56 protein-coding genes, 1 tRNA gene, 1 riboswitch and 1 other annotated feature (2 of these 59 cut by a window edge) are annotated in these 57,671 nt (G+C 37.8%); of the genes, 6 read left to right on the plus strand and 51 right to left on the minus strand.

Annotation, left to right across the window (positions count from 1 at the left end; genetic code table 11):
• The 7 genes from OC533_RS02270 to racE form a co-directional block, all read right to left on the minus strand.
• Window positions 1-701, minus strand: the 5' portion of a protein-coding gene (locus OC533_RS02270) for a DUF1254 domain-containing protein (protein ID WP_194323409.1). Its footprint begins 658 nt before the window's first position; only the first 701 of its 1,359 coding nucleotides appear in the window; it begins with the start codon at window positions 699-701; the stop codon falls past the left edge of the window.
• 242 nt (window positions 702-943) lie between these two features.
• Window positions 944-4,210, minus strand: a complete 3,267-nt coding sequence (locus tag OC533_RS02275) for a MucBP domain-containing protein (RefSeq protein WP_194323408.1) — start codon at window positions 4,208-4,210, stop codon at window positions 944-946.
• Between the two features lie 1,269 nt (window positions 4,211-5,479).
• Window positions 5,480-5,553, minus strand: a tRNA-Arg gene (locus OC533_RS02280).
• 110 nt (window positions 5,554-5,663) lie between these two features.
• The gene (locus OC533_RS02285; protein WP_003761892.1) at window positions 5,664-6,188 is read right to left on the minus strand and encodes a metallophosphoesterase; all 525 of its coding nucleotides are present in this window, start codon (window positions 6,186-6,188) and stop codon (window positions 5,664-5,666) included.
• 37 nt (window positions 6,189-6,225) lie between these two features.
• Window positions 6,226-6,837, minus strand: a complete 612-nt coding sequence (locus OC533_RS02290; RefSeq protein ID WP_003761890.1) for an XTP/dITP diphosphatase — start codon at window positions 6,835-6,837, stop codon at window positions 6,226-6,228.
• Window positions 6,838-6,840: 3 nt separating this feature from the next.
• Entirely contained in the window at window positions 6,841-7,587 is a 747-nt protein-coding gene (gene rph / locus OC533_RS02295; protein ID WP_010990824.1) for a ribonuclease PH, read from the minus strand.
• 12 nt (window positions 7,588-7,599) lie between these two features.
• Window positions 7,600-8,400, minus strand: coding sequence for a glutamate racemase (gene racE, locus OC533_RS02300; protein WP_262265217.1), 801 nt, complete (start codon window positions 8,398-8,400; stop codon window positions 7,600-7,602).
• A 148-nt stretch (window positions 8,401-8,548) separates the two neighbouring features.
• Here racE and OC533_RS02305 point away from each other — a divergent pair, with 148 nt between their 5' ends.
• Window positions 8,549-9,043: a YslB family protein gene (locus OC533_RS02305; RefSeq protein ID WP_072218612.1), complete on the plus strand. Its 495-nt coding sequence runs from the start codon at window positions 8,549-8,551 to the stop codon at window positions 9,041-9,043.
• Between the two features lie 71 nt (window positions 9,044-9,114).
• Here OC533_RS02305 and OC533_RS02310 read toward each other — a convergent pair whose 3' ends face one another.
• The 7 genes from OC533_RS02310 to zapA form a co-directional block, all read right to left on the minus strand.
• Window positions 9,115-10,329 (minus strand): aspartate kinase, encoded by a 1,215-nt coding sequence (locus tag OC533_RS02310; RefSeq protein WP_194323407.1) that lies wholly within the window; start codon window positions 10,327-10,329, stop codon window positions 9,115-9,117.
• A gap of 182 nt (window positions 10,330-10,511) precedes the next feature.
• A complete protein-coding gene (gene uvrC, locus OC533_RS02315; RefSeq protein WP_003771538.1) occupies window positions 10,512-12,323 on the minus strand; it encodes an excinuclease ABC subunit UvrC in 1,812 nt (603 codons plus the stop codon).
• A 75-nt stretch (window positions 12,324-12,398) separates the two neighbouring features.
• Window positions 12,399-12,710 carry a thioredoxin gene (gene trxA / locus OC533_RS02320; RefSeq protein ID WP_003723853.1) on the minus strand — a complete coding sequence of 104 codons (312 nt, stop codon included), beginning with the start codon at window positions 12,708-12,710 and terminating at the stop codon, window positions 12,399-12,401.
• 80 nt (window positions 12,711-12,790) lie between these two features.
• On the minus strand, window positions 12,791-15,148 hold the full coding sequence (locus OC533_RS02325; protein ID WP_262265218.1) for an endonuclease MutS2: 2,358 nt from the start codon (window positions 15,146-15,148) through the stop codon (window positions 12,791-12,793).
• A 22-nt stretch (window positions 15,149-15,170) separates the two neighbouring features.
• Entirely contained in the window at window positions 15,171-16,883 is a 1,713-nt protein-coding gene (polX, locus tag OC533_RS02330; protein WP_194323406.1) for a DNA polymerase/3'-5' exonuclease PolX, read from the minus strand.
• Between the two features lie 92 nt (window positions 16,884-16,975).
• Window positions 16,976-17,518, minus strand: coding sequence for a CvpA family protein (locus OC533_RS02335; protein WP_003766594.1), 543 nt, complete (start codon window positions 17,516-17,518; stop codon window positions 16,976-16,978).
• Complete coding sequence (zapA, locus tag OC533_RS02340) at window positions 17,518-17,781, minus strand: cell division protein ZapA (protein ID WP_003761872.1); 264 nt, start codon at window positions 17,779-17,781, stop codon at window positions 17,518-17,520. The genes OC533_RS02335 and zapA overlap by 1 nt, the downstream gene beginning before the upstream one ends.
• Window positions 17,782-17,934: 153 nt before the next feature.
• Here zapA and rnhC point away from each other — a divergent pair, with 153 nt between their 5' ends.
• Window positions 17,935-18,861 carry a ribonuclease HIII gene (gene rnhC / locus OC533_RS02345; protein ID WP_194322598.1) on the plus strand — a complete coding sequence of 309 codons (927 nt, stop codon included), beginning with the start codon at window positions 17,935-17,937 and terminating at the stop codon, window positions 18,859-18,861.
• 37 nt (window positions 18,862-18,898) lie between these two features.
• Here rnhC and OC533_RS02350 read toward each other — a convergent pair whose 3' ends face one another.
• The 8 genes from OC533_RS02350 to OC533_RS02385 all read right to left on the minus strand — a co-directional run bounded on the left by OC533_RS02350 (window position 18,899) and on the right by OC533_RS02385 (window position 31,875).
• Entirely contained in the window at window positions 18,899-19,573 is a 675-nt protein-coding gene (locus OC533_RS02350) for a uracil-DNA glycosylase (RefSeq protein WP_070753268.1), read from the minus strand.
• 105 nt (window positions 19,574-19,678) lie between these two features.
• A complete protein-coding gene (locus OC533_RS02355; RefSeq protein ID WP_194322292.1) occupies window positions 19,679-22,879 on the minus strand; it encodes an MMPL family transporter in 3,201 nt (1,066 codons plus the stop codon).
• Window positions 22,880-22,895: 16 nt separating this feature from the next.
• Window positions 22,896-23,348: a MarR family winged helix-turn-helix transcriptional regulator gene (locus OC533_RS02360; protein WP_033533107.1), complete on the minus strand. Its 453-nt coding sequence runs from the start codon at window positions 23,346-23,348 to the stop codon at window positions 22,896-22,898.
• Between the two features lie 96 nt (window positions 23,349-23,444).
• Window positions 23,445-26,855, minus strand: coding sequence for an ABC transporter permease (locus OC533_RS02365; RefSeq protein ID WP_194323405.1), 3,411 nt, complete (start codon window positions 26,853-26,855; stop codon window positions 23,445-23,447).
• Between the two features lie 13 nt (window positions 26,856-26,868).
• Entirely contained in the window at window positions 26,869-27,570 is a 702-nt protein-coding gene (locus OC533_RS02370) for an ABC transporter ATP-binding protein (protein ID WP_003761859.1), read from the minus strand.
• Between the two features lie 155 nt (window positions 27,571-27,725).
• Window positions 27,726-30,134 (minus strand): phenylalanine--tRNA ligase subunit beta, encoded by a 2,409-nt coding sequence (gene pheT, locus OC533_RS02375; protein WP_194323404.1) that lies wholly within the window; start codon window positions 30,132-30,134, stop codon window positions 27,726-27,728.
• Window positions 30,134-31,186 (minus strand): phenylalanine--tRNA ligase subunit alpha, encoded by a 1,053-nt coding sequence (gene pheS / locus OC533_RS02380; protein ID WP_003761856.1) that lies wholly within the window; start codon window positions 31,184-31,186, stop codon window positions 30,134-30,136. The genes pheT and pheS overlap by 1 nt, the downstream gene beginning before the upstream one ends.
• 45 nt (window positions 31,187-31,231) lie before the next feature.
• Window positions 31,232-31,460, minus strand: a binding site (T-box leader).
• A gap of 91 nt (window positions 31,461-31,551) precedes the next feature.
• Window positions 31,552-31,875 (minus strand): winged helix-turn-helix transcriptional regulator, encoded by a 324-nt coding sequence (locus OC533_RS02385; protein WP_003721618.1) that lies wholly within the window; start codon window positions 31,873-31,875, stop codon window positions 31,552-31,554.
• Between the two features lie 156 nt (window positions 31,876-32,031).
• On the opposite strand from OC533_RS02385, the gene OC533_RS02390 reads away from it, so the two are divergent.
• Complete coding sequence (locus OC533_RS02390; protein ID WP_010990816.1) at window positions 32,032-32,391, plus strand: DUF6054 family protein; 360 nt, start codon at window positions 32,032-32,034, stop codon at window positions 32,389-32,391.
• 43 nt (window positions 32,392-32,434) lie between these two features.
• Here OC533_RS02390 and OC533_RS02395 read toward each other — a convergent pair whose 3' ends face one another.
• The 7 genes from OC533_RS02395 to OC533_RS02425 form a co-directional block, all read right to left on the minus strand.
• Complete coding sequence (locus OC533_RS02395; RefSeq protein WP_194323403.1) at window positions 32,435-33,193, minus strand: TrmH family RNA methyltransferase; 759 nt, start codon at window positions 33,191-33,193, stop codon at window positions 32,435-32,437.
• Window positions 33,194-33,218: 25 nt separating this feature from the next.
• Window positions 33,219-34,298 (minus strand): M42 family metallopeptidase, encoded by a 1,080-nt coding sequence (locus tag OC533_RS02400; RefSeq protein WP_003761851.1) that lies wholly within the window; start codon window positions 34,296-34,298, stop codon window positions 33,219-33,221.
• 111 nt (window positions 34,299-34,409) lie between these two features.
• Entirely contained in the window at window positions 34,410-35,396 is a 987-nt protein-coding gene (locus OC533_RS02405; RefSeq protein ID WP_003761849.1) for a glucosaminidase domain-containing protein, read from the minus strand.
• 298 nt (window positions 35,397-35,694) lie between these two features.
• Window positions 35,695-36,564: a glucosaminidase domain-containing protein gene (locus OC533_RS02410; protein ID WP_194323547.1), complete on the minus strand. Its 870-nt coding sequence runs from the start codon at window positions 36,562-36,564 to the stop codon at window positions 35,695-35,697.
• A gap of 299 nt (window positions 36,565-36,863) precedes the next feature.
• Window positions 36,864-37,412: a DUF2812 domain-containing protein gene (locus tag OC533_RS02415; RefSeq protein ID WP_194322296.1), complete on the minus strand. Its 549-nt coding sequence runs from the start codon at window positions 37,410-37,412 to the stop codon at window positions 36,864-36,866.
• Window positions 37,413-37,414: 2 nt separating this feature from the next.
• Window positions 37,415-37,726 carry a PadR family transcriptional regulator gene (locus tag OC533_RS02420; protein WP_010990811.1) on the minus strand — a complete coding sequence of 104 codons (312 nt, stop codon included), beginning with the start codon at window positions 37,724-37,726 and terminating at the stop codon, window positions 37,415-37,417.
• 30 nt (window positions 37,727-37,756) lie between these two features.
• On the minus strand, window positions 37,757-38,287 hold the full coding sequence (locus tag OC533_RS02425) for a shikimate kinase (RefSeq protein WP_194323402.1): 531 nt from the start codon (window positions 38,285-38,287) through the stop codon (window positions 37,757-37,759).
• Between the two features lie 88 nt (window positions 38,288-38,375).
• On the opposite strand from OC533_RS02425, the gene OC533_RS02430 reads away from it, so the two are divergent.
• Window positions 38,376-38,825 carry a DMT family transporter gene (locus tag OC533_RS02430; protein ID WP_003761842.1) on the plus strand — a complete coding sequence of 150 codons (450 nt, stop codon included), beginning with the start codon at window positions 38,376-38,378 and terminating at the stop codon, window positions 38,823-38,825.
• Window positions 38,826-38,839: 14 nt separating this feature from the next.
• Window positions 38,840-39,307 (plus strand): DMT family transporter, encoded by a 468-nt coding sequence (locus tag OC533_RS02435; protein ID WP_003729724.1) that lies wholly within the window; start codon window positions 38,840-38,842, stop codon window positions 39,305-39,307.
• 44 nt (window positions 39,308-39,351) lie between these two features.
• On the opposite strand, the gene OC533_RS02440 is transcribed toward OC533_RS02435, so the two are convergent.
• The 20 genes from OC533_RS02440 to OC533_RS02535 all read right to left on the minus strand — a co-directional run bounded on the left by OC533_RS02440 (window position 39,352) and on the right by OC533_RS02535 (window position 56,196).
• On the minus strand, window positions 39,352-39,918 hold the full coding sequence (locus OC533_RS02440) for a cob(I)yrinic acid a,c-diamide adenosyltransferase (protein WP_003766573.1): 567 nt from the start codon (window positions 39,916-39,918) through the stop codon (window positions 39,352-39,354).
• Window positions 39,882-41,417, minus strand: a complete 1,536-nt coding sequence (locus OC533_RS02445) for a cobyric acid synthase (RefSeq protein WP_194323401.1) — start codon at window positions 41,415-41,417, stop codon at window positions 39,882-39,884. The genes OC533_RS02440 and OC533_RS02445 overlap by 37 nt, the downstream gene beginning before the upstream one ends.
• Entirely contained in the window at window positions 41,417-42,223 is an 807-nt protein-coding gene (locus tag OC533_RS02450) for an ATP-binding cassette domain-containing protein (protein WP_070753278.1), read from the minus strand. The genes OC533_RS02445 and OC533_RS02450 overlap by 1 nt, the downstream gene beginning before the upstream one ends.
• A 12-nt stretch (window positions 42,224-42,235) precedes the next feature.
• Window positions 42,236-42,913, minus strand: a complete 678-nt coding sequence (locus OC533_RS02455; RefSeq protein WP_045553361.1) for an energy-coupling factor ABC transporter transmembrane protein — start codon at window positions 42,911-42,913, stop codon at window positions 42,236-42,238.
• Entirely contained in the window at window positions 42,900-43,196 is a 297-nt protein-coding gene (locus OC533_RS02460; protein WP_185482141.1) for an energy-coupling factor ABC transporter substrate-binding protein, read from the minus strand. Before OC533_RS02460 ends, OC533_RS02455 begins: the two co-directional genes overlap by 14 nt.
• Complete coding sequence (locus tag OC533_RS02465) at window positions 43,193-43,843, minus strand: energy-coupling factor ABC transporter permease (RefSeq protein WP_010990808.1); 651 nt, start codon at window positions 43,841-43,843, stop codon at window positions 43,193-43,195. The genes OC533_RS02460 and OC533_RS02465 overlap by 4 nt, the downstream gene beginning before the upstream one ends.
• Window positions 43,844-43,923: 80 nt before the next feature.
• Window positions 43,924-44,634, minus strand: coding sequence for a cobalt-factor II C(20)-methyltransferase (locus OC533_RS02470; protein ID WP_003761835.1), 711 nt, complete (start codon window positions 44,632-44,634; stop codon window positions 43,924-43,926).
• Window positions 44,627-45,412, minus strand: coding sequence for a sirohydrochlorin cobaltochelatase (locus OC533_RS02475; protein ID WP_262265219.1), 786 nt, complete (start codon window positions 45,410-45,412; stop codon window positions 44,627-44,629). Before OC533_RS02475 ends, OC533_RS02470 begins: the two co-directional genes overlap by 8 nt.
• Complete coding sequence (gene cobA / locus OC533_RS02480; protein ID WP_194323400.1) at window positions 45,409-46,890, minus strand: uroporphyrinogen-III C-methyltransferase; 1,482 nt, start codon at window positions 46,888-46,890, stop codon at window positions 45,409-45,411. Before cobA ends, OC533_RS02475 begins: the two co-directional genes overlap by 4 nt.
• Window positions 46,890-47,642 (minus strand): precorrin-6A reductase, encoded by a 753-nt coding sequence (gene cobK / locus OC533_RS02485; RefSeq protein WP_003761832.1) that lies wholly within the window; start codon window positions 47,640-47,642, stop codon window positions 46,890-46,892. Before cobK ends, cobA begins: the two co-directional genes overlap by 1 nt.
• Window positions 47,639-48,364 carry a precorrin-3B C(17)-methyltransferase gene (cobJ, locus tag OC533_RS02490; RefSeq protein WP_003761829.1) on the minus strand — a complete coding sequence of 242 codons (726 nt, stop codon included), beginning with the start codon at window positions 48,362-48,364 and terminating at the stop codon, window positions 47,639-47,641. The genes cobK and cobJ overlap by 4 nt, the downstream gene beginning before the upstream one ends.
• On the minus strand, window positions 48,361-49,392 hold the full coding sequence (gene cbiG, locus OC533_RS02495; RefSeq protein ID WP_194323399.1) for a cobalt-precorrin 5A hydrolase: 1,032 nt from the start codon (window positions 49,390-49,392) through the stop codon (window positions 48,361-48,363). The genes cobJ and cbiG overlap by 4 nt, the downstream gene beginning before the upstream one ends.
• Window positions 49,379-50,128 (minus strand): cobalt-precorrin-4 methyltransferase, encoded by a 750-nt coding sequence (locus OC533_RS02500; RefSeq protein WP_003761825.1) that lies wholly within the window; start codon window positions 50,126-50,128, stop codon window positions 49,379-49,381. Before OC533_RS02500 ends, cbiG begins: the two co-directional genes overlap by 14 nt.
• 5 nt (window positions 50,129-50,133) lie before the next feature.
• Complete coding sequence (locus tag OC533_RS02505) at window positions 50,134-50,703, minus strand: decarboxylating cobalt-precorrin-6B (C(15))-methyltransferase (RefSeq protein ID WP_185538498.1); 570 nt, start codon at window positions 50,701-50,703, stop codon at window positions 50,134-50,136.
• Window positions 50,693-51,289 (minus strand): cobalt-precorrin-7 (C(5))-methyltransferase, encoded by a 597-nt coding sequence (locus OC533_RS02510; RefSeq protein ID WP_003771482.1) that lies wholly within the window; start codon window positions 51,287-51,289, stop codon window positions 50,693-50,695. Before OC533_RS02510 ends, OC533_RS02505 begins: the two co-directional genes overlap by 11 nt.
• Complete coding sequence (cbiD, locus tag OC533_RS02515) at window positions 51,286-52,407, minus strand: cobalt-precorrin-5B (C(1))-methyltransferase CbiD (protein ID WP_194323398.1); 1,122 nt, start codon at window positions 52,405-52,407, stop codon at window positions 51,286-51,288. Before cbiD ends, OC533_RS02510 begins: the two co-directional genes overlap by 4 nt.
• A gap of 15 nt (window positions 52,408-52,422) precedes the next feature.
• The gene (locus OC533_RS02520; protein WP_185482149.1) at window positions 52,423-53,055 is read right to left on the minus strand and encodes a cobalt-precorrin-8 methylmutase; all 633 of its coding nucleotides are present in this window, start codon (window positions 53,053-53,055) and stop codon (window positions 52,423-52,425) included.
• A gap of 12 nt (window positions 53,056-53,067) precedes the next feature.
• A complete protein-coding gene (gene cbiB, locus OC533_RS02525) occupies window positions 53,068-54,015 on the minus strand; it encodes an adenosylcobinamide-phosphate synthase CbiB (protein ID WP_194323397.1) in 948 nt (315 codons plus the stop codon).
• On the minus strand, window positions 54,012-55,370 hold the full coding sequence (locus tag OC533_RS02530; protein WP_194323396.1) for a cobyrinate a,c-diamide synthase: 1,359 nt from the start codon (window positions 55,368-55,370) through the stop codon (window positions 54,012-54,014). The genes cbiB and OC533_RS02530 overlap by 4 nt, the downstream gene beginning before the upstream one ends.
• A gap of 159 nt (window positions 55,371-55,529) precedes the next feature.
• Window positions 55,530-55,714: riboswitch (cobalamin riboswitch) on the minus strand.
• Entirely contained in the window at window positions 55,702-56,196 is a 495-nt protein-coding gene (locus OC533_RS02535) for an ECF transporter S component (RefSeq protein ID WP_194323395.1), read from the minus strand. Its footprint overlaps the riboswitch before it by 13 nt.
• Before the next feature lie 313 nt (window positions 56,197-56,509).
• On the opposite strand from OC533_RS02535, the gene OC533_RS02540 reads away from it, so the two are divergent.
• Window positions 56,510-57,061 (plus strand): helix-turn-helix transcriptional regulator, encoded by a 552-nt coding sequence (locus OC533_RS02540; RefSeq protein WP_003771472.1) that lies wholly within the window; start codon window positions 56,510-56,512, stop codon window positions 57,059-57,061.
• Window positions 57,062-57,103: 42 nt separating this feature from the next.
• Here the strand turns inward: OC533_RS02540 and OC533_RS02545 are convergent, their stop codons facing one another.
• Both OC533_RS02545 and eutH read right to left on the minus strand, forming a co-directional pair.
• Window positions 57,104-57,550: a cupin domain-containing protein gene (locus OC533_RS02545; protein WP_003761805.1), complete on the minus strand. Its 447-nt coding sequence runs from the start codon at window positions 57,548-57,550 to the stop codon at window positions 57,104-57,106.
• Window positions 57,543-57,671: the 3' portion of an ethanolamine utilization protein EutH gene (gene eutH / locus OC533_RS02550; RefSeq protein WP_003761804.1), read on the minus strand. The gene runs 993 nt beyond the window's last position; the window shows 129 of its 1,122 coding nt (coding positions 994-1,122); the start codon falls outside the window, past its right edge; it ends in the stop codon at window positions 57,543-57,545. Before eutH ends, OC533_RS02545 begins: the two co-directional genes overlap by 8 nt.

Consider the following 57,671-nt stretch of genomic DNA (forward strand, 5'->3'; position numbering starts at 1 on the left):
GCTTTTAGTAAGCCATACATTTGGTAATATTCTGGATCTGTTTCATCATTATCCAGCGCCCATTTGATTACTTCCCAATAATCGAATTTTCCTTCAACATAATAAGGTGTTGAAATGGCTTTACGATGAGAAAAATCATGGAAAGTACTGGTTGGATTATTTTTTGCTTCTTTTAGCGGATAAAATTTTACTGTTTTTAGTAACTCAAATGCTTTTTCATAATCACTTGCTTGGTGGACCATCGCCCGTAAACAAATTAAAAACCTAAAACTAGATGGTTTGCGAACTATGTATCCTTCTGGAATATCCCCGTCATAATTAGGAGGAAGATATAAATACTTGGCACCTTTACCTTCTTCATCCCCTGTTAATCCCATATTCGTAATAAATTTAAAATTAATATCATCCGCCACACCAACAATTGCACCCGGCGGTAATTCGATGACAACAGGACCATTCTCTGTGTTCCCTGTTCCAAGACAATACGGGGTATCTGAATTTTGTGTCAGTACATTTAAGTCAGGAGTCGTAAGTTGAATAATAAAATCGTGATTCTCGGTAATTCCTAAATCGTGTAATGCTTTAAAATTTGATACATTCGAAACGGTTGGATAGAAAAATCGGTATGCCTCCACAGCTCGATTTAAAAATCCTTCTTTTCTTATTGATTCTACTTTACTCTCAGGTAGCATTTTTTTCATGTAAAAATCCTCCTTCAATTAGCTTTTTTTAGAACACTTGTACAATACCCCTGTTTTTGGAAATTCAAGCGTAAAATAAAAAATCTCCTAACCGTGAGAAAATTTTTGTAAGAAAGCGTATTAATACTAACTTAGTAGTGATTATATGAAATGACTCGCTGCCTTCACTATTTGATAGGTAAAATTATTTTAACAAACAAAAACTCTCCTAATGATAAGGAGAGTTTTTTCAAGAAACGTTATCAGCAGTTATGAGATTTAGCTTTTTTTCTTTTATTTCGGTGTAGCCATTGGGTACTAAGAAGTACTAGTAAAATTCCTAATCCAAAGATCAAATTTGCCGGCTGACTACCTGTTTTAGGTAGGGTTTGTGGAGCCCCATTGGTTGGTTGGGCATCGTTTGTTGGCTTAATATCATTCGTTGGTTGAATATCTCCATTGGAATTACTCCCTAGTACATCTGAATTTGGATTTGGATTTACTTCGGCTTTATTAGCACGATATACATATTCTATAGTTTGATTCTGATCCGTAAATTTACCAGTTGCATTAGCGGGCTTTTGCACTAGCGTATAGCCTTTAATTTCCTTAGCTGTAGTTGCGTAGGAATCATTAATGTTTCCGTTTAATACCTTGCTTATGGCCAGCTCTTTCCCTGTTTCATCTACATATTTTACAGTAATATAAGATGATGTCGGTATACTGTTCTTTTTATAGTGATAAATCACAGTTTGTGCTTCTGTCGTGAATTTTCCGCTAGCATTAGTTGGTACTTTTACTAGCGAATAGTCTTTTATTTCTTTTGGTTTAGTTGTATATGCTTCATCGACATTTCCGCTTAGTACCTCACTTGGTGCTAGCTCGTTGTTGTTTTCATCCAAGTGTTTAACGGTGATATTTGCTGCTATTGGGCTATTTTGTAATTGATACACATAGGTAACCGTTTGAGGATTCTCGTTAAAAATCCCGTTAGCGTTAGTAGGGCTCTTAATTAAGGTATAGCCATCTATTGTTTTAGCCACTGTTGTGTATGTTTCACCAATTTCACCAGTCAATACTTCCGTTTCACTAATTTTAGCTCCTAATTCGTCCTGGTAGTTCACCGTAACTTCTTTTGCTAAAATTGGATCTGCTTTAATCGCGCGATACACATAGGTCACTGTTTGTGCATTTTCGCTAAACTTTCCTTCTGCATTGCTCGGTGTTTCAATTAATTCGTATCCTGTAAAAGTCTTCGCTGTTGTAACATAATTTTCATCAACATTACCTGATAATGTTTCGGTTGGTGCTAGTTCCATCCCATCCTCATCGGTATATTGTATCGTGATGTCTTTAGCTCGAACGGGATTTTTCGAATAGATATATGTCACAGTCTGTTCTTCTAAGCTAAATTCTCCTTGTGCATTTGATGGCATTTCAGTTAATGTATAACCTAAAATTTCTTTTGCACTTGAACTATATTCTTCACCGACATTTCCAGTTAATATACTATTTTCCGCAAGTTTATTCCCTGATTTGTCTTCATATTTCACAGTTATATTTGCACCTTGTACAGCATCAATATAAACAATCACTTCTTTTGGAGTAGCCTTAATTCCATCCATATTCTCTACGTTTAATGTTACTGTGTATTTTCCTACTTTCTTGAGATTCACCATTGTTTCAAAATCGCTTTTAATGGATAAATCATCCGTTGTTTGCGCTTGAACATCCTTTAAAAACTCTGCTTCTGTTTTTTCTGTCCCTTGTGGATAATGAATTTCGGAATCTGCATTAATTACTGGGGTAGTTGATCTTTTAAATGGTTGTGTTACTTTTCCTGAAAAAGTTCCATCTATACCAGTCACATTAATTAGCTCAGAAAACTGAAAGCTGACCTCTGTTAAATTTTTGATTCTTTCAGACGACCAAGTTATTTTTTCATTTGCGTATGTTCCAAAATTTGATATTGGGAGTGGCTTGATTAACTTATCAAAATTACTAATCTCATTATTAATAATTAAATCTGAATCATCCACTACAATTGCTTTATCTAAAGTAACTGCTTGATTTAATGCACTAATTCTCGATAGTTTTGGCATTTTTGTTTTAAGGTTACTTGGTAAAACACTGATGGAGTTTAAATCGATGTTTAAAGTAGTCATTTCTGGAAAATCATCAAGCATATCTATATTGGTAATTTGATTTTTGTTTAAATTTAAAGTTGCCAGTATAGGAATATTTTTAAATTTCTCGATGCTATTTATTTTGTTAGTATTTAGATTCACGTCTGTTACAGAAACTAAATTATTTAGTTCTATCTGATCGATGCTATTACGTTCAAATCGAACTACAGTTACTTTTGGAAGGTTAGCTAATTCGACTTTCGTTAAACTTGCTATTTGGCTAAAGTAGACATTTCGCATAGTGTAATAACCTAAATTAACTAATTCTGGATTATTTTTGGCAATCACTGTTGTTAACGCAGATAAGTCTGGATAATCGGAAGTCTTTACATCTACCAATTGGGGTTGATCTTGAACATTTATCAATTTTATAGCCAAATTTTGCTGTATATTTAGTGTCATCAAATTGGGTAGATTTTCTACATCCGTTTTGTCTAATACAACTTCTTCTAATTGGTTCTCTGACAGGTCTAACGTTTTTAAATTAGGCAGATTTTGGATGTTATCGAATACTGTATCTGTTAATTCATTTTCTCCTAATGGCAGATCTTCAATGGCCAAATCAGTAACTTTTAGCTCATTAATACTGTTTTTGTCAAGGTTTGCTTTTCTTACCTTAGGGAGATTGACTAATTCGACTTTTGTTAAACTTGCTACTTGGCTAAAATAGACATTTCGCATAGTGTATTGGCCTAAATTGACTAATTCTGGATTGTTTTTGGCAATTACCGTTGTTAACTTGCGTAATCCTGTATAACCAGAAGTCTTTACATTTACCAATTGGGGTTGATCTTGGATGTCGATAGTATTAAGATCGGGATTATTTTCAATATCAATGGTTGTTAGTTTCGGGAGTTGATTTTGCGCATTTAAGATAAGACTGCTAATTTGATTGTTTTTTACCGATAGGCTTACTAAATTAGGTAATTGATCTATTGGAGAAATGTCTGTTATTTGATTATTATTCAAGCTTATACTTGTCACATTGACTAGCAAATCGATTCCTGTTAATACGCTTATTCCTTTATTATAACCATTGAGAGATGTGATTTTATTCAAGTCTGCTTGTGTTACTAGCTGAGTTGTATTCTCTGATCCCGTTGCTTCTTTAGCAATTACTTTAGCTAAGGCACTGTCAGGAAATACACTTTCATAGGTGTCCCCTGTTTCAAGAATGGTCTTAGTGTATTTTAGGGAATTAGTTAATCCCTTAGTTGTTTTTGAAGGTGTATTTATTTCTACTTTTTGTTCATTTTCTTTAGCTTCGGTGATAAATGGATACACACTTAATGATTGAAAGAGCATTATCCCGACTACAATGATAGAACTTATCTTTCTTTTCATGATTAGTCTCCTTAGATGTAATTATTATCTTAAAGAATGAGTTGAATTCTGTGTTTGATGTATGTGGTATTTATCGCCTCAATAAGTACTAATTATAGCAGTCCTAAGCTAGCCATTTGAATATAGTATAGGGGGTTTTTTCATTTCTTGGTATCATCGTTCACATATCGTTCATATCTTTTTAAGGTTCGGTACTAATTTTAGACTCTCTAATATATTTAAATTTATTACTTGTAATTCTCAAAAATTACTGTCAAGTCATACAACAGAATACCTAATAAGGGATGAATTTACATAAAAATTATTGTTAAAGTAAAGGATCAATCATCTGCTTGTTCTCATTTTTGACTATTTTATAAAGTAGTTCTTCGTTTTCAATGAGATTAGTAATTACTTGAACTAGTTTTAATGAAAATTGCCACAAAAACAGCGTAATGAAAATGGGAAATACAAGATAAAAAAGCTCTAAAACATTCACCTTTTAATTACAAAGAGTTTCAAATGTTTTAGAGATTTTTTATTTTACTGTTTAGTGTTTTGAAAGCATCTGCTAATACGATCTAATGCTCTAAAGTATAACCGTTTTTCCCTCCGTTATGTCCGTTTTTTTGTCATGTTCGTAAATATTATAGCGACTATCACTAAACAAAAAACACTAGCCATCCATCCTACACTGGAAATGATGTTGAGAGCAAATAATGTACTTGCTATTATTACTAAGAGAATAAAAATAGCGTAAAAAAATCCTTTTTTCATGTTTTTCTCCCTCCTCCTAGTCTAGTTTCATCGTAATACAATAAGATAATGTATAACCAAAAATATAATGAAATGTCCAATTCTAGTCATGAACAACAAAAAAAGAGCTTACTTAAACTTTTTCTTAAACGACAGGTACAATATTGTGTATTAAATCACAAGATAACACGTAATATAGTTCATTATACACGATTTATGCTTTACTCTTCTCGAATATCTCGAAAAATACATATTCAATTAAAATATATGTTGTTTTTTCAAATGAAATCTCCTTTTTTATTTAACTAATTAACTTATAAAATCAAACAAGAATTTCATATGATTTTTATCAGTCTTCACCTATATTATTTACTAAAAGACATATTAGAGTAGCGTTTATTATTTCTAAGAGGCAATTCAATGTTGTCTTTCCCTCTTAATAGATACAACTGCTTGAATACCATTATTTGAACTTCCGCAAATCAAAAAGCACCATAAACATTGTATTACCAACGTTTATGGTGTTTTATTTAACGTCCTGAGAGGGATTCGAACCCCCGACCGACGGCTTAGAAGGCCGTTGCTCTATCCAGCTGAGCTATCAGGACAAATGGCACTGTTTTTTCAACAGCCAAATACCATTTTATGTTTAAATTGCTTGTTTGTCAATGGTTTTCTTTAAGTTATTGCATTTTTTCTTTTTTGGGTGTCTTTTGACCTAGTTGTGCTTTGTTAATGGAAAAACTTGGGTTAGGTCAGTTAGTTCGTTATCGTCACGATCCATGAAGCGAACTTTGATTCCTTCTGGCGTAGAGTCGATGAGCGCGTATGTTTTGATACGAATGCGACCTCTTGGTAAGGAAATGCTTCCTGGGTTTAAAATGATGGTGTCATCTAGCATATCAACGCCTAGTTCATGAGAATGACCAAAGAATGCGAAATCAGCGTTTAATTCACGAGCTCGGTAGCGTAAGTTCATAAGTGTCATTTTGATGTTATAAAGATGTCCGTGTGTGGTGAATATACGATAGCCATCCACTTCCCCTACCCAATCATTTGGAAAGCCTCCGCCAAAATCACAGTTGCCTCGAACAGTATGAAATCCTTGAATCGCTGGATCATCAGCTTCTAATTCAGAATCCCCACAATGAATCATGGCATCGACTGTATTTTCGTATTTTTCTTTAAGATGGATTAAGCAGTCACGTTCTGAGTGGCTGTCGCTAACTACTAATAATTTCATTTTATTTCCTCCCCCTAGTGCTCTGTTACTTATTCTCTCACTTTTTAGTAACTTTTTCTACAACTTCTGCTAAATCTTTTTCTAGCTGTTTAATAGCATTAGCTCGGTGGCTGATTTCGTTCTTTTTCTCTGCTGGAATTTCTGCCATTGTAAGACCGAATTCTGGTAGGAAAAATAGTGGATCATAGCCAAAGCCGTTTGTACCGCATAGTTGTTCTGCGATAATGCCTTCTACCTCTCCTGTATAGAAGCTTGTTTTCTCAGAGGGTGTAGCTACAGCAAGTGTACAGTGGAAACGAGCAGTTCTTTTTGCTGGTTCTACGCCTTCTAAATTTTTAAGTAGTTTTTCATTATTTTTTGCATCATCATGAGCGACTCCAGCGTAGCGTGCAGAATAGACACCAGGAGCCCCGTTAAGCGCGTCTACAATTAAACCTGAATCATCAGCAATAACTGTTTGATTTAGCAAGCTAGCGACCGTTTCTGCTTTAAGAGCAGCATTTTCAGCAAAGGTCGTGCCTGTTTCTTCAATTTCACCAATTTCTGGAAAATCAGCAAGGGTAGCAACTTCGATATTAAACTTTGCAAAGATTTTTTCGAATTCTTTTGCTTTTCCTTTATTTGCGGTGGCAATAATAATTTTACTCATTTTTTATTCTCCTTTAATCCGCGCTGTGATTTTGTCGCCGAGTGTTTCTTTTTGGATTTCGATTAGTTCGCTTATTCCTTTTTTACCTAGAGCGATTAGTTCAGCAAGTTCGGTTTCTGAAAAAGTAGCTTCTTCGCCTGTTCCTTGGAGTTCTACAAAGGCTCCGCTACCAGTCATAATTATATTCATATCGACTTGTGCCGCGCTATCTTCTACGTAGTTAAGGTCAAGTACTGTTCCACCTTCTTCTAAAACGCCAACACTTGTAGCTGCAAGAAAATCTTTGACTGGGAATTTCGTGAACGGAACTTCTTCATCTAGTTTTGCAATCGCCATGACCATTGCAATAAATGCGCCAGTAATAGAGGCTGTGCGCGTTCCTCCGTCTGCTTGGATAACATCACAGTCTAACCAAATTGTTCGTTCACCAAGTGCGTCTAAGTCAACCACGGCACGTAAAGCCCGTCCAATTAAACGTTGAATTTCCATTGTTCTTCCAGTTACTTTTCCTTTAGAAGATTCGCGGATATTACGTGTATTCGTTGCTCGTGGTAACATGGAATATTCAGCAGAAATCCAGCCACGACCTTCCCCGCGCATAAATGGTGGTACTTTTGTTTCTACACTTGCAGAACAGATAACTTTTGTATTTCCTGATGCGATTAAAACAGAACCTTCTGGGTGCATTAAGTAATCAGGTGTTACTTCGATTTCTCGTAATGCATTCTTTTCTCTTCCATCAAATCTCATTAGTGGCACCTCTTATTTTCCTAATTTTATATGTTCTACTGTCATATCTGGCATATTTAACCAGTCTTTTGCAATATCTTTGAAAATTTGTGTGGAACCAGTGGTGAAAAAACGATGTTCAATTTCGTCGTCTGTCGCATCTAATAAATTATGGTAATCCAGTAAAGCACTGATTTCGCTAGCAGTTTCTTCGCCGGAGTTAATGACCGCAACGCCATCTCCCATAAAGTTTTCGATAATTGGTTTTAAAAGTGGGTAATGTGTGCAACCCAAAATCACCGTATCAATCTTGGTACTTTTCAGTGGTAAGAGTGACTCGGCTACGACTTTTTTTGCAATGGCGCTTTTATACTCGCCAGATTCTACAACGGATACAAATTTTGGACATGCGAGTGAATCTACTTCTACTCGGCGGTTTAGTCCTTTAAGCGCTGTTGGGTAAGCCATGCTTTCGACTGTACCAAGCGTTCCTAATACGCCAATTTTGTTGTTTCTTGTTGCTTTAAGAGCTGCTCTTGAGCCAGGTTGAATAACTCCAATAACAGGAATATCCAGTTTTTCACGAATGTCATATAGTGCTGCCGCTGTTGCAGTATTACATGCAATAACGAGCATTTTGATGCCACGATCTACGAGAAAATTGGTCATTTCCCAAGTAAACTGAGCTACTTCTTCTTTGTCGCGTGGTCCATAAGGGCAACGTGCGGTATCACCTAAATAATATACTTGTTCATGGGGTAGCTGCTTTAGTACTTCACGCACTACTGTCAAACCGCCTACTCCCGAATCGATAAAGCCTATAGCTTGTTTCACAGTCTCGCCTCAATTTCTTTATTAATTTCCAAATTTTTTTATCTATACCTTCCATTTTCTTATTTTTTCGCTTTTTTCGCAAGTCTTTTTTGAGAAAAAAGGTTTTTTATAGAAATTTATTTATTGTGCTTTCCATTTTAGGGTGATTTTGGTTATAATGGTGTATGAAAGTGAGGTATCCGAAATGACAGAAAATGAACAGAATAATTACGAGGAAAAAGCACTCGTTCCAAGTTTTGGATTAGATGTACTGCGAGATTATTTAATTCCTGAAATCCTTGGAGATGAAGCGCCTCACATTATGTACTGGGCTGGGAAAGACTTAGCGCGTAAATTCCCACTTGAATCCATGGAAGAGATAAGAGAATTCTTTGAAGAAGCCTCTTTTGGGACACTTAGTATTTTAAAGGAAAAGAAAGATGAGTTGCGTTTACTTTTAGAAGGTGACATGGTTGTTTCGCGGTTCCGTACACAAGAAAATCCAACTTTTAAATTAGAAGCTGGTTTTATCGCCGAGCAATTACAAACACAGAAGAAGCTCTATACAGAAAGTTACGATGAAATAGATAAACGTAAAAAACAAGTGACGATTATCGTTAAATGGGATCGTAAAGAAACGATTGATAACGAAGAACGTTACTAAAAAGATAAGCTTGAAATAACTTGTCTACGCCCCTCTTAACTGGGATGTAGCTCGTTAATTCAAGCTTATTTTTATTTATCTAATTCAAATTGGTCATGTAAAACTTGTGCTGCTTCTACCATTTTACGTGCGGGAACAACAGTCGAAACTTTGATTTCTGAAGTGCTAATCATTTTTATTGGGATATTATTTTCAGTTAAAGCTTCAAACATTTTTGCAGCGACTCCAGGGTTACTTACCATACCGGAACCAACAATAGATACTTTCGCTAGTTCTTGCTCGGATTCTAGTTTTTCGATTTGAAGTAGTTCTTTACTTTCTTCTAAAACAGCTAGAGTAGCTAATAGTTCGCTTGTTTTAATCGTGAAGGATAAGTTGCCGTGACCAAGACCTGTGATACCTTGAATGATAATATCTACATCAATGTTATTTTCAGCTAGTTTAGTAAAAACTTTTGAAACACGCATCGCTTCTTTTTGTTTCCAGTGAATAGTTACACGAGTAATTTGATCTTCAAAAGCAATTCCGCGGACTACTTTGGTATTTTCCATTGTTAAATCCTCCTCAATCATTGTACCTGGTTCTAGTTCATGACTCGCTCTTACTTCAAGCGGAATTCGGAAATTTTTCGCATATTCAACGGAGCGTGGATGTAAAACTCCAGCACCGAGATTGGCTAATTCTAGCATTTCATCATAGGTTAGTTGTTCTAGTTTTTGGGCTTTTTTAACGTAACGGGGATCTGTTGTGAATACGCCGACAACATCTGTACAAATAGCACATTTTTCTGCTTTTAAAGCGGATGCGATTGCTACTGCGGTCGTATCAGAGCCCCCCCTGCCGAGTGTAGTAATTTCGCCGTCTGTAGTTATACCTTGGAACCCTGCAACAATAACAATTTGCCCAGCTTCAAGTGCTGACTCAATGCGCGCGCTATCGATATCAGCAATTCTTGCGTTACTATGTACTGCTTCTGTTTCAATTCCTGCTTGCCATCCTGTATAAGAAATAGCACCATGCCCTTTTTCTTTTAAAGTCATCGCAAGTAAAGCAATCGTGATTTGTTCGCCGGTTGAAAGTAACATATCCATTTCTCGCTTGTCTGGAGCTTCACTGATTTCTTCTGCCATCGCTACTAATTTGTCGGTTGATTTACCCATCGCGGAAACGACGACAATGACTTTATTCCCTTGTTTTTTCTCGTAAATGGCTTGATCTGCTGTTTTTCCGATTTTATCTACGGTGCTAACAGAGGTTCCGCCAAATTTTAATACTACTAGTCCCAATCTCGCTCCTCCTGACTTTTTGGTGCTTTTTTATCAATGGTTTTATTTTAGCGCATTTATGTGTTGAAGGGAAGAGTGAGTTTCTTTTGTTTTTACTCCTAGCAAAAATCTAAGATGCTGAAATAAAAAAGCTAACACGCCAATAACTAAAAAATCATTGGTATGTTAGCTTTATCTAAAATCTATTTTTGTTCGGTATTTTTGGCTTTTTCGTTAAACGCGGTTATATGTTTATGCACTTCTTCTGCCACATTAAGTGGAACGCCAGCTTCTTTAATTTCTTCCACTGATGCTTCTTTTAATTTCTTCATGGAGCCGAAATGTTTCAGTAGTTTTTTCTTCCGGCCAGGTCCTACGCCAGGAATGCCATCAAGAATGGACTGGAAGCCTGTTTTGCTGCGTAGTTGGCGGTGGAATGTGATAGCGAAACGGTGGACTTCATCTTGCATTCGTTGCAGTAAATAGAATTCTTGGCTGTTTCTTTCGAGTGGAACTATTTCTAAAGGATCACCGAATAATAGTTGGCTAGTACGATGCTTATCGTCTTTTGCGAGTCCGGCTACTGGAATATCTAAGCCGAGTTCGTTTGTTAGGACATCTTTGGCGCTATCAATTTGTCCTTTCCCACCATCAATTAATATTAGATCTGGCATTGGTAGGCCTTCTTTAAGTACGCGCCAGTAACGACGGCGGATAACTTCTCGCATCGTTGCGTAATCATCCGGTCCTTCCACGGTTTTGATTTTGTATTTGCGGTAATCGTTTTTACTTGGTTTTCCATCTAGGAATGTGACCATTGCAGAAACAGGATCTGTACCGTGAATATTCGAGTTATCGAAGGCTTCGACGCGCGATGGTGTTGGAATCCCCATCGCTTCTCCAAGTCGTTCTACTGCCCCGACTGTCCGTTCTTCGTTGCGTTCAAGTAGCATAAATTTCTCGTTTAGAGCGATTTTGGCATTTTTGTAAGCAAGTTTCACGAGTTCTTTTTTATTTCCGCGCTGTGGTACGATGATTTTTGTGTCGGGAACGACGGCTTGAACGGCTTCGCTATCAACATCATCTGGTAAGTATATTTCTTTTGGTGGAATATGGTTTGCTTTTTGATAAAACTGGCCGATAAATGTGAGGAAATCTTCATCAGCATCATTGTAAAATGGAAATTGGGAAACATCGCGCTCAATGAGTTTTCCTTGGCGAATGAAGAATACTTGGACGCACATCCAGCCTTTATCAATGGCGTAACCAAATACATCACGGTCAACGAAATCATTCATTGTCATTTTTTGTTTTTCCATCGTTGTTTCGATGGCGTTGATTTGGTCGCGGAATTCACCAGCTTTTTCGAATTCCATATTTTCTGCGGCTTCTTGCATTTTTTTCATTAAATCATTTTTGACGGTTTTATAGCCACCGTTTAAGAATGCCACAATTTCGTCTTGCATTTCTTTATACTTACTTGCTTCCACGTCAAATACACACGGGGCAAGGCATTGTCCGAGATGATAGTACAAACACACTTTATTTGGTAATGTACTACATTTTCGAAGTGGGTACAGTCGGTCTAAGATGCGTTTCACTTCATTTGCAGCATAGACATTTGGATACGGACCGAAGTATTTCCCTTTATCTTTCTTTACTTGGCGGGTAATAATTAGTCGCGGATGTCGTTCGTTTGTAATTTTAATGAACGGATAAGTTTTATCGTCTTTTAAGCGAATATTAAAGCGTGGGTCATGTTTTTTTATCAAATTAATTTCAAGTAGCAATGCTTCTACGTTGGATGAAGTTACGATATATTCAAAGTCCACAATTTCTTGGACTAGACGTTGCGTTTTACTATCGTGCGTACCTGAAAAATACGAACGCACGCGATTTTTCAACACTTTTGCTTTCCCAACATAAATAATTGTTCCTTGTCTATCTTTCATCAAATAACAACCAGGTTGGTCCGGCAGAAGCGCTAATTTATTTTGGATATGTTCAGAAGACATTTTATCAACTCCAGTTACACATTTAAAAAGAAGCCTAGAATGTTTGTTCTAAGCTTCTTTCATTTTAGCATAATTTTAAACGTATTTGTTGATGACTTCATCCAGTTCTTCTTTTGGACGGTAGCCGATAATTGTCTCTACTACTTCGCCGTCTTTTTTAATAAGAAGTGTTGGAATACTCATAACACCAAAGCTTCCAGGTGTTTCTGGGTTTTCATCTACGTCCATTTTGACGATTTTAAGTGCTTCGCCGCGTTCTTCTTGTATTTCTTCTAAAACTGGAGCCACCATGCGGCAAGGACCACACCATGTTGCCCAGAAATCTGTTAATACTAAGCCTTCGCTAGTTTCTTGTTCAAATGTTGCATCTGTAATTTCTTTTACCATGATTTAATTCACTCCTTATGACTTTTGTACACACAGTATAGCACCTAGACCTATTTGGAGCCATGTTTTTGCTCAGTTGTTTACTTGAACTCAACGATTGTTACGCCGTTCCCGCCTTCTGCTGCGGCTCCGAAACGGATGGATTTAACCATACGATGATTCTTCAAATATTCCGTGACGCCTGTTCTAAGCGCGCCAGTACCTTTACCGTGAATAATTGCTACTTGCGGGTATCCTGCGAGCAATGCTTCATCAATGTATTTATCCACTTTTTGAATAGCGTCTTCGTAGCGTTCACCGCGTAAATCGAGTTCACTTTTTGCTGGTGAGTCACTACTATGAACAGATGTGATAATGCGTTGTTTTTTCGGTTTTTCTGGCTCGATATATTCTAAATCGGTCGTTTTGATTTTCATTTTGATGATGCCGATTTGGACGTTCCATTCTTTATCACTAATTTTGTTTAAAAGTGTGCCTTTTTGGCCGAGAGATAGGACGCGAACATTGTCGCCAGCTTGGAAAACATGTGGTTTTTGTTTTGGTGCTTTTGGAATAGCTTTGTTAATTGTTTTTGGCTTAGCTTTTCCAAGTCTTGTTTTAGCATCGATTAGTTCATGTTCTTTGATTCCCGCTGCCCCGTTTAATTGCATTGTGCGCAGTTCGTGGATAATTTCTTCGGCTTCTGTTTCGGCTTTTTCTACGATTCCAGCAGCTTTTTCGTTTGCTTGTTCGAGTAATTTATCTTTTTGTTGATAATAATTGGTAATTTCTTTTTGTAAATCTTTTAAAAGAGCATCGGCACCGCGAGCTAGTTCGCGCGCTTCTTCATATTCTCGTTCTGCTAGATTTCGTTTTTCTTCTAGACTTGAAATCATATCATTTAAGTCTGCACTTTCGGTATCAACGAGGCTTCTTGCTTCTGTGATGATACTTTCACTTAAACCAAGGCGGCGTGAAATATCAAATGCGTTACTTCGTCCGGGTACACCAATGAGTAGTTTGTACGTTGGACTAAGTGTTTCAACATTAAATTCAACGGAAGCATTGGTTGCATGTGCTCGGTTATATCCATAAGCTTTTAGTTCAGGATAGTGAGTCGTTGCAACAACACTTGCGCCTTTTTTGTGACTTGCATCAAGAATGGCAATAGCGAGTGCTGCTCCTTCTTGCGGATCCGTACCAGCTCCAAGCTCATCATATAAAATAAGTGATTTATGATTTACTTTTTCTAAGATCGAAACAATGTTTGTCATATGGGACGAGAAAGTACTTAAGCTTTGTTCAATCGATTGTTCATCGCCAATATCAGCAAATACGTTTTCAAAAACGGCGATAGTCGAATCTTCTTGCGCTGGGATTTGTAAGCCTGATTGCGCCATCAAGGTTAATAAGCCTAATGTTTTTAATGTAATTGTTTTACCACCTGTATTTGGACCAGTAATAACAATCGTACTAAAATCTTCACCTAAATAAATATCGTTAGCAACAACTTTCTCAGCATCTAAAAGCGGATGTCTGGCTGCTATTAAATGAACGATTCCTGTATCGCTCAAATGTGGCGTTACGGCTTTCAGAGCTTTCCCAAATCGAGCTTTTGCGAGAATGAAATCAAAACGACCCAGAATAAAGGTATTATGATGAATCTCATTAATCCAGTCAGCTAATGAAGCAGAAATTTCAGCTAGGATTCGTTCGATTTCTTGTTTTTCTTTCGCTTGAAGGGCTTTGCGTTCGTTATTTAAATCAACCACGCTTTGTGGCTCAATGAAGAGCGTTTGACCGGATGCAGACTGGTCATGAACGATGCCGCCGTAATGTCCTTTATATTCTTGTTTCACGGGGATAACATAGCGATCATTTCGAATCGTAATAACCGCATCACTTAGCATTTTTGAAGCGTTGCGATCACGTAAATAAGATTCTAGCTTTTCACGCACGCGGTCTTCTGTCCGGCGCAAAGTACGACGAATCGAGCTAAGCGCTTCACTAGCTGTATCTAATATTTTCCCACTTTCATCTATTGAAATAGCAATATCTTCTTCTACATCTTTTAATACTAAAAGTTCATCAGAAAGTGCGCCGAGTAATGGTATTTCGACCCCAATTTCTAGTAAATCGTTCATAAAGTTTTTCATTTGGCGGCTTACACGCAAGTTACTACCAATTTGGTAGATTTCTAGCCCGTTTAAATCGCCACCAATCTCTAGACGTTTCAAATGTGCAAAAACATCTGTTAGACCAGTAATTGGCGCGCTTCCCCGCAAACGAATAATTTTGGCTCCTTCTTCCGTTTCAAGTTGCGCTTTTTGTACGACTTGAAAATCTGTAGCTGGAGCAAGTTCGTAAATCGCTTGCTCCCCTAGTGAGGAAGAAGCAAATTCAGCAAGTTGTTTTTTTATTTTATCAAATTCTAAAATGGCTTCTACTTTTTTTTCCATTAGTCATCCTTCTTTTTAAAAGTTATTTATTCTGTAAAAATTGTTTAAATTCTGCGGCTGATTTTGTATTCAGGATTGCAGATTTATCTAGCCAAGCTTTCGTTGCAGCACGGACTCCAATCGACATAAAATCGAGATGTTTCGTATCGTGCGCATCCGTATTAATTGCGATTGGCACACCTGCTGCATGGGCCATTTCTAAATGCTCCCGGTTTAGATCAAGTCGCTGTGGATTGGCATTTAATTCTAGCGCTGTGCCTGTATTTTTTGCAAGTTTGATTAGTTCTTTCATATTAACATGATATGGTTTTCTTTTCACGACAATTCTACCTGTTGGATGAGCAATCAGGCGCACATATGGATTTTCACAGGCTGTTTTTAGTCGTTTCATAATCTCTTCTTCTGATTGTTGGAAACTGGAATGAATCGATGCGATAACGAAATCTAACTGTTTTAAAGTGTCATCATCAAAATCCAGAGAGCCATCTGCTAAAATATCCATTTCAACGCCAGAATAAACGTTAATTTCCGGATAATTAGCAGCTACTTTTTTAATTTCTGCTTGTTGCTCAAGTAATCTCTTCTCATCCAGACCATTGGCTACTCGTAAAAATTTTCCATGATCAGTAATGACCATGTACTCATAACCTTTAGCGATACAAGCTTCAATCATCTCCGGAATCGCGTAAGCTCCGTCCGACCAAGTTGTATGCATGTGTAAATCACCGCGAATATCACTTAACTCGAGGAATTTCGTATCTTTTGTCACCCGTTCAATTTCTGTACCATCGCGCCGTACTTCTGGAGGTAAAAATGGAATATGAAAGTGTTTAAAGAACGTTTCTTCTGATTCAAAATGACGCATACTTCCATCTTCTTGCTCCACACCATATTCACTTATTTTTTCGTTCGATTGTTTGGCTAATTGGCGCATTTTGATATTATGATCTTTGGAACCGGTAAAATGGTGCAAGGTTGTTGCAAAAGCTTTCTTTTCTACTAAACGAAAATCTACTGAAATTGTAATGTTATCTTCTAGCACAGCTGATACTTTTGTTTCACCTGCCCCAATAACATCTGTAATCAGAGGAAATTCTAGTAATGCTTTTTGAACGTCTTCTGGTTTTTCAGTAGCAATAACGTAATCCAAATCTTTGACTGTTTCTCGTAATCTACGTAAACTGCCTGCTTGAGCAAAGGTTGCAATTGCATCTATGCTAGCTAGGTAATCTTCTACTTTTTGAATGATTGGTAACACATCATTTAGTGGGTATCTATCAGGTCGTTCGCCCATTTCGCGCACTGCTTCTGCCATTTTTTCCGCAGACTTTTTACCGAAACCTTTTAATGCTTCAATGTGACCGTTCCGAGCCTCTTTAAGTAATGTATCTTTATCTACTACGCCTAATTCATGGTAAAGACGTGATAATTTTTTACCACCAAGTCCTGGTACATCTAAAAGTGGAACGAGGCCAGCTGGCACTTCTTTTTTTAGTTCCACGAGTTCTGGGCATTCGCCGCTGTCCAAATAGCGTTGAATAATCTCACCCGTCGTTTTTCCAATACCGCTAATCTTAGTAAAGTCTTCAATTTCCGCCAGACTTCTGCTATCTAGTTCAATTGCTTGCGCGGCTTTTCGGAAAGCCGATATTTTAAAGCTATTTTCTCCTTTTAATTCCATATAAGTGGCAATTTCCTCAAGTAAACGAATGATTTCTTTTTTATTAGTAGCCATCTTAATTCCTCCCTCGCATGGTCATTAAAAAATACCAGAGAAATCCTATCCAAAATTGGCTAAGAGTATACATCTGGTATCGAATGTTTCTTTTATTTTGGCAGAATATCTGTCATCCAGTCATAAAATTGTTCGGACAAAATTGGCGTATTTTCAAGCATCCACTGAGCAACCGTCGAGCTATCAATGAGGTTTTCAGACCAATTTGCCGGATAAATTGCCATGACGAACAAAACAATAAAAATAATTAAATAAGACTTAATAACACCAAAAACAGCTGCTAATAATCCATTGATTTGACGCAACACTGGGATTTTAGTCAAGCCACCAACAAGGGAAGCGAGCATATGCACAACAATGATTGCCACAATGAAAATAATCGCAAAGCCAAGTACATTGTAGTAAGCTGTTTCTGTTCTTAATTCTTGTAAAATAATGGATAATCCATCTGAAGTATCACTACCTGGATAAGGTATAAAAGTTAAATGTGGCGCTAAATCTTCGTAATACGTATACGAGATAAAAAATGCCAAAATATAACCAAGTAATAAAATAAGTTGTTTGATTAGGCCTGTTCTAAATCCTGCGAAAAAGCCGCAAACAAGTAAAATTAAAATAATCGCATTTAAAATCATTAATCTCTTCCTTTAATTCGAGCCAGTTCTTGTTCCAACTCTAGATATTTTTGTTCTAGTTTTAAATAATCGTGAGTTGCATTCACAGCTGTTAATACCGCGAGCCTACCACTATCTAGCGCATGATTTTGGGAGCCAATTTCGTGCATTTTTTCATCAACTTGACGAGCTACTTTTCGTAAGTGGTCAGCTGTTTCTACGCCAACAATCGTATATTCTCTACCATAAATTGTTGTCACTACTTTATTTCTCTCATTTGCCACGTAAATTCCTCCTCGCCCAAATTCATTTAGGCCGCTACTTGTCATAATCTTATCACGAAAAAGCTGGAAAGAAAAGAGTCAACCACCCGTTTAACAGATATTCAGTCTTTCGTCGTAGTATGTTACAATAGAACTTTGAAAGGATGATGCCTTATCGCAAATACAGTTATCATAGTTGATCAATCAACACTCGAAAAAATGAAACAAACTTATCTTCCCTTTTCAAGCCCAAAACTCCCACCTGGAGCCGTTTTCGCGGCAAAAAAACCTGGTGTTTCGATTACTGGCTACAAATCTCGTAAAGTAATGTTCCAAGGAGTCAACGGAGAAGCTGAAGCAAAAAAATGGGTTGCGACTCTTCCAGAAGCAAAAACGAAGGCGCCGAGTGTTTCTAAAGGCGTTCTTCCAGCGAACTTTGCCGCCAAAAATGTTATTGGTTCAGATGAAGTCGGTACTGGTGATTTTTTTGGTCCAATTACAGTTTGTGCAGCTTATGCGGACGCTGAAATGATGCCACTTTTAAAAGAGCTTGGTGTGAAAGATTCAAAAGCCATGAAAGACCCAGAAATTTGCCGAATAGCAGAGAAAATCATGCCAATCGTTCCCCATAGTGTGCTACTTTGCCCTAATCCTAAATACAATGAACTTCAAAAAAGAGGCATGAACCAAGGCCAAATGAAAGCATTACTACATAACCGTGCTATTGAAAATGTCCTAAAAAAACTTGCTCCCATAAAACCAGAAGCGATTTTAATTGATCAATTTGCTGAAAAAAATACTTACTATCGATATTTAGCAAAAGAGCCAAGTATTATTCGAGAAGATGTATTTTTCGCAACGAAAGCAGAAGGACTTCATCTTTCAGTGGCAGCAGCTTCAATTATTGCTCGATATAAATTTGTGCAAGCCTTTGATGCTATGTCAAAAGAAGTTGGTATCTCGCTTCCAAAAGGTGCCGGACCACACGTGGACGTTGTTGCAGCAGAAATTATTGAACGATTTGGACTAGAAACATTAGCTAAATATACCAAACAACATTTTGCTAACACAGAAAAAGCCTTGAAAATTGCTAAAAAATGAAAAAACGCCCCGTCAGATAAAGACGAGGCGTTTTTAATTATATAGAAGGAATTTGCCAATCAATTGGTTTGATGCCATTTTGCTCTAGGAAGTGATTTGTTTTTGAAAAATGTTTGCATCCCATAAAGCCGCGTGAAGCTGAAAGTGGGCTTGGATGAACGGATGTGAAAGCAATGTGTTTTGGATTTGTGAGTAGCTGTAACTTCTCTTTTGCATTGTTTCCCCAAAGTAAAAAGACAACGGGTTCTTCTTTCTGGTTAATCATTTCAATAATGCGGTTTGTTAGCAGTTCCCAACCTTGGCCACGGTGCGAATTGGCTTGACCAGCGCGAACGGTAAGAACTGTGTTCAGTAAGAGCACGCCTTGATCCGCCCATGGTATCAGATAGCCATTGTTTGGAATCTCACAATTTAAATCATTATGTAATTCTAAATAAATATTTTGTAACGATGGTGGAATTTGAACACCTTTTTGGACTGAAAAAGAAAGACCGTGTGCTTGTCCTGGTCCGTGGTATGGATCTTGACCAAGTATAACTACTTTTACATCTTTATAAGCCGTGTGTTTTAAAGCATTAAAAATATCATACATATCAGGAAATACTCTTTTGGTTTGGTATTCATTTTTTAGGAACTGGCGAAGTTTTAAATAGTATGGCTGGTTAAACTCATCTTTTAATAACTCATCCCAGTCATTTTCGAGTTTTATCATTTGCTTCCTTCCTCCTTTATTCATCTCTATACCCATCTTAGCAAAATAACTTTTTAAATTAAACTAAAAACCGCACTCCTCGATTAAAGGAATGCGGTTTGTTAATTATTTTTTCGGTGGTACGTTTTCTTGATGATCGCCTTTTCTTGTGATAAATGGCCACCAATTACCACGACCGAATAGTTTAACCATAACTGGTACGAATAGTGGTAAGATAACGATGGCGTAGAGCACTAAGCCAATCAGAACTACTGTTGCGATTTCAAGTAAGGAAAGAACTCCTGCTGGCATCATCGCGGCGAATGTTCCACCGAGAATGATCACTGCGCTGAAGATAACGCCACCCATATTTTTCATCGCTTTTATCATTCTATCGCGAACGGAAAGCCCGTTATATTCATTAAATCGTGACATAAGGAATATCGAATAATCGATACCGAGTGCGACGAGTACAACAAATCCGAAGAACGGGGTTGCCCATGTTAGTCCACTATAGCCGAGAATTCGCATAAAGATTATTTCTGCAAATCCAAGTGCCGCAAAGTAAGTTAATACGAGTGATGCGATAAGATAAATTGGCATTACAAGTGAACGTAAAACGATAACTAGGGTTACGAATACACTGGCTAGAACAATAACAAGTACTAAATGATAATCGGCTGTCGACATATCTCTTGTATCGTAGTTAGCGCTAGTCATTCCGCCAATACCAATTTTGGCATTTTCTAGTTTTGTGCCTTTCATACTAGCTGCGAGTTGTTCATTAATGTCATCTATGGAATCCATTGCTCCATTCGAATATGGATTTTTTGTCAAAATAACATTAATCGTAGCTAGTTTTCCATCAGAAGAAATGTATTGGTCTAGTACTTTTTGGAAATCAGCATTTTTTAATAGCGCATCTGGTACGTAAATTCCAGAACTTGCGTAAGGAACTTTCGACCAATCATCAATAAGTCCGTTCGCTGTGTTTAGACCACTTTCAACTTTTCCTAATCCATCAGCTCCTGAAGTTAAGCCATTTGTTAGTTCACCCATTTGCCCGCTAATTCCGGCAAAACCTTCTTTTAGTGCACCTTGCCCTGCTGCAATTTGAGATAGGGCGTTAGAGATTTCAGGCATTTTAGAAACAACTTGACCTTGACCGTCTGCGGCTTTATTTAGGCCGTTTTCTAATTGATCAAGTCCAGTTTCAATCTGACCAAGTCCAGTGCCAAATGCGCTTAGGCCGTCTGAAATTTGTTTGGACTGTTCATTTAATTGGTTCATTGCGGTTGCTAATTGTTGAATACCTTGATTTAGTTCTTTCATTTTTGCTTGAAGAGCGGCCATTTGTTGTCCTGCAGCTGTTTTTAGTTCATTACCAGCTGTTTGTAGACCTTGTATATCAGCCGCTAGTTTTTGGAATTTAGGATCGTTTCTTACTTCTGGATGTGCTGCTGCGAATGTTTGGAACGATTCCCCGATTTTCTTAAACTGTGCTTCGAGCTTGGATGTGTCAATTGCTGGTGAATTGGGATTTCCAAAGCCTTTTAATTGATCTGCTACATTTTGCAAGTTTTTCTGAATTTCTACGTAACCTGCTTGAATTTGTGCTTCTCCATTTTGAAGTGAAGCGAGTTGTGACTTGGCTTCTGCTACTCCTTGTTTTAAATCTCCTGCACCAGTTGCGCCACTTTCAATTCCTGTTTGAATTTGAGCGAGTGCAGCTTGAAGTTGATTGATGCCTTGCTCGGTTGCCAGGGTACCTTTTTGAAGGTCGCCAACTCCAGCAACTGCTTTATCAAGAGCTGGTTCTGATTTTTTAAGTTCTGAGCTAGCAGAATCTAAGCCTTTTTTGACTTCACCTACTCCATCAGTTGCTTGTCCAACGCCATCATTTACTTGTCCAGCTTGATTTTTAATGTAAATATCATCGACACGTTTTCCTGCTGGACGTGACGCGCTCATAACCATATCAATACCTTTTAAGTGAGATAAATCATCGGAAATTTTTTCAATTTGCGCAATATATTCTGTTGTACGCATGTTATCGTCATTTTCGATAAAAACTTGTGTAGGCGCGACTTGTCCTGCTCCAAAACTATCTGAAACGATTTCAAATCCTTTTTTAGAAGGATACTTATCACTAATTTCATCTAATGAGTTAAATGATTCTGTTCCTGTATGCAGTAAAATTGGCGGCAATGTGATAGCTGCAACGATGAGTAAAGCAATCCATGGTCTCGCAAATGTGAATTTCCCAGCAGCTCCCCACACTTTATTTTCTTTATGGCTAATATTTTTATTTAATGGCCAGAATAAATGGGTTCCGAGCGTACTCATAAAGAATGGTACGAGTGTATAAAGTGCTGCGAGTAAGACGACAATACCGACACCAACAGCGACTGCGGAACGATATAAATCAAATTGAACGAAATAAAGCGAAGTGAAGGCAACGAGTACAGCTACACCACTATAAATAACTGTTTTACCCGCTGTACGATAAGTTGCATGAACAGATTCTCGTGGATCTAGCCCTGCTCCCATTTCTTCTTTAAATCTACTCATTAAGAGAATACAATAGTCCGTCCCAATCCCAAACATAATACACACCATAAATATTTGCGTATAGGTCGAAACAGGGAAATTAAAGATGTCAATTAAGAAAGCGACCGTGCTTTGTGCAACGAGATAACTTATTCCTACAGTTAAAAGTGGAATGAACGGCGCTACTGCAGATCTAAATACAAGGAATAATACGACTAAAATAAAGACAACTGTGATGCCTTCTGTCTTATGTAAACCGTCTTCTGAACCTTGAACAACATCCTCTTGAATTAATTTATTTCCTGTTAAGTAAGTATCAACGCCTTTAACATCCATTTTTTTGTCTAAAGCGTTTCGAATGCTTTTAACAGAGGCATCTGTGTCATCTACAGTTAGACTTGCTACCATCGTTTTACCGTCTTTTGATAAGAATTTATCTTTTAATTCGGGTTGATTAAAACTTGATACAACGTTGGTTACGTGAAGTTCATCTTTATTTTTGTCAATGGAATCTAGTGATTTTTTAATATTGTTTAACTCGGTCCCAGTTAACTTGTGGTCAGCTGTGTACACCGCAATGTATGCTGAACCTTTGTCATCCGGATTGTGTTTCTTTTGCATTTCTGTCGCAAGTGATGACGGATAACCATCAGGCAGCTTTAATTCGCCTTTTTCGCGTACAAGATCTGCCATGGGTGGTGCGATAAACATTAATACGACTGCTGCTGCAAGCCAAAATGCTAAAATGGCCCAGCGGAGTTTCATAATCCATTTCATGCCAAATCTCTCCTTTTTATTTTTTCGGTTTGACAACTGACTTGGTAATTTTTTGAAACAACTCAAAAAATTGTTCGCTGTCTTTTTCCCCTAGAATTTCAAGCCATTCATTTACGAGTAACTCTAATTGTTTTTCACACTCTTCGTAAACGCTATTCCCTTTTTCTGTGATGGTTAAAACAACGGCGCGTTTATCATGCTTGTTTCGTTCTCGTCTAATGTAGCCTTTTTCTTCTAGTTTTTTTAACTTTGGTGTAATTGCGCTTTTATTTACATTTAGACAAGCAGAAAGTTCTGTAGCACTTATTTCATCACCAGTAGCTATTTCTCGCAATACAAAAAATTGTTCAATCGATAAGTCTACTGTATTAGCTGAAATTTCAGAAATAGCCTGATGTATATGTGTCATCGCGAATATGTAAGTTTGTTGGTAACTCTTTATCAGTTGTTTCACTTTTTGCTTTTCCAAATAAAGTTCACCCCCTTAACTATTTCCAAGTTTAAGCTTTATTTATTTTGAAGTCAAATGAAAAGAACTTGCTTAAATAGCAAGTTCTTTTCAAGGTTATTCTACGGATTTAAGTGCTTCAATCATATCAATTCGTTTAAGTTTAATGTGCATCACAACCATGACGATGGATGCAAAAACAAGGGTAAGAATGCCGGAGAATAGATAGCTTGTCCAATCAATTGCAGGGCTGAACATCATTTGATCGACTTCTGCAGTCGTGATAATAAATCGGTGCAAGAAGAAGCCAAGGATAAATCCAGCGACAATGCCCATCAAGGTTAAAATGATATTCTCACGGTAAACATACATTGTCACTTCTTTTGGATAAAAACCGAGTACTTTGATAGTGGAAAGTTCCCTGATACGCTCTGATACATTAATATTTGTAAGGTTGTATAAAACGACAAAGGCTAGTAGTGCTGCCGATGTAATTAATACGACAATGACAATATTTAAACTATCTAGAGTATCCGTTAGCATCGAACTTATATTGTTTGAGAAAGTAATCGTTAAAATAGATTTACTATCTGTTAATTTTTCTGCGAACTCAGTTTCTACTTTTTCAGAAGTGTCTTTAAGCATTAATAAATCTAAATTGTAACTAGGTTTTTCGTCAAATATTTGTTGATAATACGTTGGTGTCATGTAAATATAGTGCATTGCATAGTTTTCTGTAATAGCGCTAACTTTGATTTTGTACTTATCGTTCTGCGCATTTTTTACAGTAATCGAATCGCCTGGTTTTATATCGAATAATTTAGCTAGTTTTTCACTAATTATTGCGCCATCATCTGTTAGCTTTTCTGTTGTGTGACTAGCACGGTCACGCAACACGATATAGTCTGGTAATTCGTTTAAATTTTTAGGGACAATGATGGAACTCGCTTGTGCAGATTGCCCTGATTTGACTGCATCTATATTTGTTTGCGACATCGCTAGTTTACTTTTGATATTAGAACCTTCCATTAGGTTATCGTACGTTTCTTTTGCTGTTGGTGGAGCGCTCATATCTTGATAAACTGCTGCGTCATATTTCATTATTTGACCGTACTGCATTTTAGCTATATCACTAATGGAATTTCGCAGTCCAAAGCCAGTAAGAATTAGCGCTGTACAACCAGCAACACCGAGTACTGTCATCAGCATCCGTTGTTTGTAGCGGAAGAGATTTCTTGCTGTTACTTTGCTCGTAAAATTCATTCGTTTCCAGATAAAGCTAATTCGTTCTAAGAAAATTCGTTTGCCGATTTTTGGCGCTTTCGGGCGCATTAATGTAGCTGCATTCGCTCTTAGTTCTGCCCGACATGCTGCATATGCGGTGAAAGTCGTACAGAATAATGCTACACAAACGGATAATAAACTGTAACCCCAGTAAAATCCAATGTCGACAGCTGGCATTTCATACATTGTTTTGTAAGCATTAAAGATAATATTTGGGAAAAATTGGAAACCGATTATAATTCCAACGATACTTCCGCCAATACTTGCAATCGAACCATAAACAAGATATTTCAAAATGATGCTACCGTTCGAATAACCAAATGCTTTTAATGTTCCAATTTGCGTTCTTTGTTCTTCAACCATTCGAGTCATTGTTGTTAAACAAACAAGTGCTGCGATTAAGAAGAAAAAGATTGGAAATGCTGTGGATAAAGAAGTTAAACGATCGGCATTTTCTTTATATTCGCTATAACCTGGATTATCGTTACGATCAAGGACATAGTATTTCGGTAGTTTAAGTGCATCGAGTTTTTCTTGGCCAATTTTAACGTCTTTTTCGGCGCTAGCTAATTTGGCTTCGGCTGCCTTTTTCTCTTTTTCAAATAGTGCGAGGTTTTTATTGTATTCTGCTTGCCCACTATTTAATTTTTTTAGCGCATTTTGTAATTCTGCGGCGCCTGTCTCTTTGCCGTCAGCCAATTGTTTTTTAGCGAGGGAGATTTTTTCTTGACCGGCTTGATATTTTGCTACTCCTGCTTGATACGCTATTTTTGCTTGCTCAAGTTGCTGTTGTTTACTAGCTAGTGTTTTTTCGCCTTGCTCTATTTTTTGTTTTTCTTCATCTAAAACTGTTCGAGCCGATTGATAGGCTTTTTCACCTTCAGCAACTTGTTTAAGTGCAGCGTTCAGAGCTTCCCGGATTTGTGCATCGCTAATGGCTCCATTTTCATAATCATCGAGCAAAGTGTTAATGGCTTCTTCGTATTCAGCGAGTTCTTCATCTGAAATATCAAGTTCTGAGGTCACCATATTGATTGCATTAGTTAAGCTTTCTCGGTCGATGTCAAAATCAGTTAAATCTGGTTGTTTTAAAGCATTTTCTAAGGTTGATCGCGCATTTTTTAAGTATCCATTTGCTGTATTGAGGAGATTATTGGCCTCATTCCATGCAGCTAGGCCTTCTTTTAATTCTCTTTCAGCTTGTAAAATGGCTTCTTCGCCTTGATTAATCTGCATTTTTGCGGCATCTAATTGTTTTTTTGCGTTCGCTAGTTCCGCTTCACCAGCAGCTATTTCTGATTCACCTTGTTTAATTTTGGTATTATAGCTAGCCTTGGCAGCATTGTACTTGGAAAAGCCTTCATCCAATTGTGCTTTTGCAGCATCTAGTTTGGCTTGATTTTTTTGTAGTTCTGCTTTTCCTTTATTGATTTCAGCTGTGGCATCATCTAATTTTTTTTGTTCGCTCGTTTTAATTTTATTCAGTCGTTTTTCTGGTTGTCCTGCTAAAGCTTGCTCCACTTTTTTGTTATCTTTTTTCTCCGTGCGAATGTAAGCATCACTAAAAGCTTCTTTATCCGCTAGATTATTAAAAGTGAGACTGGCAATAGTGTATTCAGGCAAATCAAAATCTTGTTCTGGAATCACACCGAAAGCGTCTGTTTTTCCTTTTCCAACAGTACTTGATCCCCGTTCGGATTTTTGGATGTATGCGGGTGAACGAACAAAGCCAACTACTTTATACGTTGATTTTTTAAGTGTATGGGTTAATTCACTTCCATCATTTTTAACAAAAGTTACTTTGTCGCCGATTTTGATGTTGTCTTGAATAACTTTGTTGTTATCCAGAGCAATCTCACCTGATTTTTCCGGCAAACGACCACTTACTACTTTATATTTATTTAAATTATCACTTGCAGAGCTTGAATATAATTTTGTAACAATGTTGTTTTCTTTCATTAAAGTATCTGCTGTATATCCTAAGTCTACTTGAGCGACTCCCGAAATACCTTCTAAAGCTTCTTTATCCGTATCATCTAGTCCATACGTTGACTGGACATTGAAATTGGCGAGTTGATACTTATTAAAATAATTGTCTGCTGTTAAAAGCATATCCGGTCCAGTTGCTTTTAGTCCGGAGAAAAAAGCAACACCTAACATTATCAGCATAAAAATTGAAATAAAGCGGCTTTTTGAATGCCATATTTCTCGGTAGATATCTTTCCATAAAGCTGAACGTTTCAATGCTTGCTCCTTTCTACCATTCTAAATCATCAATGGACATTGGTTCCGTATTTTCTTTGATGCTCCGAACTTTTGCATTATTAATTTCAATTATTCGGTCTGCAATTGGCGTAATCGCTGTATTGTGGGTGATAACAATAACTGTTGTACCAGTCTTTTCACAAGTTTCTTGTAATAATTTTAAGACTGATTTACCCGTATCATAATCAAGGGCGCCAGTTGGTTCATCGCATAAAAGCAATTTGGGTGCTTTAGCTAATGCTCGAGCAATTGCAACCCGTTGCTGCTCACCGCCAGATAACTGAGCCGGGAAGTTATCTAATCTATGACTCAAGCCAACTTGGGTTAAAACGGTTTCTGCATCTAATGCATTTGGCGCTATTTGCGCTGCTAATTCAACATTTTCTTTGGCAGTTAAATTAGGCACTAAATTGTAAAATTGGAAAACGAATCCGACATCCGTGCGGCGATATTTAGTTAATTGTTTTGCGTTATATTGAGCAATATCCTGGCCATCTACCATGATACGCCCTTCACTGGCACTATCCATTCCACCAAGGATATTTAATACGGTAGATTTCCCAGCCCCTGAAGGCCCAACAATAACTACAAATTCCCCTTTTTTAATTCCAAAATTAATTTTATCATTAGCTGTCACAACATTTTCGCCCATTTGATAGAATTTAGATACGTCCTTCATTTCTACATAGGTCATTTTTTTTCGTCCTTCTTTTGTTTGTCATATTTAACCATTATAACATGTGTTATTTTAGTTAGTGAAGTGTTAAAACAGGCAAGATTTCCACTGTGCAAAAAAAGAACCAAACTACTCGAAAATGTTTTCCAAATAGTTCAGTTCTTTTTAATTAACTAGCGGATAATAGCATGTAATTTTGCTTGTAATGCTTCCACTACTTTGTTAGTTGCTTTTTGTACGTCTTCTTCGACAAGTGTTCTTTCGCTATCAAGGAAAGTTAATGTATAAGCGAGTGATTTTTTGTTTTCGCCTAAACTTTCGCCTTCGAAAATATCAAATAGTTCAATGTCGACTAAGAGTTTTCCGCCATGCTCTTTGATTACTTGAGAGATTGTAGCATGGTCAATATCTTTATCCACAAGTAAGGCCAAGTCGCGTGTCATTTCTGGGTAGCGTGGAATTGGATGATAAACTACTTTTTCTTTCGTTGCATCAAGTAACGCTTTTACATTAATTTCAAATACATACGTTTCTTTTAAATCGTAGCTTGCTTCCACTGCTGGATGAAGCGCTCCAAGATAACCGATTTCTTTTCCTTCTAACTGGATGCTTGCTGTTCTTCCTGGATGCAGTTCTTCTTTTTCGATTTGCTTCCAGTGCAGTTCGGCTTCGATTCCAAGTTTGTTCACTAAACCTACAACAATTCCTTTTAAAACAAAGAAGTCTACTGGTTTTGGTGTTTTTTGCCAATCAGCTGTGTGCCAATTTCCAGTAATTAAGCCAGCTAAATGCTCTTGTTCGATTGGTAAATTGTCACCTTCTGTTGCGTAGAACACGGTTCCCATTTCATAAAGTGCTACGTCCATATTTTTACGAGCGATATTATAACTTGCGCTACGAATTAATTGTGGGACGATACTTGTTCTTAAATGGCTATGTTCTTCACTCATTGGCATCGAAAGCGCCACTGTTTTTTCATCGGATAACGCTAAACGAGTCGCATCTTTTTTGGATGTTAAAGAATACGTTAATGCTTGGTTAAGTCCTGCTCCTTCTAAATAAGCGCGCATTACACGACGAGCTTTTTGGCTGTCAGATAATCCACCAGTTGTGCTCGTTGCTGGAAGTGTGACAGGAATTTCATCATAACCATAAATACGTGCAACTTCTTCCAAAATATCCGCTTCAATTGTAATGTCCCAACGTCTAGTCGGTACTTCAATGATTAATGTGTCTTCTTTAACTTCTAATACAAATCCTAAGCGATCAAAAATCGTTTCTATTTCGGAAAGGGAAATCTCCGTTCCTAAAATACGGTTAATACGTGTTAAGCTTGTTTCGATTTTATTTACTGCTTTTTCACGATTATCTACTTCTACTACGCCGCCAACAAGCGTTCCGCCGCTAAGTTCAGCGATAAGTGCTCCGCCGTGTGCAAGTGCTTTTTCTACTTTCCAAGCATCAGAACCTTTATCATATCGAATACTTGCTTCTGTACGTAAATATAATTCGCGGGATGCTTTTCCAACAGATGAACTACTGAAAATAGCTCCTTCCAGTGCCACAGTTGTTGTCGTTTCAGTTACTTCAGAAAACTCTCCGCCCATAACTCCAGCAATTGCTATCGGTTCAGTTCCATTAGTAATAACAGTGTGCCCTGTTTGTAATGTTCTTTTCTCGCCATCAAGTGTGGTAATTTCTTCTTGGTCTTTTGCGGAACGAACGACGATTTTTTTACTGCCGATTTTATCATAATCAAACGAATGCAGTGGTTGTCCGTATAATAAATTAATGTAGTTTGTTACATCGACTACGTTATTATGTGGACGGATGCCTGCTTTCATTAATTTTGTTTGAAGCCATAGAGGTGATTCTTTAATTTCGATGTTTTCAACCATTTTAATAGCATAATAAGGTGTTTCTGTTGGATTTTCTACTTCTACGGAAATAAAATCGTCTGCTTTACCTTTTTCAGATACATCAGGCTCGGTTGGTTGCGCTGGTTTTTGATGGATAATTGCGCCTACCTCATGCGCTACGCCGTTCATACTTAATGCATCTGCGCGGTTTGGTGTAATTGCCATATCGAGAATCGCATCATCTAAGCCAAGTAAAGTAATTGCGCTCACGCCTGTTTCAACATGCTCTGGTAAAACGTAAATGCCGTCCGCATAAGCTTTTGGTACAACTTTACTTTCAAAGCCAAGTTCAGCAAGTGAGCAAATCATTCCTTCCGAAACTTCGCCGCGTAATTTTGCGCGTTTGATTTTAAGTCCACCTGGAAGTCTTGCACCAACTTTGGCTACGATTACTTTTTGACCTGCAGCAACGTTTGGAGCTCCGCAAATAATTTGAACTGGCTCTTCTTCGTCAGTTTGGACAAGGCATTTGTTCAATTTTTCTGCATCAGGGTGGCGTTCGCATGATAATACTTCCCCAACCACGACATTTTTCAAACCAGCGCTTAATTCTTCTACGCCTTCAATTTCAATTCCGGTTCTTGTAATTGCTTCTCCTAGCTCTTCCGCCGTTAACGGGAAGTCTTGGAAAAATTCTTTGACCCAATTATATGAAACTAACATTAGATTTCCCCCGTTTCTGTGCTTTGGAATTGCTTCGTAAAGCGTAAATCATTCGTATATAAGTGGCGAATATCATCCACTGCGTATTTTAACATCGCAACACGTTCAGGTCCTAAGCCAAAAGCAAATCCGCTGTAACGAGTGGAATCAATACCGGACATTTCTAGTACGTTTGGATGTACCATACCGCTTCCTAAAATTTCAATCCAACCTGTTCCTTTACAAACACGGCAACCTTTACCACCACATTTGAAACAAGAAATATCCATTTCAACAGAAGGCTCAGTGAACGGGAAGAATGATGGACGAAGGCGAATTTCGCGTTCTTCACCAAACATAGTTTTAGCGAGGACAGTCAGCGTCCCTTTTAAATCCGCAAAAGTGATGTTTTCACCAACAACTAGCCCTTCGATTTGCGTAAATTGGTGGGAGTGAGTTGCATCATCGTTGTCGCGGCGGTATACCTTACCTGGACAGATAACTTTGATTGGTCCCTTAGAGAAATCATGTTTTTCCATCGTTCTTGCTTGTACAGGTGATGTTTGAGTACGTAATAAAGTATTTTCTGTAATATAGAAGCTATCTTGCATGTCACGAGCTGGGTGATCTTTTGGAAGGTTTAATGCTTCGAAGTTATAGTAATCCAGTTCTACTTCTGGTCCTTCTGCGATTTCATAACCCATACCAATGAACATATCTTCCATTTCTTCAATTACTTGTGTTAGTAAATGTTTTGTTCCGATGCTTGGCGCTGTGCCTGGTAAAGTAACATCGATTGTTTCTGATTTTAATTTTTCATTAATTGCTGCTGTTTCCAGAATTTCTTGTTTGCTGGAAATCGCTTCTGTTAAGGCTGTTCTTACTTCATTAGCAAGTGAACCCATTTTTGGTCTTTCTTCTGCGGAAAGTTTTCCCATTTGTTTCATGATTTCGGTCATCGGGCCTTTTTTACCAAGGTATTTTACCCGTAAGTCGTTCAATGTTTTTAAGTCTGCTGCTTCGTTAATTTGCGTTTCTGCTTCACTTTTCAGCGTTTGTAATTGCTCTAACATACCGTTCACTCCTTCTTTTTAGACAAAATAAAAAAGCTCTATCCACAAAGGGACGAGACTTCTCGCGGTACCACCCTAATAAGAACAAAATTTGTTCCCACTCAAAATTCGATAACGGCTTAGTAACCGGACCACCTTCACACATAACGTGCTTCTCGGGGGGCGACTCCAGAGGTGAAATGTTCGCAAATTCGTTTGTAAAGTGGCTTTCAGTCTATGACCACTTCTCCCTATACAGACTCACTATGCTACTTGGCTCTTTCATTGTCTTTACTTATTTAGATAGTTTCTATTATAGTATGGTTCTACGAAAGATTCAAGCTAAAAAATAATCTCCCCATATTAGTTGGAGAGATTATCTCTTTTTAATTAGGTACTTCCACCCATTTATCCGCCCAACACTGGACTTCAAGCATTACTTCTTGGAGTGCTTTACCTTTTTCGGTTAGTTCATATTCAATGCGTACAGGAGTTTCTGGATAAACTTGTCTTAAGCAAATATCCATTTCCTCAAGTTCCTTCAAACGTTCTGCAAGCACCCGATCACTCATTTGTGGGATCTCAGCGGCAACTTGTTTAAACCTTTTTGGACCAGTCAGTAAGACATTGATGATAAGTCCAGTCCAGCGTTTACCTAATAGTTGGAACGCCGATTCAAACTTCGGACATACTGTATGTGCATCAGTCATAATTCTCACCTCTAACGTTATTGTACCATATCTATCATCAGAAAGTAACTAATAAATCTTTTGTTGCTTATATTTAGTAAGTCGAAATATAATTGACCAAAGTATCCTTCTGACTTAAAATATAAGTAAGATAGATTAATGAAGGAGGCGTCTCTCATGCCATCTATTCGCTACATTGTTAAAACAGATGTTTCAGAAACCTTCGAAATAATCAAAGCTGGTCAAGTAGGGTCAAATATTGTATTTTCCGAAATTAGAACATTTGATTTTGGAGAACTAGCGACACTTGCTTGCGAAAAATTTTACTTCCGTTCTTCTAATCGAGCGGCATTATTTGTTAACATTAATAATTTCCACGGAGAAACAGAAGTAACGATTATCTCAACAGGTAGTTCGAACGGCTTCTTTACTGGGATTGACTGGGGCGCTGCGTTTGATTATATGCATAGTGTCGTAGCTGATTTAAAACGCGTCGCAATTCGTGAAGTAAAAATGGAAAAACAAGAAGAGATTTAAAAAAGTGGTTGATAAGTTCATTCCGACTTATCAACCACTTTTATTATTTTCTTAAACCATAAAGTAAAATTCCGGCTGCTACAGCTACATTTAATGATTCACTATCACCGTAAATTGGAATATACACTTTTTCGGAAAGTCGATCTTGTAATTCTTCTGATATGCCGTTTCCTTCGTTTCCAACCATTAAGGCTAATGTTTCACGCTTTGGCATATCATTGAGTGATTTGGCTTGGTCATCTAAAACTGCTCCAATCACTGGAACACCTTCTTCTTCTAAATTCGCCACCCACTCAAATAAATCTGCTTGAATGACAGGAATATGGAAGTGACTCCCCTGCGTGCTACGAATAACCTTTGGATTATAAAGGTCTGCACTACCTCTTCCTAGAACGACACAATCATATCCAGCCGCATCAGCAGTTCGAATTAACGTGCCGACATTACCTGGATCTTGTACTGCATCTACGAGTAACAATTTCTTACCATATAATAGCATCATGTCTGGCTCTGAAATAGCAACGACAGCAAATACACCTTGTTCTGTCATTGTGTCACTAATTAGATGGCTGATTTCGGAACTAATTTCAAAGACATCATAGTCGCCTTTTAACCACTCTTCTGGAACAGAAACACCACTTGAAATAAGCAGCTCCAGTACTAAACCATCTTGACGTAACGCTTCTTCCACTAAATGAAAGCCTTCCACCAAATAAGTTCCGGTTTTATCGCGGCCTTTTCTCGTTTGTAGTTTCTTCCATTTTTTGACACGGTCGTTTTTTACTGATTGAATCTGTTCCATAAAAGTTGTCCTCTTTTCTCGAAACTCAACCTAGGCGAATTTCTGATACTTTTTCTTTATCTAAACGTTTAACTACTTCGGTAATTAGTTTAACTGCATTTTCAAAATCATCACGATGTAGCATCGAGGAATGGGAATGAATATAGCGAGTTGCGATTGTAATGGATAACGACGGGATTCCGTTTCCTGTTAAATGAATAGACCCTGAATCTGTTCCGCCCATTGGAATTGCTTCAAATTGGTAAGGAATAGATAGTTCGTCTGCTACGTCCGTTACAAAATCACGAAGGCCAGCATGTGCTACCATGGAAGCATCATAGATAACGATTTGTGGACCTTCTCCCATTTTACTCATTGCTTCTTTGTCAGTTACTCCAGGAGTATCACCAGCAATACCAACATCTACGGCAAAACCTATATCAGGTTGAACGAAATGTGCTGCTGTTTTGGCACCACGTAAACCAACTTCTTCTTGCACTGTTCCAACACCGTAAACGATATTTGGGTGTGCTTCTTTTTGTAGGTTTTTAAGTACTTCGATTGCAATAGCAAGTCCAATACGATTATCCCAAGCTTTTGCAAGTAAGAATTTCTCGTTTTTCATTACGGTAAAATCAAATGCTGGCACAATCATATCACCAGGACGAATGCCGTAACTTTCAACTTCTGCTTTATCAACCGCACCAACGTCAATAAACATATCTTTAATATCAAAAGATTTTTGACGTTCTGCTGCTGTCATTACATGCGGTGGTTTAGAGCCAATAACACCGGTGATTTCTTCGCCAGAACGCGTCACGATTGTTACTTTTTGTGCAAGCATTACTTGCGAAACCCAACCGCCCACTGTTTGAAATTTAATAAAACCTTTATCATCGATTTGAGTCACCATAAAGCCAACTTCATCTAAATGGCCAGCAATCATGATTTTTGGTCCATCTTCTGCGCCCACTTTTTTCGCAACGGCGCTACCTAAGCCGTCTGTTTCAAAACTATCAGCTAACGGTTCAATATATTCACGAAATACGTTTCTAACCGCACGTTCGTTACCGGGAATACCTTTTGCATCCGTTAGTGCTTTTAACATCTTTAATTGTTCATCCATATAAATAACCCTCCTTATAAACTCCTTTTACATTATAACAGTTTCTCTCTAAAATTCCTTTGAAAACGCAAAAAAAGCCGAAACAGCTATTCGACTTTTTTTGCGTTTTACTTACCAAGCAATTGACTGAACGTTTAATAAAGGTAGATTAAGTGCAGTTTTGCCCTTTGTGTCTTCCTTAGCTATTGTAGGTTTGTGCAGTTCTGATGTATCAATATCCATATTAATTACTAAACGATTTTGATCATCTGTTTTAAGTAAAGCGTCGCGCGTTGGAGCATAATCTTCTAATTGATAGAATTTTTTTATAGAGGTGCTTTCAATCCAACCGATAGAATCGCCATTATGATGAATGTGATACCAAGAAATATTGGAATCCGTTACTTTAACTTCTCTATTAATAGAAACTTGATGTCCAAAATATTTGGTTGTTTTTTCGACTGGATTTGCTCCTTTTGTTCCACCTGGCGCGGACCAAATAAAGGAATTATCTTTTATAGCTACTTCACCAGCAGCTTTGATTGCTTTATCAGATACTCGTTCACTATAAACTGTATCATATTTATCTAAATTTGCTTTTTTAATTAGGTCGATTAATTTTGCTGCATACTCTGGATCAGACGAATAGCCAGTTTTTCCAAGTGCAATAGCCGCTTTTTCAAAGTTATATTCTTTGATTAAGCCCCCGTATAAATGAGGGTTCCATGATGGGCCATTGACAAATAAAAGTGCGTGGTCATTCATCGATTCATACCAACCCGGGTATGCGCGGAAATTAGCATCGGTACCAACCCAAACAAGACCATTGTGTTCTTTGGTTGGTAATTTAATAGAGGCTCCATTATAAGAACCTTTAATTCCAAATAAATTATTGCCATCTTTTGCTAGCATACTTTCTCCCCAATTGGATTCTAGTATAGCTTGCGAAATAGTGATACTTGCTAAAATACCATGTTCTCTTTGCACTTTTTGAGCATGCGGCGCAATTTCATTAATAAACCTCTCTTGCTTGGAAGTTAAGCCGTCCTCTAGACCAGCAGCTTGGGAGTGTATTGGTACTGCACATAATGTAATTGTAATTCCAAGACCAATTGTCACCAAATGCTTCTTTGCGAGTTGTAACATAATGATTTATTGCACATCCTTCTTTGAAATATCCATCTAACTATAAATTTAGTCAGAAACGTGTGTTCTTTAAAACAACCACTTCATTCTAACAAAACTTCTTTGTAATACACATTACTTTTACATTACTTATGTTACAAAAGGCCTTTAGCTATTGAATAGTAATCCTTTTGAGAGGTCGCTGTTATGAAAATAAAAAAGAAAAAGAGCTTCAAAAGGACTTTTTGCCTACAAATAAGACAAGTCATTTTAGCTCTTTTTCGGTTATTTCTTATTTTTTATCGATTAATTCTTGTTTTACCCAACCAATTGGATCATTTTTCACGGAAATTTGATACCAAACGCCACTATCTGTCTTTGCTTCTCGTAAAAGTTTCAAATCTTCTCGTTTGTAGTAGTTAATTTCTTCTACTTTTTGCGCTCCAGATAGTCCATATGGCCTTGTCCAAATTGCTCCAGAAACGTCTTTTTTTACGTTGCCATAACCAGTTGATTTTGCATCGTAGTATATCTTATCATCTATACGATCATATAAAGCTAAGTCATATTTTTCGATAATATTGATTAACTTCTCTGCATAACCTGGATCGGTTGCATAGCCTGCTGTTTGTAATTCTTCTGCAGCTTTTTTATAATCATCGGCTTTGATCACGCCATTATATTTATCTTTATTCCAGGAAGTTCCTTTTAAAAAGAGTTCTGCGTGTGCTTCTAATGATTCATTCCAATCTTTGTATTTTCGGAAGTTGGCTTTGATTTCAATCCATTTTCCGTCTACAAATTCTTTTGTCGTCATGTTTACCATCGGTTGTGGAGCTTTGCCTTTTACACCAAACAAATTATTACCTTGTTGTGCTAAATCGCTTTTACCCCAGTTAGATTCGAGGATAGCTTGTGCTAAAGTAATACTCGTTAAAATGCCGTGTTCTGCTTGAATTTCTTGTGCACGAGGAGAAAGTTCATTGAGAAAGTTCTGCTCTTTTGAATGGAATGCTGGGTCCGGTTTCGGTGCTGTCATAATTAAATATTGTTGTCTGACTACAGATGCTATGACACCTACTAGAATAATCAGCAGTAAAATCCCTGCTATCCCAATTAGCCTTTTTTGTTTTTTCTTTTTGGATAATTTTCTATACTTCAGATGTCGTCACGCCTTTCTGTCTCCGAATCCCTTGATGCTTTTAGAATACGTTAATTTGAACACAATTGCAATCCATCTAAATGTCTTTTAAGAAATCTTTAACATTTTATGATAAGGCAAAAAGTTAGTTATAGATTCAATTTAATTTTCTTTGATAACGTTTGTTCTTCATTTTGTAACATTTGCCATCATTTAGTCATATAAGTTCAGGATTAAATGGGATGATTTTAAAAAAATGCGAGTTTCTTCTATTATAAAATGGTTTAGTTGACGCCATCATAATTATCTTACATTCTGTTTTATAGATTTTTGTTCGCAAATTTATTTATTTTCCTCGTTAATTGGATAAACATCTTTCCGTACAAACCGATGAGAATAATAAATAGAATAAAAATGAAAATAGTAATTACTTGATAACTTCCAGCATTGTTTAGGAAAAATAAATCCAGCAATAAAAGAATACTCATTAATATGCCAAAAATCGTCCAGCGTTTCCGAATACTTCGATATAAATGAATATATGATACTTCATCCGAGAATATCGTTTCGCTTCCCGCTTCTTCGGCCTGTAGTTTTCGGAAATACATCCAATTACCATTTAATATTGGATAGCAGAATACATTATCCCAACCAGCATCAGCAAAGAGTGCTTTATACGATGCTTCGTCGCCTTGATTCACTTTATAATCAATGGCATAGCGATATTTGTTCGGTTCCCCTTTTTCAAAATGGTATCTAAAAGATTTATATTCTTTAAATAACCAGCCTTTTTGAGCCATTTCGTTTAAATAGGCTTCTTCTTTTTCCATATTATCTACAGTAAAAAACTTTAAGACTTTTTTCTCCATGATTAAACCTCCCTTGAATTTCTATACAATTCTTCTATACGTGTTTTTTCTAGCTGCAAAACCTCGGCACCGATTTCTGTAATTTGATAGATTTTTCGGTTGCTCTCCTCTTGGATGATTTGGATTAAATTGTCTTTGTTCATTTTGGATAAACTACCGTAAATAGTTCCTGGTCCAAGTTTAATCCGCTCATTGGTCATTTGGGCAACATTTTCAATTATCGCGTAACCGTGCTTCGGTTTAACTAGCGAAAGTAATATGTAAAAGGCAGTTTCAGTCATGGGAAGATAGGTTTTTCGTAGTTTTTCATCCATAATTATATCGCACCTCGATGTATTTGATACTCATAATATATCACGGCTCGATATAATTTGCAATATTTTTTGTTGAATTTCATGAAACGCTAGATTTTCTTTAATAATTAACCATTTAGCTGGATGTTGATTTATTTTTTCGTTCACTAATGGTTTAGTTCTTTGATCAAATAAATCATCCCAGTAAAACATTTTCTTTAACATGCTGAATCGGACTACGTAGTGCGCTTTTTCGATTCGTAGTAATTGTTTGAATTGGCGTTTTATAAGCTGAGAGCGGATTTGTTTTTTAGGTAAATCAAGGTAAATAATAACGTCGGCTTGTGAAATGCTCTCTTCTGTCCAGGCTTCTAAATGCACGCCTTCGATAATCCAGTTATCCTTCTGGAGAATTGCATTTAACTCGGCTATTTTTTCTGAATCGCTTCGTCTCACTTCCGTTTCTTCTCTTTTCCATACAATTCGGTCTGTTTCAAAAAAATCTATTTGTAGCCACTTGGAAACTTTTTTTGCTAAAGTGGTTTTGCCGCTTCCAACAGATCCGATTATTCGGATTTTCATAAAAACACCTCGCTTTAAATTAAATACTATCTTTTTACCCCTCTTTTATTTTATAATTATCTCATTGTGATAAAAGGGAGGGAAATTTTTGATTATATTATTTATTGTATCAGGTCTACTGGCGGGGATGGTATTACCCGTTCAAACAGCCATCAATACACGACTTAGTACATATACGAAATCACCGTTTTTAGCTTCGTGGGTTTCTTTTATGGTAGGGACGACTGTTTTACTTATTGTTTGTTTATTTACACAAAAATCATGGCCAATATCTTCAGAAATGATTGCCTCAAATCCTTGGTATATATGGGTTGGCGGTGGAACATTAGGCGTTATTTTCTTAACAGCTAATATTTTACTTTTACCACGTCTGGGCTCTGCACTACTAGTAATGATTACAGTATGTGGACAAATGATTATGGCTATTGTAATTGATAACTTTGGTTTATTTCAAGTTCCGATGCATGAGATTAACATCGAACGACTGCTTGGTGTTATTTTAATGTTCGGCGGCATTTACTTGATGCAACGATTTTAAAAGGAGGAGAAATCATGACAAAAAGATCATCCAAATCATTATTACTATTTATGGCAATGGGACTTGTTTCTGGACTACTTTCACCGATTCAAACATCGATTAATAGCCAACTTCGGCTCACTGTCGGTTCTCCTTTTGTAGCATCATTTATTTCCTTTTTAGTTGGGACCACGCTACTTACGCTTGTTTGTTTAATTGTGGAGCGTCGTTTGACTTTTCAGCTAAAAGGGGTCGGTCGAATTCCTTGGTGGGTATTCACTGGTGGCGCACTTGGAGTATTATTTGTAACTTCTAACATTTTACTTTTACCATTACTTGGCTCTGCTATGACAGTAGTTTTAGCACTTTGTGGGCAAATGATTATCGCACTTATTATTGATCATTTTGGTTTTTTCGGGGTTATTCCTCATCCAATTAACCGTTATCGAATGATTGGTGTTTTATTAATGCTTATTGGTGTATTTTTAATTCAACGCTTTTAATAAAGAAAACCTCTCCGGCTAGAATGTCTGGAGAGGTTTTTTTGTTATTTCTTTTTATTTCGAAAAACTAGTTCGGAATTTTTGTAGAAAATATCGGTTTCGCCTGCGCGGTAATTCACGACTCTGGCAACAGCGAAAAAGTAATCAGATAAGCGATTTACATATTTTAATACTTCTTGGTTAGTGGAGGCGATTTTTAGCATACCAACAATTTCTCGTTCTGCTCTTCTTGCCACTGTTCTAGCCATATGAAGTAAAGAAGCTGCTTGAGTACCGCCTGGCAAAATGAATTTTTCAATTTCAGGTGGTTCGTCGGCATAAATATCAATGCGGTCTTCTAGCCAAGCAACTGGTTCGTCTGTCAGTTTATAATCGCGCTTACCTTCTTCTGTTGCAAGGTCGCCTCCTGCATCGAATAATTGTTGTTGGATTTGCTCAAGTTCCGCTTGGATTTCGGGCTCATTTCCAAGGGTTGTAATGGTATAACCGATAAGCGAATTGAGTTCGTCGAGTGTACCATATGCATTAATTCGTATATTATCTTTACTTACTTTGCTCCCCCCGATAATTCTTGTCATTCCTTTATCGCCGGTTTTTGTGTAGATACGCATATTTTTTCTCCTTTCATAATCTTTTCTAGTTGATCCATTTGAATATTTGCTTCTAAAAGAGCCGCTAGTTTATCATATTCCGTTTCTTTATGTTCTTTTAGTTTGATAATTTCATGTGGATAAATGGATTTGTTTTTTTGTGTTAGCAGTTCATTGAATAGATTTCCTAAGAAAATATCATTATCGAAAATACCGTGGATGTATGTGCCGATAATGTTTTTGTTCGCAGAGATGGCACCGTCCTCGTGTGTTTCTTGGTTACCGTTGACTGCTTTAATTTTACAAAACGGTTGAGTATTCTCGCCGCGCTTAGTTTGGCCCATATGGATTTCGTATCCTTCGACTGGTTCCGAAGAAAATGTCACGCCAGTAATTTGCGTAGTGCGTTTTTGGTCGAGAAAAATTGTTTCCGTATCTAATAAGCCAAGGCCCGCAATTTCTACTTTTTCACTTTCTACTTGATTTGGGTCAAGCATTCTTTTACCGAGCATTTGGTAGCCACCGCAAATCCCAATTACTTTCCCGGCATTTTCGGCATAGTTTTGAATCGCTTTTTTCAGGCCTGATTGTTCGAGAAAAGCCATATCTTCCAGCGTGTTTTTACTACCAGGAATAATGACTAAATCTGGATTTCCAAAATCAGCTAAATTGCGTATATAACGCACACTGATGTCAGGTTGAATTTCTAGAATATGAAAGTCTGTAAAATTAGAAATACGCGGCAAGCAAATAATGGCAATATCAATTAACGCCGAACTATCTAGAACGTAATTTTTCCCGCTGAGTGAAACACTATCTTCTTCTTCTAGTTGTAGGTTAGCATAAGGGATAACGCCAATGACAGGAACGTTTGTCAGCTCTTCTATCATCTCAATGCCTGGTTGTAAAAGTGCTACATCACCGCGAAATTTATTGATAATCACTCCTTTAAGCCGCGCACGTTCTTCTTCTTTTAAAAGCATAATCGTGCCATAAATCGAAGCAAACACGCCGCCTTTATCAATATCAGCAACTAACACGACAGGCGCGTCGACCATTTTAGCCATACCCATATTGACAATATCTCGGTCATTCAAATTGATTTCGGCTGGGCTTCCGGCGCCTTCTAATACAATAATATCATTTTCATCAGCTAAACTCTGATAAACTGCCTGAATTTTTGGGATAAGTGTTTGCTTAAAATCGTGATAAGAAACAGCATCCATATTATCTAAAATCGCTCCCATAAAAATTACTTGCGACTGACGATCATTGGTCGGTTTAAGTAACACGGGATTCATTCGAACATCTGGAAAAACCCCTGCTGCTTCAGCTTGGAAAACTTGCGCACGTCCCATTTCATCACCTGTTGCGGTAATAAAAGAATTGAGTGACATGTTTTGCGATTTAAATGGCACAACTCGCTTGCCTTTATTTTTAAATAAGCGGCATAAACCTGCAACTATTACACTTTTCCCCGCATCGGAAGCGGTACCTTGAATCATTATTTGCTCTACCATTAATTAATCACCTTCCCCGTATGTGCGAAAAAATCGGCTTCTTTTTTGAAAAGTGGGTAGCCAGCTTGTTGGTGTAATTTGATTAGCCACGGCTGTACTAACCCTGCTTGTTCGATATGACTTTTCTCTAAGAAAACCTCGCTCGTCTCCCCGCTTGTTAAAACTGTTCCGTCTTTTAACATATAGACATAATCGCAAATCTCATAAATCAAATCGATGTCATGACTTGAAATGAGAATCTTTTTTCCTTGTTTTGCAAGACGTTCGATAATTTCCATCATAATTTTTTTACCAATCGGATCTAGTCCCGCTGTTGGTTCATCAAGTAGTAACCAATCTGTATCAAGAACAAGCGCTCCGGCAATAGCGACACGTTTTTTTTGACCATAACTTAAATATTGGACAGGTTTATGTTGAAATTCTGTCGCACCAACTGTTTCTAGTACATTTGTTACTCGCGACTCCACTTCCATTTCACTGACACCTAGGTTTCTAAGTGCAAAAGCCACGTCATCACGTACATTAGAATAGAAAATTTGTTGGTCGGGGTCTTGGAAAACAATACTTACTTTTTTTCGTAAAGTAAATAATGCTTTTTTATTATAAGCAAGTGGTTTTCCTTCAAAATAAACTGTCCCTGAAGTTGGCCTATTAATGCCTAAAAGCTGCATAAAAAGGGTCGATTTCCCGGAGCCATTCGCACCAATAAGGCCAATAATATTGCCTCTATCTAAATCGATTGAAACATCCGTTAAGGCTTGTTTGCCATCTTCGTATTGGAATGAAATATGTTCTGTTTTAAGCAAATTGGCTTCCTCCTAGATATGAAATTCTCCTTGATATAGCTTCACATCAAGTGTTATAACCATTTCATTATATCTTTTCATTACGCGATTGAATAAAGTATTTACGAGCATTCCAAATGAACGATAGCTATTTTTTATGCCGTGATAACCAAAACGAAGGCTCTGTGCTTTTCGAATCGCCGCCGCTTCTTCTAAGAAAATAAAGATAAATCGATAAATTAAAATCGTTAGTTCAATAAGCACTTTTGGAATAAAAATTTGCTTCATCACTTTCGTTAATTGTACCACGGGAACAGTTAAGACGAAAAAATATGTTGCCGCTAAGCAAGCGATACTCCGAAAAAAAACTTGAGTTGCTGTCGTTATCGTCACGTCAGAAATACCAAGATAAAAACTTCCAATAGAGATTGAAGCAAGAAAACTACTTGGATCTTTTGAAATTGAGATAAGAATCGAAAGCAAACTAAATAATAGAAATGAAAATGGTAAAAGGAGCCATTTCAAATATTGTTTAAAGTGGATTTTAACAACATAAAGCGTCAGTGGCACCATGCATAAAAATAGTATCGCTTGTACGAGCACGGGGCCAGTTAACGCGAGTATTAGAATCGCGACATAAAATAAAGCTTTCGCTGATGGTGAAAAAGCAATCCATCTGTTTTGATAGGCGTATTTATCAATGGTTAGCATCAGTTTCGGCTTTCCGCTTGCCACGACTCACACCAATGACATAAGCAATAATTCCCGTTCCGATACAACCTTGAAGCGTAAATAATAAGCTTTCAATTTCGCCACTTTTTGGTTCATAAAGAGGTTCAAACCACGGTTCATAGCTTGGATCGATTTTAGTGATTTCTGCTTCAGCTTCTCCGTCTGATCCCCCGTACTCACCTGTTTTATTGAAGAAAAACGGGCTCACCATTAACAAAACTACTAATAAAATTAAAATGATATTAATATTGATTTTTTTCATCGTAATTGTGCCACCTTTTCTGGTAAATTTTTGCTAATAAGATTGTACATAACTACAGTGAGCAAGCCTTCTGCAATCGCGATTGGAACTTGAGTCACACAGAAAATTGCCATGAATTTTAGAATAGAAGCCATCATACCTGATGCTGGATCTGGGAAAACGACCCCTAGTTGGACACTTGTGGTGAGATATGTTGCTAAATCTGCCGTCATTGCACATAAGAAAATCGAAACACTTTTATTACAGTTTAGTTTACGAGCTAGTTTATAGACGACAAAACCAACCATTGGACCGATAACAGCCATCGACATTGCGTTTGCACCAAGAGTAGTAATACCGCCGTGTGCAAGAAGTAGCGCTTGGAAAAGTAAGACAATCACGCCAAGGACACTGACAACGAGCGGTCCGAACATAACCGTTGCAAGACCAACACCTGTCGGATGAGAGCAAGATCCTGTAACGGACGGGATTTTAAGTGCAGAAAGAACGAAGATAAAGGCTGCGCATAGTGCTAACAGTAATTTATTATTTTTATCTAAGGCGATTAATTTACGAATACGAATTAAACCAAGTACAAGGAATGGGATAAAGACAATTAGCCAAAAGACTGCCCATTTAACGGGTAAAAAGCCCTCCATGATATGCATTGCATGTGCGGATTCTGGATTCGTTAAAGTAAAATAAATAACGCCGATTAAAACAAATGGTAGAAACTTCCATAATTTTTTCATTTATATTGCTCCCTTCTTTTTTTCACGATAATCGTAGTAAAATATGACATTTTTTCTTCTGGATTTATCTCGCCCATGCCGTAAGTGATTTTTTCAGTCGCCATGGCAACATCACTTACTACAACAGCTGCATCAAGCAAATTCAGTTTTTTTAGTAACGTCGTAAGAAGGGGTAAATTGCTTGCTGCTTTCATTAAGACAATAGTGTCAAATAATGTGAGCGCTTGTTCGATTTTTTCAGCTCCTGCTGTTACAGGGATTACAGCAAAACTTTCCTCGTCCATTACAAGAGGCAGTTCTAATTTAGAGGCGATATTTGAAAATGATGAAATCCCTGCGAGTGTAACTGTTTCAATTTCACCTTTTAAAAGTTCTAGCAAATAACTATAAGTGCTATAGACCATTGGATCGCCAAGGGTAATGAAACCAACATCGTGTCCGTTTTGAACGTCTGTTTTGATTTCTTCGGCAATTTCTTTCCAAGCTTGCATTTTCTCTGTTTTGTTGTAACTCATTGGAAAATGACGTTCTTTGATGATAAGCGTGTTTTTTAAATATGGGTTAACGATTTTTTTTGCTAAACTTTCTCCGCCTTTTTTAGATTGAGGTGTATAGAGAATCGCTAATTTCCCCAGTCTATCAGCAGCTTCCATCGTAACTAGCTTGCTGTCACCTGGACCTGTGCCAATGCCGTAAAATTTAGCCACGCGTGTTCACCCTTTCTGTTGCTACTTTGATATGATCGATAAATTGAGCTTGAATAAGTGGGTTTTCGCCTAGCCCTTGCAAGTGGCACTCGGTTTCAATACCAGCTTGCTCCAATATGCTCTTCCAAGAATCTTCGTCATCTGAAGCCATATCATTTGTGGCATGATCTCCTGCAACAAGCATAAACGGCATCAAATGGGCTTTTTTGATCTTTGCCTGTTTTAATCGTTCAATCACTTGATCAAGGCCGGGATAACTTTCTACGGCACAAAGATAAATCGGTTCGTTTAAAAGCATGTGGTCTAAGCAAGCATACGCGCTGAAAGCATGGTGTTTGGAGCCGTGGCCCATCAGAATCAATGCTTCATTTTCTTTCAAAGGAGGCATTTGGTGGCGAATGGCTTCAATGGCTTTTTCGTAATCTTCTTTAGAATCTAGTAATGGTTGACTAATGATGATTGAATCAAAATCCGCTTTAAATTTTTCCACTTGAGCTGTAATTTTTTCAAATTCACCGCCATTAATAATATGTAGAGATTGAATAATGACTTTTTTGTAACCTAATTCTTTTAGCTGGTTTAAAGCCTGACTTGGTGTGTTAATGTGCATGTTATCGCGGGTTTTTAGTTTTTTAATAATTTTGTTGGATGTAAAAGCACGAAATACAGTGTACTCAGGAAATTCTTGGGCCACTCTTTTTTCACAAGCTTCAATGGTTTTTTCTCTTGTTTCTGGATAACTAGTGCCAAAACTAACGACTAATATGGCTTTTTTCATTGTGGTACTCCTTCTAATTTTGTTTTTTGAATTAGTTCAATTAAGCTCTCTGGTGTAGCATTCTCAGCTTCTTCAAATTCATTAATGCCAAATGACTGCAAGGTTGCGCTTGTGAATCTTCCAATTGAGAGAATCGTTTTCGTTTGTAAAATCGCTTTTTCTTCGGTTGTTAGTACATCGAGTAGATTTTGGACTGAACGAGAACTGGAAAAGCACACTTGTTCAAAACTTTCGAGGTCAAATGGGCGCTCTGTCACTGGACGCATATCGTACAATGGCATCATTTCGGTTGTTTTCACTTCAGATAAAATTGTACTAACTTCTGCTGTATCAACAACACTACCGATAATTAAGTTGCTAGTATTTTTTTGAAAGCGAGCTATATGCTCTAAAATTAGTTCTGTGCTCCGTCTTTTAATAAAACTATCTGGAATGATTCCTTTTTCACTAAATGCTTCTTTCGTTTGTTTTCCGATAGCGGTAAGATGGGTATTTTTTAGGGAACGAATATCCAACTCAAGTGTTGCTAGATAATCGAAAAAGCGCTCTACAGCCTCTTTTGAAGTGAAAAGAAGTTCGCTAGTTTCACATAATTCTGCTTTTGTTTTTGTTGGCAGAATATCCAGCACTTGAATATTTGGATACATCGTTACTTCTCCGCCTAAATCGCGAATTTTTTCAGCGAGCATACTTTTACCTGCGCGTGCTCTTGGAAGTAATACTTTTGTATGGAAAAGTGGCATTTCTTCAAAAAAGTTAAGCTGTGGACGTAAGCTCACCACATCGCCAACTACGATAAGCGCAGGAGATGAAATACCAGATTCTGCTACTTTTTGTTCGATTGTTTGCAAAGTTCCTGTAACGGTTAATTGCTTACCACGCGATGCCCACTGTACAATTGCCACGCCTGTTTCCGGTTTTTGTCCATTTGCTAGTAGATTGGCGCAAATGTTAGGTAAGTTTGTCATTCCCATCAGAAACACGAGTGTACCTTCGAGTCTTGCAAGTGCTTCCCAATCTAGTGGATCGCGCCCTTTTTTCAAGTGACCTGTAATCACATGAAAACTAGAAGCAAAATCACGGTGCGTGACCGGAATGCCCGCATAAGCAAGACCTCCAATAGCTGAAGTAATTCCCGGGATGACTTCAAACGGAATGCCTGCTTTATAAAGCGTTTCTCCTTCCTCGCCGCCGCGCCCAAATACATACGGATCACCTGCTTTTAAACGAACAACTAGCTCATTTGTTGCAGCTTCTCTTACAAGAATTTGTTCGATTTCATCTTGCGGGATTGGATGATGTAATGGTTCTTTTCCGACATAAATTAGTTTACAACTAGCTTTTCGTTCTTGGAGCATCGCTGGTTCAACGAGGCGATCATAGACTATAACATCCGCTTTTTGAAGTGCGGCTAATCCTTTTACTGTTAGAAGTTGTGCATCACCAGGACCTGCGCCAATTAACATGACTTTTCCCATTAGTAGACCTCCAATTGAGTTAAAATTTCTGGTAGTTCGGTTAAATGATTTATTTCGATTGGATAATTTAATTTTTTTCGGCGAATAACGATAACAGGAATATTTAATTCTGCTGCTGCCGTGAGTTTTTCTTGAAATCCGCCTTGTTTTCCACTTTCTTTAGTAATTAATACGTCCGCTTGTGTCATTTCTAGCTGTGTGCGGTTGGCTTCTTTAGTGAACGGACCTTTCATGCCAATTATTTGGTCGGCAACGAGCCCAAGTTCTTCTGCTGAACGAATCACATCAGACACTGGTAAAATACGAGCGATAACATGTTGTTTTTCCAGCCCTGCCACAAATTCAGGTAAATTTTTGCTACCTGTTGTAAGAAAAATTCGTTGACCTAGTTTTGCAGCAACTTTACATGCTTCGTTAATATCATCTACTAAATAAGTATTGTCGGTTTGTTCGCTTGTTCGCTCAAAGCGGATGTATGGAATGCCCGCTTCTTTGCATGCTTCCATGGCCGTTTCAGAAACGATGGTTGCAAAGGGATGAGTGGCATCAATAACAAGCTTGATTTGCTCTAACTGCCATTTTGCGAGCATTGCTTCTTTGGCTAATCGACCGCAAAACACCTTTTCCGCATGTTGCTTAGCTAAAGTTTCCCCGTAATCTGTTGCTACTGAAAGAATAAATGGTCGTTTCGTTTCCGTTAGCCAGTCACTAATTAACAAGCTATCAGAAGTTCCTCCAAGCACAAAAATCATAAAGAATATCCTCTAGGTGTAATCATTTTGCCGTTTTTTACGTATGTTTCTTTGTTTCCGACAATAACCATCGTTGTCATATCCACTAATTCATAGTCAATATCTTCCATTGTCGTAATGATTTTTCGTTCTTCTTTTCGACCGACATCTTTGACAATTCCAACGACAGTCTTTGGTGACTTGTGTTCCATCATCTTTTGAAAAGCATTGGCTAAATGATTGGCGCGCCCTTTACTTCTCGGATTGTAAAAACAGACAACGAAATCGGCCATCGCAGCATGTGTTAAACGCTTTTCGATTACTTCCCATGGTGTCATTAAATCACTTAAGCTAATATGGCAAAAATCGTGCATGATTGGCGCCCCGAGAACGGCTGCTGCCCCTATACTAGCTGTAATTCCTGGGATTACTTTAACTTCTAACTCTGGGTTACTTTTTTCGGCTAGTTCTAAAACCAATCCAGCCATTCCGTATATACCAGCATCTCCGCTTGAAACGACGGCTACTTTTTTTCCTGTTAATGCGATATTTACAGCTTCCTGGCAGCGATCGATTTCACGGCGCATCCCTGTTTTCACTACTTCTTTATCTTTAATTAATTCTTTGATTAGTTTGATATATGTTACATAGCCAACGATTACATCTGCGTCCGCTATTGCTTCTAGTGCTTCACCTGTCATTAATCGTTTATCTCCTGGGCCAATTCCGATTACATAAATCATTTTGCCACCTCATTATTTTTAATTAGTTTTCCTGCTGCGAATGTCACGCCATTTTCGGCAAATCGTTTCGTAATGACGTTTCCATTACTGCCAATATCTGCTGATGATAAAGCGACATTTCCAACTTTTACGGTTTTTAAAACAAATTCTGACGTTGGATATTTTTCAGCTACCGTTTGTAATTCTTCTGCGGAATGAACAATAAAATGAATGTTCCACTTTTTCGCTAATTGCAAAATGGCTGGTTCTTCTGCTTTCAATGTAATGCTATGGATTTCACGAAAAGCGCGCGGATGTATGTTTTCTTGTTCACAAAAATGGGTGAAAACTTCCTCCATTGTTTCCGCTGAAACGCCTTTTCGACATCCAATACCAAGCACGAACTTCCTTGGTACAAGCTGAATTCTTTCTATTTTTGTTTCTGGTAAATTGTATTTGGTCGAAATGAAAATTTGTGGACTAATTTCTTTATTTGTAAAACCTCGTGAATCTACTTCAAATGGCTCATCTACGTGCAAACTGACTTCTTTTCCAGCAGCGAGCAAGCCATTAATGCGTTTAGTCGTCGCTTTAAAATCGGGTAAATATCCGTCGATTTCTTTGGCGATATTATCAATTGCTGCCACATTTGCACGATCAGTAGCGGTTGTAATTACTGCGGCACCACCAGTAATTGCAGCAATTTGCTCCGTTAACTCATTTGCTCCACCAACATGTCCAGAGAGTAAGCTGATAATAAATTGACCATATTCATCCATTACAATTACTGCCGGATCTGATAGTTTATCTTGAATGACTGGAGCAAGCGTCCGCACCGCAATACCTGTTGCCATAATACAAATTAATGCCTGATGCGTCGTGAAAATTTCACGCATTGCTGTACCAAAATTAGGCGTTAAAACAGCAGTCTGTTCATTCTGGTGCTTTTCTGGGACAAAGACCGTTCCTGGTACTGTTTTTGTTAATGAAATTGCTAAATCGCGCCCTCGTTCAGTAACTGCGATAATGGCAATTTTATCTGTATTCATGTTTGAAATCCTTATCATATAGCTTAGAATAATAAAACTCTTCGCCGAGAAAATCACCAACCATGATTAGGGCCGTTTTAGTAATTCCTGCTTCTGCCACTTTTTCAGCGATGTCTTTAAGTGTGCCAGTTACTTTTTTCTCTTCTGCCCAAGTTGCTTTATAAATAACAGCTGCTGGGGTTTCTGGTTTATAGCCACCTTTGATAAGTTCTGAGACTACTTTTCTGATACCTTGAACAGATAAGAAAATAACCATGGACGTTTGGTGAGCTGCGTAAGATCTGAGTGACTCACGTGACGGTACCGGCGTTCTTCCAGCCATTCGAGTAATAATCACACTCTGGCTAACTTCGGGAACCGTATATTCAACGCCAAAACTGCTAGCCGCGCCAAGAAATGAACTTACACCTGGCGTACACGTAAATGGAATCGAACGTTTTTTCATTTCCTCCACTTGTTCACGAATCGAGCCGTAAATAGAGAAGTCTCCTGTTTGCAGACGAACAACTTCTTTTCCAGCTGTTACTCCCGCTTCCATACAGTCAATAATTTCTATTAAGTTCATACTGGCACTATTATGGATTTCGCAGTCCGGTTTACAGTATTCTAGCAATTCCGGATTTACAAGTGAGCCAGCGTATATAACAACATCGGCGTTTTTTAATAATTGATATCCTTTTAGTGTGATTAATTCTTTATCTCCTGGTCCTGCTCCGACGAAATGTACTTCTGCCATTTTCTTCACTCCTCTAGTTTTTTACAGCCAATAATGACGGTTGGGTTCTGTGGTTCAAAATAATGTCCAGCTCCGAGTTTATGCCAATTTGAAACTTGAATTTGCTTCATTGTCAATTCACTCACTGGTAATTTTTCTAAATGGTTCATTGCTTGTAAGGCATTTTCTAATAAAATAAAATTAAGTACCAAGTGACCGCCTAGTTTCAAATGAATCAATGACCAGTCGATAATATCAGTCAAATTTCCACCACTACCACCAATAAAAATGGCATCAAATTTCTCTTCCTGAGGTAATTCGATTGGTGCATATGCTTCGATGACTGCTACATTTTCTACGCCGAATTTGGCTTGGTTTTGTTTAATTAAGTCCACCGCATCTTTATTTCGTTCAATTGCGGTAACTTTGATGTGCGGAAAATTATAAGCTACTTGAAGCCCAACGCTTCCAGTTCCAGCGCCAACATCTAGCAGTTTTTTACTGGTATTATCTAATCCGAGTAAATCAATACTTATTGCTCTCACTTCGCTTTTTGTCATCGGAACTTTTCCGCGAATAAATACGTCATCTTTCATCGACAATCACCACAACATTCATATCGTATTTTTTTTCAACTTCCTCTGGTCTTAGCTTATGAATTCGTTCTTCTGTTGAACTTAAATTTTCACCGATAAACATGATTTTTTTTAGATTTCGTTTTGAGATTTCAGCAGCTATTTCGTATGGTCCAATAATGGAATCTGTTACCATTGCGACTTTTTCATGTTGGAGCAAAAAATCGAAATTTGGTGTTTTACCATGGCTGCTCGTTATAAAACAATCATTCATCGGCAGCTTGATTTGGTGAAACATCATCTGGATTGCACTGATTCCCGGGATAATATGAATATCTTCTGAAAAATTCGTCATCGCCCAGTTGCCAATCCCGTAGAGCAGTGGATCGCCTGATGCTAAAATCACGACGTTTTTATTTTGATGAGGAATATTTTTTAAATCTGCTAATTTTTTTGGTAACAGTAGGCACGTTGCAGTTGTTAATTCAGCTATTTCTTGTAATTGTCTTTTCGATCCATACACTGAATCTGCTGAAGATAAAGCTTGTCTTGCTGCGTTTATTAGCAAATTCGTATCTCCTGGTCCGATTCCAACCACTGTAATCATCGCCATTCCTCCCGCAATACTTCTATGTCTTTCGTTGCAGCAAGTAAACCTCGTTCAGTTGAAAATGTAACGACATCAATTTCCACACTTGGTTTAGTGAATTTCAAGAAGCGTTCTGACCTTGCTTTGATTTTTTGTGCGATTACCTCATAAACATGAGTAAAACCAGCTGCTTCAATTAATTCGCCTGCAGCCTCTGTCGTATTACACTTCTCTACTTCTTGTAAGAGTGATAATGGTGCGCCGAGTAAAGCCAAGTTAGCCACCAAAATTTCTGCCCGCGCATCCGCATCCTTGCTATAGGTCGTAAAAATACCAGCTGAAACCTTCACTAATTTGCCAAAATGCCCAACCATCAATACTTTCTTAAATGCGAGCCGTTGAGTTTCTTTCAACATGTAGCCAACGAAATTACTCATGGAAACGATGTTATCACTCGCAAAACCAAGCGTATTTTGAACAAAATCATCGCCATAATTACCTGGAACAAGAATAATTTGGTCAAGTCCTTGGTTCCGTTTCATTTCGAGCTCCATTGATAATGATTTTTTCCAGCCTTCATCCGACATTGGTGTGACAATCCCTGTCGTTCCTAAAATGGAAATCCCGCCGATAATACCGAGGTTGCTATTCATTGTTCGTTTCGCGCGTTCTTCCCCTTCAGGAGCATATACTAAAATGGTTGCGCCACGATTTTCGCCAAGTGATTCGCGCACTGTAGCTAGAATATTTTTCCTTGGAGCCGGGTTAATTGCCGCTTCACCCACTTCAACCGAAATACCTTTTTGTGTTGCGCGACCAATTCCAACGCCACCATCTAAAGTAACTTCCGGACTATCTGTTAATTCGACATCAACAAAAATCCACATGCCGTGTGTCGCATCAATATCATCGCCGCCATCTTTTTGAACAGCTGCAGTTGCCTTTTTTTCAGAAAACTGTTGATAGGCAACGGGGATTTCAAGAATAGTTCCACCTGTTGTTGTGACTTTAACCGCGCTTACTTCTTCTTGTTTTTCTATCATTTCGACACACGCTTTAGCCGCGGCAGCTGCACACGTTCCAGTTGTATAGCCTTTACGATATTTTTTGCCATTATAATAAATAAAATCTTCCACTGCTCGTCGCCTTCTTTACATCGTAATCAAGATTGCATTAATGATTGCCGCGGCAAGGTTACTACCGCCTTTTCTACCACGAGCGACAATTGCTGGAATGTCGGTTTCAAGAATTTCTTCTTTGCATTCAGCTGCCCCGACAAATCCGACAGGCACTGCAACGACCGCATCTGCATGTAATTGTCCACTTTCCGTCATTTCAATAATTTTATAAACCGCAGTTGGCGCGTTCCCTAGGACAAATATTTTCGGTCCATCTTTTAAAGAAGCAAGTTTAATCCCGGCCATTGAACGCGTGATGCCATGCTGTTTGGCAATTTCGATCGTTTCTGGATCACTCACATAACAGTGATAACTACAGCCAAGTTCATCTAACAGCCGTTTATTAATACCACTAAGCGCCATATTAGTATCTGTAAAAATGGTTCCTTTATTTTGAAGAACATGAATGATTTTTTGGATAACATCTTGTTGAAAAACGAGGCTATCCAAGTAATCAAAATCTGCTGTCGTATGTATCGCACGTTTGATAATGGCTTCCTCTAGTTTGTTTTGAAATGTATAATCTGGTCGAATATCGTCAATAATTTGTTGAATGATTTCAAAACTTTTCTCTTCAATTTTGGCTGGATTTTTAATGTAGTTCATTGTGCCACTCCTTTAAAATAGTATTAAATGTATACTGATAAAAATTAGAAAAGCAATAATGGAAGCTGTGTATAGTAAGTGAATTGTTTGACTGATTTCTTTTTGTGTAACGGCTTTTGTTCCACTGCCGATGGTTGGTTTAACAACTGTCTCGCCGAAATATTCATGGGTGCCACCAAGTGTTATCCCAAGCGCTCCTGCTACCGCGCCTTCTGGATATGCGCAATTGGGACTTGTATGATTTTTCCGGTCACGAAGCCCTATCCGCCATGCAGTGCGTCCATCATACTTCAAAATAAAACTCGCAATCACAAGGAAAAACCAAGATAGCCTTGCTGGAATGAAATTTACCAAATCATCCATTTTTGCTGAAACAAAACCAATGGCGCGATATTTTTCATTTTTATAACCGACCATCGAATCAAGTGTGTTCACGGCTTTATACATCAGGGCTAGTACAGGACCTCCAATGAATAAGTAAAATAATGGTGCTATAACGCCATCTGCTGTGTTTTCCGCCACGGTTTCAATGGTGGCTTTACTAATTTGTTCTGCCGTGAGCTTGTCTGTATCCCGACCAACAATCATCCCAACTTGTACTCTAGCCGCTTCTAAATCACCATCCGCGAGTGTTCGCTGAATTTTCCGCGCCTCCTTCGCAAGGCAAGTCATCGCAAGTGTCGTATACCCTAAGTAAATAAACAGCGCCACATAAAGCCAAAAAGCAATTTTTGCACTAATATAAAGGATGAGCCACGAAACAATTCCCGTCATTCCAACTGTAAGAATGAATAACAGCCCTCCAGCAAAATACAGTGATTTACCATGAAAAATTTTCCGCAAAGCGTTCGTTAATAATTGAATAAAGTTACCAATTGCTTTGATAGGATGAGGCCAGCTGTAAGGGTCACCTAGTATGAAATCTAAAATAAACGATATGGTATAAAAGAGTACGATCATCTCTTTCCAGCTCCAAACATCTGCATTAAAATGGCCGGATTTTGGTAGAAGTGGATATGGAGATAACTGGCAAAAGTATTGCCTTTTTGATAACCACCACGCCACTCTTTAACTATTTCACCGTCACGTTTTTTTGAAAGTTTCATACAAGCTGTTTCAGTCGTTTCAAAAACTGAATGATGAAATTCATGCCCGCGAATCGACATCCCTTTTTTGCCGATTAACGTTTCTTCTAAAGGTTCCGCGATACAGTAGCCAAACTTCCGCAGCCTTGTTGTCATCTTACTAATACCGTTAAAAACTCCCACCATTTCATACTGTTTTCCTTCCATTTCTAAACTCGAACCAAGGTACATCAACCCACCACATTCGGCGTAAATTGGAATGCTCTTTTCGTGCGCAGCCAAAATTGACTTCCGCATAGATCTGTTGTCATTAAGCTGCTTGGCAAAAATTTCTGGAAAACCGCCGCCAATATAAATGAAATCTGCTTCCGGAACCTCGTTATCCTCAAGCGGGCTAAATGGAATTAACTCTGCCCCAGTCGAACGAATCAAATCCAAGTTATCTTGATAATAAAAGTGAAATGCTGCATCTAGCGCATAAGCGACACGAAGCCCAGAAAAATCCGCTACTTTCATTTGAGCTTTAGAAGTAGATAAGTTCTCACTAGATTTGCTTATTTCGAGTAATTTGTCTAAATCCACATGTGTGGTAATGAGGTCAGAAAGTAGCTCCCATTTTGCTTCGAGCTCAGTCATTTCTTCTTGTGGTACTAATCCTAGATGCCGTTCTGGAAGTGCCACTGCCGCATTTTTTGGCAAGTAACCTAACACTGGTACATCCGTATAACGCTCAATCGCCCCTTTGATTAAAGAAAAATGGTTTTCTGAGGCAACTCGATTAATAATGACGCCAGCAATTTTAAGTTCCGGATCAAAACGATTGAATCCGTCAACAATCGCCGCTGCTGAAGTCGAAATAGCTTTTCCATCCACAACTAAAATGACTGGTGTCTTTGTGCATTTGGCAATAAAGGAAGTACTGGCATTATCGCGATCAATCCCAAGCCCATCAAATAATCCCATCACTCCTTCAATGACCGAAATATCAGCAGACTCGCCGTGCTTTTGAAAAAGGGACGCTAGCATCTCGTCATCATCAATGAGAAAACTATCTAAATTAATGGAAGCAACACCTGTAATTGCTTGATGATAGTTCGTATCAATATAATCTGGACCTACTTTAAATGGCTGAACCGCGAAGCCTCTTTTTTTCAAAGCTTGCATAATTCCGAGTGTTACGGTTGTTTTTCCTGCACCACTTGATGCGGCTGCAATTAAGATTTTGTTCATCTTTTTTCACCTTTCGCTTTAGCCATAAAAAAAGACGCCAAACAGAACTTTGGCGTCTTTTAGAGATTTAACATCAATAAGAATTCTATGTAGCACAAAGAAACTTTCTTATCATGAAAATCTGTTTAATAAAGACAACTCGCTCCCTTAGAAGTTGTTTTTGGATATCGAATATACTAGCGGTCTCCTGACTTATCATCAACCTACTCACCAGTCTTCCCGGAATTTCTTCCAGTGACATATGTTTGGCTTTCGTCCGAATTACAGTAGCTAGGGCCTGTAGAGGATTTTCACCTCTTTCCCGGATTAATATATTCACCTATTTAGTTGTTTAGTACCCGGCAATTCGTCTTTTCCAGCGTTCTGGTAACACTTGGTAAACGACTTCAGCGACAAAAATGTTGCAAATCGAACCAATAGCTAGAACCGGAAATAACACAAATACCGCTTGATGCATTAATGGATAAAGCGCAAGTAATGATAACGGACAATTAAAAACAAAAGCGACAACACTAGAAGCACTAATAGCAACTAGTTGATTCTTTTCAGCTAGCTTGTGGCGCGGAAATCCATAAGCAATCATCGTTACGCCCATCATTCCAGCAACAATCAAATGAATCGGTAGCGTCAGCGGAAATCCCGCAAGTAATGCTGAAGTTAAATGACCGAAAATCCCAAGCACTGCACCGTACATCGGACCTAGCAGCAAAGTCCCAATAAAAGCTGGGGCTGCGTCAAATGCAACAGAACCCATTAATTTTATGTTTGCGCCAATTACACACATTGCAATCAACATCGCACATAATACTAATTTTTGAATCTTCAATTGAAAAGATCACCCTCTCGTGAAAGCGTTATTTCCATTTCATTATATCCCTGTTAAAACACTGGTACAAGGGCACTAACAGGCTAGAAAGCAAAATAGTGCAAGCTTTTAAAATCGTATTTTTTTCATTGTATACACTTAAAATAGCCACCAGTGTGAACTTTTTCTCAATTTCTCTAATTCACAAAGCAAAAATGACAATATTTTGTTATAAAAAAGAATTTATTGTTCTGTTTAAAATACAGGATAAAACGTTATTTTAAGCGATTTTATGGTATAATTAGTGCAAGAATAAAATAAGGAGGGAAGATTTTTGGAGAAAGAAAAAGTAGTAAATATTCAGCCTTTGATGAATAGTCAGGTAGAAAATCAATTTACCCAACAAATTCAAGAAGACTTCAACAAAAAAAATCCAGATCACTCTGCCCTACTTCATTCTCTCGAAACAGTCGAAGTACTTGATGTTTTAAGTGACTACTACACCGCTCACGAAAAACAAAAACAACCCAAAAAAGAAGCTGCCACATCCAGTAAAACGAGTGGTGAACATAAAGAAATCAAACAAGCTATTCGCTACATTAAAAAGAACATTCATCGTTCCATCACTCTAGAAGAAGTAGCCAATTATGTTTATTTAAGCCCTTTTTATTTAAGTAAACTATTTAAAAACGAATTGAATATCAATTTTATTAATTACGTCAATGAACAAAAAATGCTATATGCAAAGGAACAGCTAGAAAAAAGTGACTGGGCCGTCCACACGATTGCGAAGAATTTAGGATTTTCTCGTGCTAGTTATTTTTGCAAAGTCTTTAAGAAAGAGTTCGATATGACTCCTAAAGAATATCGCGATTCACTTAAATAAAAAACGATTTCAGCAAATATTGCCGAAATCGTTTTTTTATGATTATTGTGACTGCCAATCAGCCGGATAAGTAACATAAATGAATCTCGCTTCTCCAGTTACAGAGAACTTAATTTGGCTTCCTTTTGGAATGAAAATCAGTTCGCCTGGTCCTGCAGAAACATTTCTACCATCGATGACAACATCTAGTCTGCCTTCAATAATATAATCTACTTCATCGTAATCTAAGAACCAATCAAATGTTGTATCTTTCATTTCCATTAGACCAAAACCTAGACGTTTACTTTCTTCTAGTGTTACTAAATCTTTTGTATAAACAACATCGCTAGGGTTACCAGTATCTAAACGGTCTTCTTCAGAAACTCTTACTTCTGGAAGTTTAACGGATAAAATACCACTTGGGTCAACATGTTTGGAACTTTGACCCATTTTTTCTAGGACAACTTGTTTTACTAGCTGCTCAATTAATTCTTTACTAATATCAGCCATTATCTTTCACCGCCGTTTGTTCTTTTGCTTTATTTTTCTTCATCATTCGGTTAGCCATGTAGATACCGACAGCTACTGCAGTTACTCCTCCGACAAGTTTTCCGACAATCATCGGGAAAAT

This window comes from Listeria sp. Marseille-Q6474 (assembly GCF_946902005.1).
GTDB lineage: Bacteria > Bacillota > Bacilli > Lactobacillales > Listeriaceae > Listeria > Listeria innocua.

What these genes read in the sequence shown, in the direction of transcription:
- OC533_RS02275 (WP_194323408.1), bottom strand. Translation starts at nt 4,210, where the DNA reads ATGAAAAGAAAGATAAGTTCTATCATTGTAGTCGGGATAATGCTCTTT.
- OC533_RS02285 (WP_003761892.1), bottom strand. Translation starts at nt 6,188, where the DNA reads ATGAAATTATTAGTAGTTAGCGACAGCCACTCAGAACGTGACTGCTTA.
- OC533_RS02290 (WP_003761890.1), bottom strand. Translation starts at nt 6,837, where the DNA reads ATGAGTAAAATTATTATTGCCACCGCAAATAAAGGAAAAGCAAAAGAA.
- rph (WP_010990824.1), bottom strand. Translation starts at nt 7,587, where the DNA reads ATGAGATTTGATGGAAGAGAAAAGAATGCATTACGAGAAATCGAAGTA.
- uvrC (WP_003771538.1), bottom strand. Translation starts at nt 12,323, where the DNA reads ATGTCTTCTGAACATATCCAAAATAAATTAGCGCTTCTGCCGGACCAA.
- trxA (WP_003723853.1), bottom strand. Translation starts at nt 12,710, where the DNA reads ATGGTAAAAGAAATTACAGATGCAACATTTGAACAAGAAACTAGCGAA.
- OC533_RS02325 (WP_262265218.1), bottom strand. Translation starts at nt 15,148, where the DNA reads ATGGAAAAAAAAGTAGAAGCCATTTTAGAATTTGATAAAATAAAAAAA.
- polX (WP_194323406.1), bottom strand. Translation starts at nt 16,883, where the DNA reads ATGGCTACTAATAAAAAAGAAATCATTCGTTTACTTGAGGAAATTGCC.
- OC533_RS02335 (WP_003766594.1), bottom strand. Translation starts at nt 17,518, where the DNA reads ATGATTTTAAATGCGATTATTTTAATTTTACTTGTTTGCGGCTTTTTC.
- OC533_RS02350 (WP_070753268.1), bottom strand. Translation starts at nt 19,573, where the DNA reads ATGATAAAACTCGAAAATGACTGGGATGAGTTATTAAAAGATGAGTTT.
- OC533_RS02355 (WP_194322292.1), bottom strand. Translation starts at nt 22,879, where the DNA reads ATGAAATGGATTATGAAACTCCGCTGGGCCATTTTAGCATTTTGGCTT.
- OC533_RS02370 (WP_003761859.1), bottom strand. Translation starts at nt 27,570, where the DNA reads ATGACCTATGTAGAAATGAAGGACGTATCTAAATTCTATCAAATGGGC.
- pheT (WP_194323404.1), bottom strand. Translation starts at nt 30,134, where the DNA reads ATGTTAGTTTCATATAATTGGGTCAAAGAATTTTTCCAAGACTTCCCG.
- pheS (WP_003761856.1), bottom strand. Translation starts at nt 31,186, where the DNA reads ATGTTAGAGCAATTACAAACGCTGAAAAGTGAAGCAGAAACGCAAATT.
- OC533_RS02385 (WP_003721618.1), bottom strand. Translation starts at nt 31,875, where the DNA reads ATGACTGATGCACATACAGTATGTCCGAAGTTTGAATCGGCGTTCCAA.
- OC533_RS02390 (WP_010990816.1), top strand. Translation starts at nt 32,032, where the DNA reads ATGCCATCTATTCGCTACATTGTTAAAACAGATGTTTCAGAAACCTTC.
- OC533_RS02395 (WP_194323403.1), bottom strand. Translation starts at nt 33,193, where the DNA reads ATGGAACAGATTCAATCAGTAAAAAACGACCGTGTCAAAAAATGGAAG.
- OC533_RS02400 (WP_003761851.1), bottom strand. Translation starts at nt 34,298, where the DNA reads ATGGATGAACAATTAAAGATGTTAAAAGCACTAACGGATGCAAAAGGT.
- OC533_RS02415 (WP_194322296.1), bottom strand. Translation starts at nt 37,412, where the DNA reads ATGGAGAAAAAAGTCTTAAAGTTTTTTACTGTAGATAATATGGAAAAA.
- OC533_RS02420 (WP_010990811.1), bottom strand. Translation starts at nt 37,726, where the DNA reads ATGGATGAAAAACTACGAAAAACCTATCTTCCCATGACTGAAACTGCC.
- OC533_RS02425 (WP_194323402.1), bottom strand. Translation starts at nt 38,287, where the DNA reads ATGAAAATCCGAATAATCGGATCTGTTGGAAGCGGCAAAACCACTTTA.
- OC533_RS02435 (WP_003729724.1), top strand. Translation starts at nt 38,840, where the DNA reads ATGACAAAAAGATCATCCAAATCATTATTACTATTTATGGCAATGGGA.
- OC533_RS02440 (WP_003766573.1), bottom strand. Translation starts at nt 39,918, where the DNA reads ATGCGTATCTACACAAAAACCGGCGATAAAGGAATGACAAGAATTATC.
- OC533_RS02445 (WP_194323401.1), bottom strand. Translation starts at nt 41,417, where the DNA reads ATGGTAGAGCAAATAATGATTCAAGGTACCGCTTCCGATGCGGGGAAA.
- OC533_RS02455 (WP_045553361.1), bottom strand. Translation starts at nt 42,913, where the DNA reads ATGCTAACCATTGATAAATACGCCTATCAAAACAGATGGATTGCTTTT.
- OC533_RS02460 (WP_185482141.1), bottom strand. Translation starts at nt 43,196, where the DNA reads ATGAAAAAAATCAATATTAATATCATTTTAATTTTATTAGTAGTTTTG.
- OC533_RS02465 (WP_010990808.1), bottom strand. Translation starts at nt 43,843, where the DNA reads ATGCATATCATGGAGGGCTTTTTACCCGTTAAATGGGCAGTCTTTTGG.
- OC533_RS02475 (WP_262265219.1), bottom strand. Translation starts at nt 45,412, where the DNA reads ATGAAAAAAGCCATATTAGTCGTTAGTTTTGGCACTAGTTATCCAGAA.
- cobA (WP_194323400.1), bottom strand. Translation starts at nt 46,890, where the DNA reads ATGGGAAAAGTCATGTTAATTGGCGCAGGTCCTGGTGATGCACAACTT.
- cobK (WP_003761832.1), bottom strand. Translation starts at nt 47,642, where the DNA reads ATGATTTTTGTGCTTGGAGGAACTTCTGATAGCTTGTTAATTAGTGAC.
- cobJ (WP_003761829.1), bottom strand. Translation starts at nt 48,364, where the DNA reads ATGATTTATGTAATCGGAATTGGCCCAGGAGATAAACGATTAATGACA.
- cbiG (WP_194323399.1), bottom strand. Translation starts at nt 49,392, where the DNA reads ATGAATACAGATAAAATTGCCATTATCGCAGTTACTGAACGAGGGCGC.
- OC533_RS02500 (WP_003761825.1), bottom strand. Translation starts at nt 50,128, where the DNA reads ATGGCAGAAGTACATTTCGTCGGAGCAGGACCAGGAGATAAAGAATTA.
- OC533_RS02505 (WP_185538498.1), bottom strand. Translation starts at nt 50,703, where the DNA reads ATGAAAGATGACGTATTTATTCGCGGAAAAGTTCCGATGACAAAAAGC.
- OC533_RS02510 (WP_003771482.1), bottom strand. Translation starts at nt 51,289, where the DNA reads ATGATTACAGTGGTTGGAATCGGACCAGGAGATACGAATTTGCTAATA.
- OC533_RS02520 (WP_185482149.1), bottom strand. Translation starts at nt 53,055, where the DNA reads ATGAACTACATTAAAAATCCAGCCAAAATTGAAGAGAAAAGTTTTGAA.
- cbiB (WP_194323397.1), bottom strand. Translation starts at nt 54,015, where the DNA reads ATGATCGTACTCTTTTATACCATATCGTTTATTTTAGATTTCATACTA.
- OC533_RS02530 (WP_194323396.1), bottom strand. Translation starts at nt 55,370, where the DNA reads ATGAACAAAATCTTAATTGCAGCCGCATCAAGTGGTGCAGGAAAAACA.
- OC533_RS02545 (WP_003761805.1), bottom strand. Translation starts at nt 57,550, where the DNA reads ATGGCTGATATTAGTAAAGAATTAATTGAGCAGCTAGTAAAACAAGTT.